This is a genomic window from Longicatena sp. 210702-DFI.1.196, assembly GCF_020563125.1.
Lineage (GTDB): Bacteria > Bacillota_I > Bacilli_A > Erysipelotrichales > Erysipelotrichaceae > Longicatena > Longicatena caecimuris.
Genome location: NZ_JAJCPX010000019.1, coordinates 1 through 57,671, shown reverse-complemented (window position 1 = coordinate 57,671; position 57,671 = coordinate 1). Strand labels below are relative to the sequence as shown.

Here is a 57,671-nt window from a genome sequence, read left to right as displayed (position 1 = left end):
TGCCTGTTTATATGGAAGAAGACTATATACAGCTATTTGCGGATATGGATGAGCAAGGATTAATTAGTATCCGCATCAAAGCACACATGCCTGATGGTACCATAGTGAATGGCTTTGATGATACGGTGAAGGAGCAACTCTTGCATGTACAGTTGGTATGTGAATGCGTACAGGCATATGCACAAACGATTGATTATGATGGACATGTTGCTTATCTAAGCCAACAGCAGGATACAACATTAGTCTTTCTACAGGAAGGCTTACCATACTTAAGCCGTTATTGTGATATCTTTGTATCCGATGCGTTAAAGAGCATCAATGAACCTATGGCCATGCATGTAAGTGTTGGCATTGGCATGTCAAATGATCTTTTACAGATTGATATTGCCAGTGTTGATGTTACAGCGGATGAGTTATATGATATTTTAAGGGCATATCGAAAGAGACGGAAATATTATCGTCTGATGGATGGACGCTTATTATCTTTAGAAGGAAAAGAGCTAGAAGAAACCAATGCTTTATTAGATGATTTAGCAATTGATTTAAAAGATATTAAAAAAGGCAGTGTACAAATGCCAGCATATCGCAGCTTTCATATGGAAGATGTTTTACAGCAAGATCATGATGTCGATATTACAGCGAAGCAAAGCTATGTAGATTATCTTTCACAATATCACAAAAAGGATATCAAGCTAGCGGACATTGCTTCTCGTTATGAACATGTGCTGCGTGATTATCAAAAAGAAGGTGTGAAATGGATGCAGACATTGCACCATTATCATTTCGGTGGTATTTTAGCAGATGATATGGGCTTAGGAAAAACTTTGCAGGTCATTGCTTTATTAGAAACAATGAAGCAAGAAGGACAGGTTTCCTTGATTGTTACTCCAAGCTCTTTGGTGTTAAATTGGGAAGATGAATTGCAGAAATTTCAGGCGGATTTGCGTGTACAATGCATTATGGGAAATGCCAAAGAGAGATGCATGCAAATAGCATCTTTCTCACAATATGATGTATTGATAACATCTTATGATTATTTAAAACGTGATATTACACAGTATGAAACCATTCATTTTTACTATCTTGTATTAGATGAAGCACAGTTCATTAAGAATCAAAAGACGAAAAATGCGGAATGTGTGAAACAGCTTAAAGCTGTGCATCGCTTGGCATTGAGTGGTACTCCGATTGAAAATACATTAGCTGAATTATGGAGCATTTTTGATTTTTTAATGCCGGGATATTTGTTTAATTATCATTATTTTCAAACACATTTCGAAAAGAATATTGTACAAAATCATGATGAGCAAACACAAATGAAACTGAAAAAGATGGTGGAACCGTTTATTTTAAGACGTACCAAAAGCAAGGTCTTAAAAGAGTTACCAGATAAAATTGAACATACGCTCATGATTCCATTTGAAGATACTGAAAAGAAACTATATTTGGCAAATTTATCTCAGGTCAATCAAGCATTAAGCAAACATCTGCAGATGGAACGTCCGGATAAATTTGCGATTCTTGCCATGTTAACGCGACTTCGTCAGATTTGTTGTGAACCGCGTATCCTATATGAGAACATCACTACTGCAAGTAGTAAATTACTATATTGTTTGGATTTGTTAGAAACTTTACGGGAAAATCATCAAAGAGTCTTGTTGTTTTCATCATTTACATCTGTATTAGATATCTTGGAAGAGGAACTTATCAAGCGTCGTTTTTCTTATTTGAAGCTGACAGGCAACAATACAAAACAACAGCGCCGCGATATGGTACAGCAGTTTCAAAATGGTTTGACAGATGTTTTCCTAATATCTTTAAAGGCCGGGGGAACCGGATTGAATTTGACAGCAGCAAGTGCTGTTATACATTTTGATCCATGGTGGAATGTGTCTGCGCAAAATCAAGCAACTGATCGTGCGTATCGCATCGGTCAGAATCAGAATGTACAGGTTTACAAGCTGATTATGAAAGATAGTATTGAAGAAAAAATACAAACATTGCAGAAGATGAAGAAAGATTTATCAGATCATTTTGTAGAAGATAGTTCGACAGCAAAAATCAATCCCACAGATTCAAGGTTTTCCTTGGATTTGTGGGATTTTTCTTTTTGTCCATTTTTCTGAATTTCTATCTGTTAGTAACAAGTTAGAAACAAAATAGTAACACTGAATCAGGTGTCTTGTGCAAGACTTTTGTTGTCTTGTGCAAGACATTTTCTGATGTCCAGTTTGGTTCTGCAATGAATTATTCTTCCATCTTTGAAGAAAACATCATATCCATCATGTGTGTTCCCTTTGATGGTCAGAATCTTTTCCCTGGACTTTTCTGCAAGCTGCATATTATCAAACAGACCTTCCTGGTCTTTATTCACCAGGAACAGAAAATATTTGTTCATGGACATTCCTTTGTCTGCTGCAAGGTCTTTGATGACCTGCTTCATTCCCTTTGGAACTGAAAAATTGATTCTTTCATAATGGTCTGCATTGAATTGGTTTTTGTATGCTGTTCTATTCATTCAGGTCACCTTCTTTCAAATCAGGTTGATTGCTTCCAGTTTGATTGGAAGTTCCAGGTGAGTGTAAACAGCTTGTGTGACATTCTGTCCTTTGTGACCAACAATTTTCTGAACAATTCTTTCATCAACCTTCTTTTCGGTCAGCAGGCTGACACAGGTGTGTCTTGTGTCATGTGGTCGGTGTCCTTCATAGACTGGTTCTTTTTTATCTTCCTTGATGACATACTTTCCCATGTTCAATTGAAGCATCAAAGGAATCCAGTATGAATCATAATAATTGCGATATTTGAAAGGCTGTTCATCAGGTGTGCAAATCAGATGGTCACAGTCCTTCTTCATCCAGTATTCAAAGAAAGGAACAACCTTTTCTGCAATTGGAACTTCCCTGATTCCTGAACTGGTCTTTGATTCCTTCACATAGAACCATCTTTCATCCAAGTGAATGTCTTTCTTTTCCAAATCAAGCAATTCACCGATTCTGACACCAGTGTATATGAGAATAAGAACAACAGACAGATATTCATTGGATTCTTGTGCATCCCACAGCATTTTGACTTCCTTCTTGCTGAAAGGTTTTCTGTTGTATGCATTTGGATTCCCTGCTTTGTTGATGTCCACATATTTGATTATATCCCTTTTGTCAGGGGTGACTATTTCATGAATGACTGCATAATCCCACATCAATCCCCACAGATTTTTCAATGTCTTCAAGGTTGGTGTGTTCTTCCCTGATTCATCCACACATTGTTGCAGGTGGTCAAGTTTTATTTCCACAAATTTCATGTCATGCAGCGGTTCACTGGTCTTGAATGCTGCTTTGTAACCATTGCAGTCTTTGATGGTTTCATAGTGAATTGCAGACCATTTTTCATATACTTCTGCAAATGTGATTGTGTCCAGGTGCAGGTCATAAGGGTCTTCATTATAAGACGCAAGTGCTTGAAGTGCTTCTGCCCTGGTTGCATAATATCCTATAAACTTATAAACAGGATAGGATTTTTTCTTTTCAGGAATCTGTTTCCATCCAACAGTCTTCCTTGCTGCCCATGGATTTCTTCTTTTCCCTGACAGCTTGTAAACTGAACCATATTTGTTTGGTAATTTCATGACCATCATCCTTTCTTTTTTCAGGATGAAATGGTATAATTATATTGGTGTTTTTGGTGACCATTTCATCCATTTGATTTGGTTTCCATCCTTTTCCCCTGGCTGTTGGTAGCAGTCAGGGGAATTTTTTATTTTACAATGAAATATGACTTGGTGCAGCGGTCTGACCAAATTGCATTTTTACAAACTGACCATATTCCTTTGCAGTTCCCCAAAATGCAAGCATTCCTTTGTCATAATGAATGACCAGGAAATATTTCTTGATTCCTTTTCCAGTGGATGCAGCATTTCCATGATATTTCTGCATGAATTGTGATTCTTCCATTGCACTGATTGACTGAATCCTGTTCCTTGGAAGTGTAACAGTTGTTTCAGGTTTTATCCTGGTAATTGTCAGCATATCTGCATCCAGTTCCAGTCTGCATGGATAATTGGTGGCAAATCCTTCAATTCCTTCATAGTGCTGAACTGCAAGTCCTGATTCTTTTTTCTTTCCAAACATCTTGAATCCTTCCTTTCATTTACAATATTTTCTTAAATAGGTTATAACATCATCTATTCTTTCAATGAAATCATCCACATTTCCTTCAATTGTTTCAAATTTATATAATGATTTTAATATTTGCATGGAATGTTTTCTTCCTTGAAGTTTTATTTTTCCAAGTGGATATGAATTAAAATAAGGCTCTATGTGTCCAGTTGATAACCTATTTAGTTTCAAACATTTCTTTTCTTCATCTGATAATTTTGAAAGAAAACATTCAAAATATTTTTCTTCATCTTTATTCCAAGTATATTCCTTTGACATCTTGAATCCCTTCCTTTCATGTTGACTTTGCTGAAAGCCTTGATTTTACTGGACTTTCAATGGTTTTTGGTGTTCAAAAAGTCAAGATGTGATGTATTCTATATATTATAATTATTTTTTAAGGAATCATTGATTTTTGATGATTTCTTATTCTTTGATTATAAATAAGTCAAAACAATCATTGACATCTTGACTTTTCCTTTGTTTTCAAGGGTTACATCTTGACTTTCATCTTGAATTTATCTTGAATTGAAGTTGACAAAAATGATGTTCCCTATGCGTTTTTCAATACAGTTTCCCTTTTTTCAGTGTACTTGGACAGTTCTGTCATGTCTGACAAGTCTTCCAGGACTTTCTGCTGTCCAGTCTGATTCAATTCCATAAACATCTGCAACACATGAACTGCATCTTTTCCAAAATGCTTCTGAACCAGTTCAATTGCTTTGGTTTCTTCTGCTGCTTTGGCAGAATCAAAGCGGTCATCAAAACACATCAATTCACAAGGGGAAACACCAAACTTCTTTGCAAGCTGCTGAATGTGTGTCCTTTTTATATTTTCAACCTGACCCGTTTCCCACTTGTTCACTGCTGCCCTGTTCACTGGTGGATTCAGTGACCTTCCAAGTTCTTCTTGGGATATTCCCATTTCTTCCCTTAATTGCTTGATATATGTCCCCATTGTCATAATGGTCACATCCTTTCTTATTTATGATTGTATCTTGATAATAGCATAAATGCGTTATTTTTTCAATTTTTCTTGAAAAAATATCTTAAAAATTTGAAAAAACCTATTGACACCCTTCAAGATACATGCTAATATTGATGTATCTTCATAAGATACAAACCGAAAACACCAAAATAAATGAAAAGGATGGATGAAAAATGATGAATGTAAAAGTTAGAATTCAGAAAGTGTTTGATGATATTACAAAGGAAACAAAGCAGGAACTTGTTGTTGTAAATGGAAAGAAAACCTTCATTGGTGCTTTGTTCTTTAAGAAGGAAGAATGGAATAAACCAAAGAAGATTGTTGAAGAACTTGTTGTTGAAGGTTCTGCACTTGATGTGATGCTTGCAGCATATAACCTTATGAAGAAGCATGACATGATTGCAAAGGATGACAAGACTTTGAAGACAATGCTTCACTGGCAGTTCATAAATGGTTTTTCAGATGAAATGCTTGATGGTTATAAATATAAAACTGATTCAGAATTTCTTGCTTCCTTGGTTGCATAACCAGGGAAAAGAAAGGTGGCATAAATGGAATTCATAAAAGATAAAGACTGCACCATGGACACACCAGTTGTCCTTGGTGTTCAGGATTCACCTATATATGGCAAAGGTATTTCAATCAAACCAAGGGTTGATGGAAGAAAGGATTCAAAGCATTTTGAAAACATTTATCTTCCTGAACTTCTTCCCCTGGAAGAATATGACTTGATTGTTGTTTTGATTTCAGGTGGTAAAGATTCAATTGCATGTTTTTATAAACTGCTTGAACTTGGTGTTCCAAAGGAAAAAATTGAATTGTGGCATCATGACATAGATGGTGGACATCCTACAAGAAGAATGGACTGGAAATGCACACAGAACTATATGAAAGCACTTGCAGATGCAGAAGGTGTCAAGTTAAGGGTTTCATATCGTGTCAATGGATTCTTTGGTGAATTATACAGAATAGGTGCATCAGACCCTATTGAATGGGTTGACCCTGACACTGGTGAAATAAAACAGTGCAAGCTGTCATCAAATTATTTGAAATGTCAGGAAATCAAAGAACAGTGCCTGGAAGAAATGGAAGAACTATTGAAAGAATATGGATGCAGAATGAAGTTTCCTGCAAAATCACCTGACCTTTCAAGAAGATGGTGTTCTGCATATCTGAAAGTTATGGTTGCAGATTCAGTTGTTTCAAACTTGGACAGGCTTGAAGAACTTGGTGGCAAAAGACACAAGTTTCCTGCAAAGGGTGGAACACATCAGGGAAGATGGTGCAGTGGAAATCTAAAAGCAGCAGTTCAGGACAGTGTGACAGCAAACCTTGAAGAAACCAAATCTGACAAGAAAATCTTGATTGTTTCAGGTGAAAGAAGGGGTGAATCAGCAGGGCGGTCAAAATATAATGAAATTGAGATTCACAGAACAAATGCTGAAAAAAGAAATCACAGAATTGTTCATCAGTGGCGGTGTTGTATTGATTATACTGAAAAAGATGTTTGGGAAGTCCTGAAAAGACATCATGTAAATCCACATCCTTGTTATAGATTAGGATGGAACAGATGCAGTTGTGCAGCATGTATCTTTTCAACACCACCATTGATGAAGGGATTCAGTGAAATCTATCCTGATGAATACAAGGAATTAAGGGAAGATGAAGAAAGACTTGGATTCACACTGGATAATAAAAAGAATCTTGATGATTTCATTTGTGGTGCAAAATCGTGTTTATGCCTGGATGATAAACAGGCAGTGCATTCAATAAAAACTGGTGAATTCACTGTTGATGACATATTTGTTGAAGACTGGAAATATCCAGTTGGTGCATTTCATGGTTCAGATGGTGGTTCATGTTAAGAAAGGAAGTGAAGTTGATGAATAAGAACAAATTTGTTAGTGTGATGAAATTACATGGTGACACACAAGAAAGCCTGGCAGAAGCAATTGGAATTTCTGTTCAGCGGTTGAATGCAAAAATCAATTCAACTGGCGGTGCTGAATTCACAATGTCTGAAATCAGGGCAATCAAAATTAGATACAATTTGACTTGTCAGGAAATTGATGAAATATTTTTTTGCGATTGATGTATCTTGATAAGATACAAGGAAAGGTGGTGAAATGATGATTGACTGGAACAATAGTCCTGACAACAGACTTTCAGTTGCAGAAGCTGCACATCTTCTTGGTGCTTCTGAACAGTTTGTCAGAATCGGATTGCAGCAGGGAACATTGAAGTTTGGAATGGCAGTCAAGATGTCAGGTCAATGGACTTATGTGATAACAAAGCAGAAGTTTGAAGAAATCACAGGAATAAAAGTGTGATGACAAAATATGAAAGGATGGACAAAAACACATGAAAGGTTACAAAGTATTCAATTCAGACTGGACTTGCAGAGGATTTCAGTTTGAAGTAGGAAAAGTATTTGAAGAAGATGTCACACCAGTATGTTGTGACAGGGGATTTCATTTCTGCACAAAAGCATCTGACTGTTTCAGATATTATTCTTTTGACCCTGACAATAAGGTTGCAGAAGTGGAAGCACTTGGTGACATTGACACCCAAGATGATGACAGCAAGTGCTGCACGAACAAAATTCATATTATCAGGGAAATCACCTGGCAGGAAGTTCTTGACCTTGTGAACTTGGGAAAAGCCTGCACTGGACTTTGCAACAGCGGTAATCGCAACAGCGGTGATTGCAACAGCGGTAATCGCAACAGCGGTAATCGCAACAGCGGTAATCGCAACAGCGGTGATTGGAACAAGACTTGTTTTTCAAATGGATGCTTCAACACTGAATCACCAAAAATTTTCTTGTTCAACAAACCTTCTGATTGGACATATCAGGATTGGTTGAATTCAGATGCAAGATACATTCTGATGGATTGTCCTTCAAATGTTCTTTCTTGGATATGGGAAGATGACATGACAGATGAAGAAAAAGAACAGCATCCTGAATATTCAGTGACAGGTGGATTCTTAAAGCACATTGAAAAGGAAACAGGAAGACAGATGTGGTGGGATGGTCTTTCAGACAGAAAAAAGACCATTGTGATGAATCTTCCAAACTTTGACAAGGACATCTTCAAAGAAATCACTGGAATTGATGTGGAAGGTTAGGTGGTTACATGGAACTTTTCAAACATCAGCAGGAAGCACTTGAACAGACCAAAGACTTGAACAGGGTTGCATATTATTTGGACATGGGTCTTGGAAAAACCTTTGTTGGTGCTGAAAAGATGAAGGTCATGAATTCACCAGTGAATTTGATTGTTTGTCAGAAGTCAAAGATTCAGGACTGGATTGACCATTTCAATGAACATTATGCAACAGATGAAAGGTCTGAATTTCAGAAAGATTTGATTTTTGACCTGACAAACAAAAAAGCATTTCAGGAATTTATCAGGGAAGCACAACAAGCAACAGAAGACCATTGGATTCAGGATGAATTGACTGGTGAATATTACAGACAAGAAAACCTTTATCCATTCAATGTTGTTGGTGTCATCAATTATGAACTGGCATGGAGAAGAAAACAGTTGTTGCAATTGCAGGACTTTACATTGATGCTTGATGAATCATCCCTGATTCAGAACCAGGGTGCAAAGCAGTCAAAATTCATCCTGCAATTGAATCCTGACAATGTGATTCTTCTTTCAGGAACACCGACAGCAGGAAAATATGAAAATCTTTGGTCACAGATTCATCTGCTTGGATGGAACATTTCAGAAGATGTTTATAACAGACAATATGTGAACTGGACAAAGATTGATATGGGTGGATTCACTCACAAAATTGTGGACAAAGAAAATCCATACAAGAATGTTGACAGGTTAAAATCCAAGTTGCGTGAACATGGGGCGGTCTTTATGAAAACAGAAGAATGTTTTGACCTTCCTGAACAGACCTTCATCAAACAAACAGTTCCAACATCCAAGGAATACTGGAAATTCATGAAGGACTGCATCATCACCATTGACACCTTGAATCTGAAAGAATTCCATGATGATTCAGATTTCTATGGAACAGATGTGACACCAAGGATTGAACTGGTTGGTGACACCACATTGACAAAAAGACTTTATGCAAGACAGTTGTGTGGTCAATATAGTGAATTCAAATTGCAGGCATTCAAGGAACTTGTGCAAAGCACCCAGGACAGATTGATTGTGTTTTACAACTTTAATGCAGAAGTGGAACTGCTGAAAAGAATTGCTGCATCTTTGGACAGACCTATTTCAGAAGTCAATGGTCAAACAAAAGACCTGACAGCATACGAACAGGAAGATAATTCCATCACATTCATCCAGTATCAAGCAGGTGCAATGGGATTGAATCTTCAAAAAGCAAACAAAATTATATATTTCACCTTGACTGATAAGTCAGAACTATTTGAACAATCAAAGAAAAGGATTCACAGAATCGGTCAGGAACAACCTTGTTTTTATTACATTTTGATGTGCAAGGGAAGTGTTGAAGAAGTCATCCTGCAAACCTTGGAAATGCGGAAGGACTTCACAGATGAACTATTCAATGAATATGAAAGGATGGAAAACAATGGATAATAACACCAAAACTTATGGAAGAAAGGTCATCAGGTCAAAGCAATCACAGCGGATTGTGAAAAACAGGTTCTTGATTTTCACAGCAGTGGTTCTTCTGATTGGTGCATTGCTTGGGGCATTGATTGCAGGAATTGCACACAAAGACACCAAGGAAATTGAAACAGGAACAACTTCTGAAAAGAATGAATATATCATGCAGCATGTCAACCATTATGGTGCTTATGATGGAAGGGTCTTCACCAGTGAAATTTCAATGGACTGGTCAGGTGATGAATTTGATTTCACACCACTTGACTGCAACCTGGATGAAGCAACACAGGAATTCACTTTCTATCTATGCAAGGGATATGACATTGACTGGACACTGGTCATGGCATTGATGCAGAAGGAATCTTCTTTCAGGTCTGACATCATCAGTTCAACAGATGATTATGGTCTGATGCAGATTAACAAATGCAATCATGAATGGTTGGAAGAAACAATTGGTGTGACTGATTTCCTGGATAAGGAACAGAACATCAGAGCAGGTGTTTTTGTTCTTCGGAAGTTGTTTGAAGAATATACAGACCCAAACCTGGTATTGATGGCATACAACATGGGGTCAAATGGTGCTGAAAAACTTTGGAACAAAGGAATCTATTCAACACCTTATGTTGATGAAATTCTTACATATCAGGCAGAGTTTGAAAAGCAACTGGAAGAAAGGAATGGTGAACAGTAATGAAAAAATGTAAACAGGCAATGAATGACAACACATGTGAAAAAGATTGTTGCTGCTATTATTGTGAAGACTTTGAAACATGTGGACATGCTTGCAGCAACTATGATGACAAGGAAGACCTGGAACAGAATGGTTGTGAAGAACAGTTTGATGAAGAAACTGCTTTGAAGGAATTCAACAAGGATTCAAATGCAATGGCAATCATGCAGCAGATTTCAGCAATCAGCAAGCAGAAGAAGAAACTGGAAGAAAAGGAAAAGGAAGTCAGGGCAGCACTTGAAGCTGCAATGGGTCAGTTTGGAATCAAGTCATTTGAAAATGACATCCTGAAAGTCACTTATGTTGCACCAACAAAGAAGACAACCATTGATTCCAAAGCATTAAAGAAAGACCATCCTGATGTCTATGAAAAGTATGCAAAGACATCAGATGTCAAAGCATCTGTCAGAATCACAGTCAAAGACTGATGAACTGACCTGCAAGGATTGTGAAAAATGGAAATGGTGCATTGAAAGTTCCAGGGAATATCCTTGCATCAGTTTCAGAAGAAAGGCGGTGGAACATTGGCAGCAGAAAAAAACTTTGAAAACAAAATCAAAGGATTCCTGAAAGACCATGGATGTTGGTTCTTGAAATATTGGGGCGGTGCAGCATATACAAAGTCAGGCATCCCTGACATCCTGGCATGTTGCAATGGAAAGTTCCTTGGGATTGAAGTCAAGGCAAAGAATGGAAAACCAAGTGAATTGCAACTTTATAATCTGAAAAAGATTGATGAAGCAGGCGGTTTTGCAATTCTTCTTTATCCTGATGATTTTGAAACCTTCAAGACTATGATTGAACTGATTCAGAGTGGATGCACATGTGGTCAGTATTATAAAAAATTGAAAGGAAGGTGGTCAACTTGATTGTGTCACACAGCAAAGTGGAATGCTTTGAATCCTGTCCATATCGGTATGATTTGAGATACAACCAGGAAATCAGAACAATTCCACCTGATAATGCAGACAATGCATTGTTTCTTGGAACAGCACTTCACACTGGACTGGAAAAGGATGTTCAGACAGCAATTCATGAATATTTCATGCAATATCCAGTCATAAGTGATGCACACATCAATGAAGCAATTAAACTTGAAGTGATGATTCCAAAGGCAGCATCAATGATTCCATCAGGGGAACATGAAGTGAAAATTGAAGATGATGACTTCATTGGTTTCATTGACCTGCTTGCACCTGCAAAAACAGAACAGAAACTTGGTGGTGAACATCAGGTCATTCCAAATGTTTATGACTTGTATGATTTCAAATATTCAAACAATGTCACCAAATACAAGGATTCACCACAGCTTCACTTATACAAGTATTTCTTTGAAAAGAACAATCCAGGAAAAATCATCAGAAACATGTTCTTCCTGTTTGTGCCAAAGGTGAATATCAAGCAATCAAAGAAAGAAGACCTGTTCCAGTTCAGGCAAAGATTGCAGGAAGAACTGGAAAAGAAAGAACCACAACTGGTTCAAATAGAATATGAGCCTGAAAAGGTCATCAACTTCCTTCTTTCAACAAAAGGAATGTTGGAAGCAAAGGATTTTCCAAAGAACACAAGTTGGTTATGCAACTATTGTGAATATAAAGACTATTGTCAGAAAGGGATTGATTTTATGAATTTACCAAGTAGTGAAAGAAGAAACATCAGTGAAACAAAGAAAAGAAAAATTTGGATTTATGGTGCTGCATTCAGCGGAAAGACAACCATGCTTGATGATGCACCAAATCCTCTGAACCTGAACACAGATGGAAACATCCAGTTTGTCACAATGCCTTATGTCAGCATCAAGGATGAAGTCACTGTCAATGGCAGAATGACCAACAGAAAGTTTGCATGGGAAGTTTTCAAGGACACCATTGCAGAACTGGAAAAGAAGCAGAATGACTTCAAAACTATCATCATTGACCTGTTGGAAGATACCAGGGAAATGTGCAGGGTGTTCATGTATGATTCCCTTGGAATTCAGCATGAATCTGATTCAGGATTTGGAAAGGGTTGGGATATTATCAAGACAGAATATCTGTCAACAATGAGAAGATTTTTCAACCTGGACTATGAAAATCTTGTGGTTGTATCACATGAAGATATTTCCAAGGACATCACCAAGAAGAATGGTCAGAACATCACAAGAATTGCACCAAACATCCAGGATGCTATTGCAAATAAAATTGCAGGAATGGTTGACATTGTTGCAAGGGTTGTGGTGGAAGATGATGACAGCAGAACACTGAACTTCAAGCAGAATGAAGTCATCTTTGGCGGTGGCAGATTGAAGGGAATCAGTCAGACAACCATTCCCCTTTCATGGGATGCTTTGATGGATGTATATGAACAGGCAAATGAAGCAGCAGGAAGCACACAGGAAGCCACACAGAAGCCTGGAAGAAGAAAGGTGGATAAATCTACACCTGACACAGAAAAGCCTGACACAGACGATTCTGACAAGGCACAGCAGGATTCAGAACCTGCACAGCAATCAAATGAAACAGCAGAACCTTCTGCTGAATCAGATACACAGCAGGATGCACCACAGGAAGAAGCACCTGCACCAAAAACAAGAGTTAGAAAAAGAAGGGGTGAAAACTAATGGATGAATTATTGAAGATGTTGCTTGAAGCAGCAGAAAAAGAAGGAAAAGTGCATGTTGTGAAGAAGACTGTCAACAAGGAAGACAGCATCATCAAGGATGCACAGGAACTGGCACATGCAAACAAAGTTCTGTATGATGCCCACATCAAGGAAGGGTTCAACAGTGCAGAAGCACTTGCCCTGGTAGTTGCAACATTAAATTAAAACAAAGAAAGGTTAAAATGGTGAAAAATTATGGCACAGGATATGTTCAGCAAATGGGATAAGGAAATTGACACAGAAGGATTGCAGAAGGATGTTGAAGAAGCTGCTGCAAATGGCGGTCAGGGCAATTATAAGGAAGTTCCACATGGCAATTATGAAGTTGCAGTTCAGCAGATGGAACTGAAAGCATCCAAGAAGGGTGACCCTATGGTCAGCATTTGGTTCAAAATTGTTTCTGATGGTGAATACAAGGGAAGTATGATTTTCTATAATCAGGTTGTCACACAGGGATTTCAGATTCATAACAACAATGAAATGCTTCGCAAGATGGTTGAAGAAATGGGTGCAGATGCCCCTGTCATTGAATTCAAGACATACAAGCAGTATTCTGAATTGCTTATGGACATCTTTGAAGCGGTTGCAGATAACTTTGAATATGGTTTGAAGTACACTGCAAACAAGAAGAACAAGGATTTCAGTGACTTTGAAATCACAGATGTATTTGTTCTTGAGTAATTGACACAAGGGTCTTCCCAGGATGCAAATTTTTTTGAAATCAATGTATCTTGGGAAGATACCTGATTGAAAGGAAGGTGAAGAAAATGCTGTTTTATGACTTTGAAGTCTTCAAATATGACTGGTTGGTTGTTGTCCTGGACATGAATGAAAAGAAGCAGCATGTCATCATCAACAACAAGGAAGAACTTGAATCCTTATATCAGGCAAACAAGAATGATATTTGGGTTGGTTTCAATTCAAATTATTATGACCAGTATATTTTGAAAGGAATCCTTTGTGGATTTGACCCAAAAAGAATCAATGATTTCATCATTATCAAAGGACAACCTGGATGGAAATTTTCTTCACTGCTTCGCAATGTACCATTGAACAATTATGATGTGATGCTAAACCTGGATAAAGGGTTGAAATGGTTTGAAGGAAGTATGGGGAACAACATCAAAGAATCAGGTGTTCCATTCGACATTGACAGGAAACTGACACAGGATGAAATTGATGAAACAGTGAAATATTGTATTCATGATGTGGAACAAACTGTTGAAGTGTTCCTGCAAAGGAAAGAAGAATTCAATGGAAGGTTGGAACTTGTGAAACTTGCCTGCAAAGGAAGACCACTTGACCTGTCTTTGATTTCAAAAACAAAACCACAGTTGACTGCAATCATCCTGGATGCACACAGACAGGGTGACAGAAATGATGAATTTGACATTGATTTCCCTGACACAAATCAGGTGAAAAAATACAAAGATGTTCTTGACTGGTATTCAAATCCTGACAACAGATGTTATTTCAGACATGTTCCAGGAAAGAAAAAGCCTGAAAAGAATCAATATTCAGTGATGGTTGCAGGGTGTCCACACACTTTTGCATGGGGTGGTGTTCATGGTGCTTTGGAAAAATACAGCGGTGAAGGATATTTTCTGATGATGGATGTTGCTTCACTTTATCCATCATTGATGATTAGATACAATCTGCACAGCAGGAACATTGTTGACCCACAAAAGTTTGTGGACATCTATCATGAAAGACTGGAACTGAAAAAGAAGAAAGACCCATTGCAGGCGGTTCTGAAAATCGTGTTGAATTCAACCTATGGTGTATTGAAGGACAAGAACAATGATTTGTATGACCCTTTGATGTCAAACAAAGTTTGTGTCTATGGTCAGATTCTTCTTCTTGACCTTATAGAACATATTGAACCTTATGCACAACTGATTCAGTCCAACACAGATGGTATTTTGATAAAGATGCCTGATGGACAGGATGAAGATGAATGGTTCAACAAGATTGATGACATTGCTTATGAATGGGAACAAAGAACTGGTCTTACACTGGAATTTGATGAATACAGAAAAGTTTTTCAGAAGGATGTGAACAACTATATCATTGTTGCACCTGATGGACATATCAAGTCAAAAGGTGCTTATGTGAAGAAGCTGTCAAATCTTGATTATGGGGATTTCCCTATTGTGAATCATGCCTTGGTTGAATATATGACCAAAGGTGTTCCAGTGGAAAACTTCATCAACAAATGTGATGACCTGAAAGAATTTCAGATGGTCACAAAGATAACAAATAAATATTCCACCATCCTGCATGGTGATGAACCTATAAAAGAAAAATGCATCAGGGTGTTCGCTTCAACCAAGGAAACAGATGCAGGTGTCAAGAAGGTATCAATCAGAACAGGGAAGCCTGAAAAGATTGCATCCAGTCCTGAACACTGTTTCATCTTCAATGAAGACATGGCTGATGTCAGATGTCCTTCATACCTGGACAAGCAATGGTATGTGGACATGGCAAATAAAAGATTAGAAGATTTTGGGGTGATGTGATGGATATACAAATCAAATATGACAATGGACAAATGAATATTCGTATGGATGCATTCTTTCCAACATCCCAGGCAAGATTGAAAAAACTGTTGAAGGTTGTTGACCTGGATTTTGAACACAGGGAAGAAATAATGCAGACCATGCAGCAGTTCTTTCAGGACAAGGTGAATGAACTGGAAGAAAAAAGAATCAGTTCAGGAAAGAAAGCTGTTGAATATAAACAGAAGATTGCAGACACAACTGCAATCATTGAATCCAGGAAACATCCAAATGGTGTTCCATTGACCAAGGATGAACTGGCAGACATAAAAGAACAGAACAAACACTTCAAAGCAGTATATGCAGGATGCATGTCTGATTTCAACAGAAGCATCAGGCAGAAGGATTTGTTCTTGAAGCACTTGGAAATATTAGAGCAAAGGAAGTGATGAAGGATGTTTTTCAAAGGTTATGTTGAAACCAAGGACAAAAAGTGCATAGAGAAATTCAAAAACAGAACAGACTTCAAGACTTATGAACAAGTCAAGTCACTTCCTGAATTTGCAGGAATTTTGGATGAAGAAACAATCCTGGTTGACATTGATGACTTTGAACAGTCAGAAGTGTTGATGAATATTGTGGAAGACTTGCAGTTGAATTGTAGGGTTTACGCAACAACCAGGGGAAAGCACTTTTTGTTCAAGAATGCAGGTGTGGAAAAATGCTTCACACATTGCAAACTGGCAATTGGTTTGACAGCAGACATCAAGGTTGGTGTCAAAAATTCCTATGAAATATTGAAATATGACGGAAAGGAAAGGGAAGTCATTTATGACATCTATCAGGAAGATGGTGAAGTCTATCAGGAAATTCCAAAGTGGATGCTTCCAGTCAAAGGAAAAGCAGAATTCCTGGACATGGATGCAGGTGATGGAAGAAACCAGGCATTGTTCAATTACATCCTGACCTTGCAGTCAGCAGATTTTGAAAAGGAAGAAGCAAGGGATGTGTTGCGGATAATCAACAAATATGTCCTGAAAGAACCTTTGTCTGATGAAGAACTGGAAGTCATCATGCGTGATGAAGCATTCAGCAAGCCTATTTTCTACAAAGGAACAACATTTCTTTTTGATAAGTTTGCAGTGTTCTTGAAGAACAACCATCACATCATCAGATTGAATGGTCAGCTTCACATGTATAAAGATGGAATTTATGTGTCAGGGCAGGAAGAAATTGAAGCAGTAATGATTCAGCACCTTCCACAGTTGAACAGAGCAAAAAGACAAGAAGTCATGGCATACCTGAATATTTTAATCAGGGATAATGTAAAGGCTGCACCTGCCTGCATGATAGCATTCAGAAATGGTCTTTATAATGTTGTGACAGATTCTTTTTCAGATTTCACACCTGATGTGGTCATCACAAACAAGATTCCTTGGGATTTTAACAAGCAAGCATCCAGTGAAGTGATTGACAATATGCTTGACAATGTGTCCTGCAAGGATGCAGAAATCAGGGCACTGCTTGAAGAAATTGTTGGTGCTTGCATGTATAGGTCAAACACACTTGCAGGTGGAAAGGCATTCATCCTGACTGGAACAGGTAGCAATGGAAAAAGTACATATTTGAAGACCCTTTCAAACCTTATGTCTGAAAAGAATATTTCATCACTGGACTTGAAAAAGTTGGGTGACCGATTCAGCACAGTCATGATGTTTGGAAAACTGGCAAACATTGGTGATGATATTTCAAATGAGTTTGTCACAGACACAGCGGTTTTCAAGAAAATTGTCACTGGTGAAACCATTGATGCAGAACAGAAAGGACAACCAAAGTTTGACTTCAAACCATTCTGCAAGCTGCTGTTTTCAGCAAATAACATTCCAAGAATGGGAAAAGGTTCTGATTCACAAGCAATTATGAGAAGACTTGTCATTGTTCCATTCAATGCAAAATTCAAGTCTGATGACCCAAATTTCAAACCAGGAATTGAAGAAGAATTGAAAGGTCAGGAATCCATGGAATATCTGATTCAGCTTGGAATCCAGGGATTGAAAAGGGTTCTTGAAACAAAGAACTTTACCACATCAGCAGCAATGCAGCAAGAACTTGAAGAATATGAAGAAAGAAACAATCCACTTCTGATGTTCGTCAAGGATTGTGAAGATGAAGACTTTGAACTGGAAAATGAACCAACATCAGCGGTTTATGAAAGATACAAGGAATTCTGTCTGTCAGAATCCTTGCAGGCATTGTCAAAGATTGAGTTCAGCAGGCAGATGGTGAAAACATTCAACTATAAGATTGTGAACAAGACAATCAACAAGAAAAAATACAGATTATTTCAGAAGGCGGTGAACTAATACATGGAAGAACAGAAATTGCAGATTCTTGAACTGTTCGGTGGAATTGGTTCACCAAGGGTTGCATTGAAGAACCTTGGTGTTCCAGTGAAATCCATTGACTATGTGGAAATTGATGAAAAGGCGGTCAGGTCATACAATGCAATGTTTGCTGATGAATTGGCATATAAAACACAGTCGGTTGTTGGATGGAATCTGAAACCTGACATCCTGATTCATGGAAGTCCTTGTCAGGATTTCAGTATTGCAGGACACCAGGGAAAAGCAACAGCAGCAGAAGGAAGAATCAACAAAGGAAAAGGTGGTGATGAAGGTTCAGGAACAAGGTCATCACTTATGTGGGAAACAGTTCACATCATTGAACAGATGGGTGAATGGAAACCAAAGGTTGTCATTTGGGAAAATGTGAAGAATGTTTTGTCAAAGCACATGAAGCATAATTTTGAAAAGTATCTTTCATATATGAAGATGCTTGGATATACAAACAATTATGAAGTCTTGGATGCAAGGGATTTTGGACTTCCACAGGCAAGACAAAGGGTTTTCACAGTTTCTGTTTTGGATGATGAAGCATTTGATTTTGGCATGATGAAAAGAAAATCTATGAAAAACATCAAGCAGTTCTTGGAAGAAAAGGTTGATGATTGTTATTTGGTAACACAGCCAAGTGTTTATTCTGTAATAGGTAAAAAGGGAATAAGAAGGGCAACCATAATCAAAGAATATGCAAATACAATCACAACAAGACAGGACAGAACACCTGCACAAGTCATTGACCTTGGTGGTGGAAAATACAGATATTTGACTGAACTGGAATGTTGGCGGTTGCAGGGATATTCAGATGAAGATTTTCTTGCAGCAAAATCAACTTGTAATGTTGAAGAAGGGAAGATGAACAGAACATTGTATCATCAGGCAGGGAATTCAATTGCAGTTCCTATTTTTGAAGCAATGTTTGAAGTGATGCTTCCAAAATTTTTTGACATAAATGTATCTTGAAAATATACAGAAGGGCGGTGATGTATCTTGGTAAAACCAACAGACATTGTTGACAACTTCGGTGATTCATACCTTGGTTGTCCGAACTGCAAAGAACCAGTCCATTTTCCTTTGATAAGGAATCCACAACACATCTATGACAAAAGACCAAAGCGGTGTTCAAAGTGTGGTGAAGAATTTGACTGGTCTGATGAAAAGAAGGGTGGTGAATGAAATGGATGAAAACAGAATTGACCTTGCAACTGATATTTATTTGAAATCATATACAAGAGCATTAAATGAATGTCACAATCCGAACCTTGCGGTTCAATGTGCAATGGGTGTTCTTATGGTTTTAATGCAACCACAACAGCAACAAGTGAATCCACTTTTTTCTTTCTTGATTCAAAGTCAGAAGAATGCACAAAAGAAGTCAACAAAAAATAAACCTGATGATGAAGGGGAAGGTGATTGATGATGTCAAATGTGATTCATCCTGGACACTATAACATCCCAGGAAGAAAAGAATGCATTGAAGAAATGCTTGAAAAATTTGGTTATGAGAAAACAGAAGCATTTTGTGAACTGAATTCTTATAAATACCAGTACAGACATGAACAGAAGAATGATCAGGAAGACCTGGACAAAGCTGCAAACTATCAGAATATGTTGCAGCATTATCAGGAAGAAGACCCAAGATTCAAGATTGCTGAACACTTTGGACTGGAAGGTCAGAAGAATCAGTTGATTGAAGAAATGGCAGAACTGACCCAGGCATTGACCAAGTGGAACAGGAAATGTGGACTTGGACAACCTGTTGCATCTGAATGGTCAGTCAAAGCACTGGAAGAACACATCTTTGAAGAACTGGCAGATGTGAAACTGGTTCTTGACCAGGTGATTCACCTGATGGAATGTGAAGACCAGGTTCAGCAGGTTATGAAACAGAAAATTGAAAGAACTTTTGAAAGGATAGGTGAACAGAATGCAGGCAATTAAAGCATATACACAGATTTACAATGATTTTGATGGACAGAAAATTTTGGAAAAGATTGAACAGGTTGCAAGAACTTGTTACAAGTCAGAAGGAAAGATTCAGGAAGGTTCTGCTGCAAAGATGGTTGCATCCCTTATCAAGTCAGGACATGAAGCAATGCTTGAACATGCATCTGTCACAGTAAAGTTTGTTGTTGACAGGGGAATCAGTCATGAACTGGTCAGACACAGACTTGCATCCTTTGCCCAGGAATCAACAAGATACTGCAATTATTCAAAGGATGATTTTGGTTCTGAAATCACATTCATCATTCCTGAATACCTGGACTATAAGTCAGCAGGATGGAACACATGGAAGGAAACCATGAAAGCATGTGAAGATTCTTATTTCAAACTGCTTGATATTGGTCTGACACCACAGGAAGCAAGGGCGGTTCTTCCAAACAGTTTGAAGACAGAAGTGGTCATGACTGCAAATCTTCGTGAATGGCGACACTTTTTCAAACTTCGTGCTTTGGGAACAACAGGGAAACCACATCCACAAATGCTTGAAGTGACAGTTCCCCTGCTTGAAGATTTCAAACAGATGATTCCAGTTGTTTTTGATGATTTGGTGGTGAAGTAATATGAACAGGCAGCAAAGAAGAATGGCACAGAAGAAAGGTCTTCCAGTAACACATGAACCAGTCTTCAACATGAAGCAGTCTGACATCAAGAAGATGAAGCAGGATGCAACAGAAGCAGCGGTGGATGCAGCAATGATTCTTCTGCTTGGAATTCCAGTGAAGGTCATGAAAGAAAAATATGGTTGGGGCATGAAGAAAAGACTTCCTGAATTTTGTGAAGCAATGATTGATGTCTATACAGATTTTCAGAATGGTGACATGACACTGGAAGAATTTGCAGACCTGATTTATCAGGAATGTGGGGTGAAATTTCAGAAAAATGAATAAGTACAACAATGAAGGTTATCCTGACCCAACTGCATATTATGGCATGAAAGAAATTGTCAAGGAAGAATCTGAACAGGAAAGAAAAATCAGACATCTGATGCACATTATCAGGGAAGCTGCACACCTGGCAGGATTTGAAGTGGTCGGAAGAATCACCTTCAAGGATAAGAAAACAGGAAAGGAATTCAAATAAATGAAACCAGTTAGAACAGAAACAACAAATGCAGTTTACACACTGGAAGGTTGTCAAGACCTTCCAGTGACAAGATACACAAATGTTATGAACAATGAACAGGGTGTTGAATGCTGTTGGGAAATGGATGAACAGGACTTGGAAAACATCAAGAACAATGGTGGAAAGGTTTATCTTTACATCCAAGGTGCTGCTGTTCCACCAGTTCTTCTGACAACTGAAAGTGCAGTGTTCTTCCAGGAAGGGAAAGGTGAAAATGATGAACAATAAAATTCAGATAGACACATTTCTTGATTTCATGAATGTTGGTGGAAAACCTATCATAAATGTGGACACAATTGACTGGTTGGTGAACAATGGTTTCTTTGTCAAGCCTGCTGCAATCAAGCATCATGGAAATCATACTGGTGGATTGTTTGAACACAGCTTCATGACAGCACAGGTTCTTGTGGAAATGACACAGAAGTTTGACATTCCATGGTCAAGACCTGAATCACCTTATATTGTTGGGATGCTTCATGATGTGTGCAAACTGGATGACTATGTGGATGAAAATGCATCTGATGTGGTGGTCATGGGAACTGGTTCACCTATTAGTAAAGACCCAAAGTGGACATACAATCCTGCACCTATGTTCAAAGGTCATGGTGACAAGTCGGTGATGATGCTGTCACAGGTGATGACCCTGACAGAAGAAGAAATGTTGTGCATCAGATTTCACATGGGTGCTTATGTCACTGATGATTGGGATGCATTTGACAGAGCAATCAGGAAATATCAGTCAGTGTTGTTCACTCACACTGCTGACATGTATGCATCAAAAGTAAAAGATGTATAGGTAAAAAGTCAAGATAAAAGTCAAGATGTTAAAGCCTGAAAGCCTTGATTTTACTGGAAAAGTCAAGATGTCAAGATGTTTTCTATTTAAGGATATATAAAAGAATAAAATCATTAAAATTTAATGATTTTCTAAAAAATACTTATAATAGTAAAAACACATCACATCTTGACTTTTCAAAAGGTCAAAGTGATTCAAAGCCTTGAAAATAAAGGGTTTCTTGAAATCAAGATGTTGAATTCAAGATGTTGACTTCTTGAATTAGAAAGAAGGTGTGAAATGTGACAGCAAAAGAATATTTGTTGCAGATAAAGGAACAAAGAAATGACATTCTGAACCAGGAAGAATATATTCAAAGATTAAGGGATTCTTTAGGTGTAGCAGGAATCAGATATGACAAGGAAAGGGTGCAAAGTTCACCTGAACCTGATAAATTTGCAAAAATCTTCGGTCAGATATTTGAAGAAGAAGAAAAATTGCAGCAGATGAAGGACAATCTTGCATTGACAAGGGTTAAAATCATCAATCAGATTCATCAGATTGAAGACAGCAAGCATCAGAAAGTTTTGTATATCGTGTATGTTGACGGAAAGAATTTGAAAAAAGCAGCACAGGCAATGTGTTTTTCTTATGATTATGTGAAGGAAATACATATTGCAGCTTTGCAGGCATTTGAAGAAAAGTTCCTGCCACAGTCCGCTTGAATCCCACTGTCATGTTATAGTAAACTATAACATGAAATGTTAGGTCAATCGAAAGCATCCAAGGAAACACCATCCAGTTTCCAAGGGTGCTTTTCTTATGTGATGAAAGGAAGGGGTGAACCTTTGAATGGCAAAAGGAAAATATCAAGAATGGTTGACAGAAGAAGGTTTGCTTCAACTGGAAGCCTGGGCAAGAGATGGACTGACAGAAGAACAAATTGCCCATAATATGGGAATCAACAGACGAACATTGACAGACTGGAAAAATAAATATACTCCCATTTCTCTCACCCTAAAAAGGGGAAAAGAAGTTGTTGACATTCAAGTTGAAAATGCCTTATTGAAAAGAGCCTTGGGTTATACATACAAGGAAGTGACCAGGGAAAAGATTTTCAATCCTGAAACTGGTCAATATGAACTGATGCCAACAAAAGAAGTCACAAAAGAAGTTGTTCCTGACACCACAGCACAAATATTTTGGTTGAAGAACAGAAGACCTGAACAATGGAGAGATAAAAGGGATGTTTCTGTTGAAGGTGAATTGAATACAAACAATCCATTTGCAGGTCTTTCAACTGATGAATTAAGAAAGATTATTGAAAATGAAGAATAAATCACTGATTCAGGCTGCAAAATGTGAACTGTCAAAAAGGGAATTTTGGACATATTGCAAGACCAAAGCACCTGACTTTTACAAGAGTGACAGAACATTTTTGCATAATTTTTGTGATGACCTTCAACAGTTTATTGAACCAACAGACCAACATGATATTTTAGTTGTAAATATGCCACCAAGACATGGAAAATCAAGAACCATAGGAAATTTTGTTGAATGGGTTCTTGGTAATGACCAAACACAAAAAATCATGACTGGTTCATATAATGAAACTTTATCAACTAACTTTTCAAAAGGTGTCAGAAACACCATTCAGGAAATAAAAGCTGATAAAAACAAAATTGTATATTCAGACATCTTCCCTGGTGTAAACATAAAAAGGGGTGATGGTGCAATGAATATGTGGTCACTTGAAAATGGGTACAACAATTATTTGGCAACATCACCAACAGGAACTGCAACTGGTTTTGGTGCAACAATTATGATTATTGATGACCTGATAAAGTCTGCACTGGAAGCAAATAATGCAGACACACTTGAAAAACAGTGGACATGGTTCACAGATACAATGCTTTCAAGACTTGAAGAAGGTGGAAAAATCATCATAGTCATGACAAGATGGCACAGCTTGGATTTGGCAGGAAGAATCATTGAACAGTATGGTGATAAAGTCAAAGTTGTTCAATATAAAGCGGTTCAGGAAGATGGTTCAATGCTATGTCCTGAAATCCTTTCAAAAGAATCTTATGAAACAAAGATTCAAGCAATGGGTGTTGAAATTGCAGAAGCAAACTATCAACAGAATCCTATTGATATAAAAGGAAGATTGTATCAGTCATTCAAGACATATACAGAACTTCCAAAAGATGCAGCAGGAAGACCTGTTTATTCTGCTGTTAAGAATTACACAGATACTGCTGACACAGGTGATGACTACTTGTGCAGTATTGATTATGTTGAATATAATCATGAAGCCTATGTCATCAATGTTATTTACACAAAGGATGGAATGGAAATCACAGAACCTGCTGTTGCAAAAATGCTTTATGAAGACCAGGTGAATGATGCTGATATAGAATCAAACAATGGTGGAAGGGGATTTGCAAGAAATGTGGAATCAATATTGCGGAACACCTACCATTCAAATAGAACTATCATCAATCCATTCTTCCAGTCTAAAAACAAAATATCAAGAATATTGTCCAACAGCACATGGGTTATGAATCATATTTATTTCCCTGTCAACTGGATGGACAGATTTCCTGAATATTACAAAGCAATGTCCAGGTATCAGAAAGAAGGAAAGAATGCACATGATGATGCACCTGATGCAACAACTGGAATTGCTGAAAAAATAAACAAAGGACAAACATTCAGTTTTGATTAAAAATATACCCCTGCAAAGGGGTCTTTTTTGCGTGTTTGGAAAAGGGAAGGTGAAAAACAGTGACAGTTGATGTTTTAGGTACAAAGTACACAATAACAGAATCCAACAAGGTGAAGGATGACAATTTGAACAATGGTGATGGTTATTGTGACCATTCCACAAAACAGATTGTCATTGACACCTTCCAGGATTGCCCTGGTTCACTTGCTGACCTGAAAAAATACAGACAGCAGGTCATCAGACATGAACTGGTTCATGCATTCCTGTTTGAATCAGGTCTTGGTGCTGATAGTTGGGGCATAAATGAAGAAATAGTGGACTGGATTGCATACCAGTTCCCAAAACTGGCAGAAGCATTTGCAAAGGTGGATGCACTATGATGAAGAAAGGTGGTGAAGAATGATGTTCAATTTTGCTGAATCCTTCAAAGCAAAACTTGAAAGACTGGTCAATGTCAATGCAGCATCCAAGTTGACTGATGAACAGTTCATTGTGAAGGAAATACAAAAATTCAAGCAATCGCAAAGAAGAAAAGAAATGCTTGATGGTGAAAAATACTTTGATGGATGTCATGACATCCTGTCCAGGGAAAGGACAGTCATTGGAAAAGATGGTGAACTGGAAGTGGTCAAGAATCTTCCGAACAACAGAATTGTTGACAATCAGTATAAAAAGATGGTCATTCAGAAATCCAACTATCTGTTGGGTCAACCTTTCACCATCCAGTGTGACAATGAAGCATATTTGAAGATTCTGAAACAGTTTTTGAACAAGCGGTTCATGCGAACATTGAAAGTAGTTGGGGAAGATTCCCTGAATTGTGGAATTGGTTGGTTGTTCCCTATGTATAATGACAAAGGGGAATTCATCTTCAAGCGGTTCAGACCTTGGGAAATCATACCAGGGTGGAAGGATGCAGAACACACTGAACTGGAATATTTCATCAGAATCTATGAAGTGGTTGGATATGTGGGTGACACAGAAAAAATCATCACAAAGGTTGAAGTCTATGATGAATCAGGGGTTTCTTATTTTGAATTGACTGACAGCGAAACACTGAAACCTGATGGTGAACAGCATGTTCCATATTTCAGCATTGAAGACCAGGGATTCAACTGGACAAAGATTCCTTTGATTCCTTTCAAGTATAACAACAAGGAAATTCCATTGATTAAAATGGTGAAGTCCTTGCAGGATGGTCTGAACCTGATTGAATCCAACTTCCAAAATCAGATGGAAGAAGACACAAGGAACACAATTTTGGTTCTTGTGAACTATGATGGTGAAAATCTTGGTGAATTCAGAAAGAACCTTGCAACCTATGGTGCAGTGAAGGTCAGAACAGTGGATGGTGCAGGCGGTGATGTCAGAACACTTCAAGTGGAAGTCAATTCTGAAAATTACAAGTCCATCATTGAACTGTTCAAAAAGGCAATCATTGAAAATGCAATGGGATATGATGCAAAAGATGACAGAATGAGTGGAACACCAAACCAAATGAACATTCAATCAATGTATTCTGACATTGACCTGGATGCAAATGGAATGGAAACTGAATATCAGGCATCCTTTGAAGAACTTCTTTGGTTCTTGAATATGCACCTTTTCAACATTGGAATGGGTGACTTTGAACAGGAAGAAGTGGAAATCATATTCAACAGGGATATGATGCTGAATGAAGGTGAAGTCATTGACAACATCAGCAAGTCTGTTGGAATCATCAGTGATGAAACACTTGTTGCACAGCATCCTTGGGTTGATGATGTTCAGGCAGAACTGGAAAGACTGGATGAACAGAAGCAGAAGAACATGGAAGAATTTGGTCTTGGTATGATGCAAGGTCAGAATGTTCCTGGTGCTGATGAAGAAGGACAGGAAGGTGCAGGTGATGAATAATGGCAAAGAAGAAAAAGTCATCTGCATACTGGAAGAAAAGATTTTCAGACCTTGAAGCAGCAAACAATGCTTATGGTCAAAGAACCTTCCATCAGATTGAACCTGCATTTGACAAGGCACAAAGACAGATTCAGGCACAGATTGAATCCTGGTATTCAAGATATGCAAAGAACAATGGAATCACAATGGCAGAAGCAAGAAAACAGTTGTCTGCTGCTGAACTGAAAGAATTGCAATGGGATGTCCAGGAATACATCAAATATGGACAGCAGAATGCAATGAATCAGCAGTGGATGAAGGAACTGGAAAATGCATCTGCAAGATTCCACATCAGCAGACTGGAAGCCTTGAAACTTCGGACACAGCAATCATTGGAAGTTGCTTTTGGCAATGAACTTGATTCCCTGGATGGTATGGTCAAGCACCTTTATCAGACAGGATATTATCACACATGTTTTGAAGTGCAGAAGGGTTTCAATATTGGTTGGGAAATCGGTCAGATTGATGAAAGGAAGCTGCAAAAGATTATTTCAAAACCTTGGGCAGCAGATGGAAAGACCTTTTCAGACAGGGTGTGGCAATCAAAGACAACAATGGTCAATGAACTGCATCAGCAACTGACCAGGACAATCATTCAGGGAAAAGCACCTGATGAAGCAATCAGAACTTTGTCAAAGTATGTTGCAGACAAGACCAAAAATGCAAAGTATGCAGCAGGAAGACTTGTGATGACTGAACAGGCATTCATTTCCAGTGCTGCACAGAAGGATGCATTCAATGACCTGGATGTGGAAGAATTTGAGATTGTCGCAACACTGGACAGTCACACTTCTGAAATATGTCAGAACATGGATGGACAGCACTTCCCTATGAAGGACTTTGAACCTGGTGTCACTGCACCACCTTTTCATGTTTGGTGCAGGTCAACAACTGTTCCATACTTTGATGATGAATGGGGCAGAAGCGGTGAAAGGGCAGCAAGGGGTGAAGATGGTAAAACATACTATGTTCCATCTGATATGACCTATCCTGAATGGCAGAAGTCATTTGTTGATGGTCATACAGAAGATTTGAAACCAGTTGTTCCTGATGATATAATAAAAGATAAACCTGAAACAAATGTGAAGTCAGTTGATGACTGTACAAGCATCCCTGATGTTGAACAGTTCATGAAAGACCAGGATTGGTTCTTGCATAGGGAAATAAATGGGAAACCATGGCGGTCTGATGATTCACTTTCACTTGAAGGTGTTGACCTTCCTGTTGCAAAGTCCATTTACAAAACACATGAACAGTTATTTGCAAAATATCCTTCGTTGAAGGGTCAGTTGTGTTCTATCAATTCTGCAAAATTGAGTGGAACAACCTATGCACAGTGTTCATGGGGATTTGGAAATGGTGGAATAACAGTCAACAAACAATGGTTCAAGGATGAATCAAAACTGATAAAATCCTTTGAATCTGACAAGGCAGCAGGTTTCCATCCACAAGGGGTTGGATATGATTCCATTGTGATGCACGAACTTGGACATGCGGTTGATGACTATTTGACCAACACAATGAAAGCTGTTGGAATGAATGGTTGGAAACCAAAAGCAGTTTCTGCTTATTTAAGACCAAAGGTCATGAAAGCAGCAGGCTTCAAAGTTAGTGACACATACAAACAAGTCAGTGGTTATGCCACAAAGGATGCAATGGAATGGTTTGCAGAATGCTTTTGTGAATGGATGTGTTCAGAGAATCCAAGACCTGTTGCAGCAGAATTTGGAAAGCAACTGGAAGAATTATTGAAAGGATGTGGTCTTTTATGATGCCTACATTTTTTACAAGTGAATATTTTGTTCCTGAACCTGACAACTGGCATTTGAAAGAAAATGCCCCACAGGAAGTCAAAGAAGAATTTGAAGCCTGGATGAAGGAACACAATCAACCTGACAAAATGGTTGATTAAGAAAAGCACCTGAAAAGGGTGCTTTTTTAATGCGGTAAAACATCAGACTTGCTGAAAAATCTATGAAGAAGAAAATGTGCAGGGGTGACACAGAAGTAACTTCCTTTCAGCAAGGCTGATTTTTTATTGTCCTGGTGTATGACATAAAAAGACACAATCACAAAGAATCTTTTGGGTTTCAATCCAAGGTCATCTTTTTAGGATTGCAGATGTAAAAGAACAAGTTCAAATGGACATGGACTGAACCATGAAAAAATAATGTTTTTGAAGAAAGGATGGTATTGAAAAATGAAAAAAGAAGAATTTGTGAAGTTAGGAATTGATGAAGAAACTGCAAAGAAGTGTGAAGCTGCTTCCCAGGAAGAACTTAAAGGTTTCATCCCAAAGACAAGGTTTGATGAAGTGAACAACGAAAAAAAGAAGTTGGAACTTGACCTTCGTGACAGGGATGGACAGCTTGAAACCTTGAAGAATTCCACAGGTGATGTGGAAGCAATGAAACAGCAGATTGCAACATTGCAGGCTGACAATAAAGCAAAAGATGAAGCACACGCTGCTGAAATCAAGAAAATGAAGGTTGATGCTGCTGTTGAAGCTGCACTGACAAGTTCAGGTGCAATCAATGCAAAGGCTGTTGTTCCTTTCCTGAAAGATTTGGACAAGGCTGAACTTGCTGATGATGGCACAGTGAAAGGTCTTGCAGAACAGATTGAAGCACTTACCAAGGCAGATGACACAAAGTTCCTTTTTACTGCTAAAAAGCAGACCCAGGTGAAAGGTGCAAAACCTGGTGAATCAGGAAATGAAGAAGGTGACCATGGGGTTGATACTTCCAAGATGACCTATTCTGAAATGATGGCATATCTTGCTGAAAATCCTGATGCAAAAATCTAAAGCACCAAGAACACAAAAACTATTTTATGAAAGGAAAAGGTGAAACAAAATGGCAAAATTTGATTCCAAAAGTTTCAATCCCCAGGCATTCGGCAAGTATGTTGACCGAATTCCTAATGTAACTAAAAACGAACTTGCAAAGAGTGGTGCAGTTGGTACAAATCAGAATGCACATGATGCCCTTGCAAATCAGACTGGTTCTCTTTATGCAAGAGTTCCTTATTTTGGCAGAATTGATGGTTCTACCAGTCAGAACAATGATGGTGGACATGACATTGAAAGCAGCAACACAACCACTTATGAACAGGGATTCATTGTGGCAAGCAGAATGGATGGTTGGACTGAAAAGTCTTTCAGCAAGAACATCACAGCAGGTACTGATTTCATGGACAATGTTGCTGCACAGATTGCTGACTACAAGATGGATGTTAAGCAGGCAATGATGCTTGCAATCCTTTCAGGTGTTTTCAGCATGAAAGCAACTGGAACTGGTGTTGCTGAAAAGGCAGCAAAGGAATTCCTTGAAAAGCATGTCTATGACATCACTGGAAACACTGGTGATGAAGCACTTGTTGGTTCTACAACCTTAAACAAGGCAATTCAGAAAGCAGGCGGTGACAACAAGAACATCTTCAAACTTGTCATCATGCACAGTGAAGTTGCAACAAACCTTGAAAACATCAAGCTGTTGAAGTACATGACACAGACTGATGCAGATGGTATTGAAAGAGAACTTGCACTTGCAACTTGGAATGGAAGAACTGTTCTTATTGATGACAACATGCCTGCAACAGAAGTTGAAGCAGCAGAAGGTGTTGAAGCATACACTGCATACACCACTTATGTTCTTGGTAATGGTTCAATCATCCTGGATGACATTGGTGATGCAGTTCCTTATGAAATGAGCCGTGACCCTAAAACAAATGGTGGTCAGGACACACTTTATGTGCGTGACAGATTCATTTGTGGTGTTGATGGTATTTCCTTTGAGAAACCTGCTTCCATCACTGCATCTGCTTCCAACACTGACCTTGCAACTGGAACAAACTGGAACATCATCAATGATGGTACAAAGGCAATTCCACACAAGGCAATTGCACTTTGCAAGATTGTTTCCAAGGGTTAATTGATGAAAGGGGTGTTGCTGAATGAATGAAATGATTCAAAAAGTTCTTGCAAACATCCTGACTATTATGAACAACACCAGTCTTTCAGAACCATTCTATGAAGCGGTTCTGAAAAGACTGGTTTCTTTTGGGTATAACCTGGAAGAAGATGATGGTTGGGTTTTATGTTTTTGTATGCAAAAAGTTGAAAATCACATCAAGAATTTTTGCAACACTGATTCAATCCCTGATGGTTTATTTAATGCAGCGGTTGACAGGATTTGTGGTGAATTTTTGTTCACAAAAAAACAGACTGGACAGTTGAACATTGGTGAACTTGACTTGGATGGTGCTGTCACAAGCATCAAAGAAGGTGACACTCAAATCAATTTTGATGCAGGGTCATCTGATGAATCCAGGTTCAATCAACTGGTGAACTATCTGATGAATCAAGGGGAAGGTGATTTGATATGTTTCAGAAAAATAAGATGGTGAAAAAAGCAAGAAAAGCAATTGAATCCATGTATGAAGGAACATGCACAATTACTGAACACCAAAAAGTTCAAAAAGATAACAAATCAACAGGTTTTCAGGATGTGATTGTTCAGGAAGATATTCCTTGCAGATTGTCTTTCAAGACAATCAACAATACAAATCCAAATGAAAATGCTGCATCCGCACTTGTCCAAGTAACAGAAGTATTCCTTGCACCTGAAATTGTTGTCAAGCCTGGTTCAAAGCTAACAATCACACAGAATGGTGTCACCACAGATTATAAGTCCAGTGGTATTCCTGCAACTTATAGCACACACCAGGAAATAGTGGTTGAAATCTTTAAGGGGTGGGCATAATGGCAAGCGGTGGAAATGTCGATTTTAGGGAATTGCAAGAGTTCAGAAGGAAGATGGAAGCATCATTGAATGATGACCAAATCAATGACTTCATTGAATCTTGTGCAAAAGAACTGGCTGCAAGGTTGCTTGCAAAGGTTATCAAAAGGACACCTGTTGGACAATATCCTGCAAGCACAGGAAAAAAAGGCGGTACACTTCGCAGGGGTTGGACTGGTGGAAAAACACAAGGTGGAAAGGCTTATGCTGATTCATTGCGTGTGAATCATTATGGAAATACTTATGTTATTGAAGTGGTGAATCCAGTTGAATATGCATCTTATGTGGAATTTGGTCATAGAACCAGGAATCATGAAGGATGGGTTGAAGGAAAATTTATGCTGACCATTTCAGAACAGGAAGTTCAGGGTGATGCTGCAAAGATTCTTGAAAACAAACTGAAAAGAAAGTTGGGTGAAGTTTTCAGATGATAAACAAAATCATTGATGGAATCAGTGTTGCAATCAATGCTGAATTTGGTGATGACTATGAAATTTATACTGAATCAGTTGAACAAGGTTTGAATGAACCTTGTTTTTCCATTTTATGTCTGAATCCTACAAATGAACAGTTCCTTGGAAGAAGATATTTCAGAAAGAATCAGTTCTGCATTCACTATTTTCCAAAAGGTGAAGAAAAGAACAAGGAAATCAATGAAGTCAGGGAAAGGTTGTTTGAATGCCTGGAACTGATAACAGTTGATGGTGATTTGTGCAGGGGAACAAATATGAGTAGTGAAACAAGTGATGGTGTACTTTCGTTTTTTGTGAACTATGACATGTTCATGTATAAGATGCAGGAAGGAACACCTACAATGGAATCTTATGATTATAGCACTGATGTGAAAGGATAAGGTGAAAGAATGGCAAAGAAAGAAGTTGTGCAGGAAGCTGTTTCCAAGTATAGCAAGGAACAGATTCTTGCATCAAACAAATATTACAACAGACATGATGTCATCAATGCCCTTTGGACTGATGGTTCAGAAAAGTCCATTGAAGAAGTGGATGACATGATTGAAAAATTTATGAAAGGAATGGTGAAGTAAAATGGCTTTAGGCGGTGGAACATTTACTGTTCAGAACAAAGTGCTTCCTGGTGCATATATCAACTTTGTTTCACTTGCAACTGCAACTGCAACATTGTCTGACAGGGGTTATGCAACAATGCCACTTGAACTTGATTGGGGCATTGAAGGGGAAGTGTTTGAAGTAACAAATGCAGATTTTCAGAAGAATTCTATGAAAATCTTTGGTTATGATTACACCAGTGAAAAGTTAAAAGGTCTTCGTGACCTGTTCAAGAACATCACCACACTGTTTGCATACAGATTGAATGGTGATGGTGTTAAGGCATCCAATACCTTTGCAACTGCAAAGTATGCAGGAACAAGGGGAAATGACATCAAGATTCAGGTTCAGGTGAATGTGGATGATGACAGTCTTTTTGATGTCAACACCTATCTTGGAACTGTTATGGTTGACAGTCAGACTGTTGCAAAAGCAGCAGACCTTGTTGCAAATGATTATGTGACATTCAAGTCCAGTGCGGAACTTTCAAGCACAGCAGGAACACCACTTGAAGGTGGAACAAATGGTAATGTCACAGGAACAAATCACCAGGCATATTTGGACAAGATTGAATCTTATTCATTTAATGCAATGGGTGTTGTTACCACAGAAAACACCATCAAAAGTCTTTATGATGCATTTTGTAAAAGAATGCGTGATGAAGTCGGTGCAAAGTTCCAGGTGATTCTTTATAACAAGGCATCTGATTATGAAGGTGTTATCAATGTGAAGAACAAGACATCTGATGAAGGATGGTCAGAAGCATCCCTTGTTTATTGGGTGACTGGTATTTCAGCAGGATGTGCAGTGAACAAATCAAATCTGAATAAGGTTTATGATGGTGAATTTGCAATCAATGTTGACTATACACAGACACAGTTGACAAAAGCAATTCAGGCAGGTGAATTCACACTTCATCAGGTCGGTGATGACATCAGAGTTCTTGAAGACATCAATTCCCTTGTTACGGAAACGGAAACAAAGGCATATATCTTCAAGGACAATCAGACAATCAGAGTGATTGACCAAATTGCAAATGACATTGCAGTGCTTTTCAACACAAAATATCTTGGTGCTGTTCCAAATGATGAAGCAGGCAGAATCAGTCTTTGGGCAGATATTGTCAAGCATCATGAGCAGTTGCAGGACATCAGAGCAATTGAAAACTTCACTGATGAAGATGTAAAGGTTTCCCAGGGTGACACAAAGAAAGCGGTTGTTGTTCAGGATGCAGTGACTGTTGTCAATGCAATGGCAAAACTTTATATGACTGTCACAGTGATGTAAGAAAGGGGTGAATCAGAATGTCTAATATCACAATGAAAGCAAAAGATTCCATTTCTGCAAAGTTGGCAGAATGTTTCATCACAATTGGAAACAACAGATACAACTTCATGCAGGCAATCAATTTTGAAGCAAATTTTGAAAGGACAAAGACAGAAGTTCCTATCCTTGGAAGAACAGGAACTGGAAACAAGTCAACTGGTTGGAAAGGTACTGGTTCAGCAACCTTCCACTATAACACCAGTATTTTCAGGGAAATGATGCTGAAATACAAGGACACTGGTGAAGATGTCTATTTTGAAATTCAGGTGACCAATGATGACCCTACAAGTGCAGCAGGCAGACAAACAGTTGTCTTCATGGACTGCAATATTGATGGTGGCATCCTGGCAAAGTTTGATGCTGATGGTGAATACCTGGATGAAGAACTGAATTTCACTTTTGAAGACTTCAAGATGCCTGAAACCTTCAAGTTGCTTGATGGTATGCAGTAAACATTTTGACCCACATGTCTTCAAAACAGGCATGTGGGTCTTATTTTTTTAGAATAAAACAGAAAGGTGGTATATACCATGTCAGATTTAAGCAGATTTTTGAAAGCAAACAAAATCAAAAGAGAAAATACAACTTTTGCAGCAACAAAATCCCTTGTGGATGCAAAGGGCAATCCCCTTCCTTGGACAATCAAACCTTTAACAACCAAGGAAAATGATGCAATCAGGGATGAATGCATGATTGAAGTTCCTGTCAAGGGAAAACCAAACATGTTCAGACCGAAACTTGATACAAGCAAATATATTGGCAAAATGATTTGTGCATGTGTGGTTGAACCAAACCTTTATGACAAAGACTTGCAGGATTCTTATGGTGTGATGTCACCTGATGATTTGCTGAAAGAAATGATTGATGACGCTGGTGAATATCAGGAATTTGCAACCTTTGTTCAGAACTTCAATGGTTTCAACACTACACTGGAAGACAAGGTTGAAGAAGCAAAAAACTAATTGAAGAAGGGGATGCAGAAGCAAACTTTGCACATTATGCATTGCAGAAACTTCACATTTTACCTTCACAATTTGTCAATTTGAGTATGGAAGAAAAGGCTTTTGTGATTGCTTCAATCAAAATCAGAATCGACAAGGAAAAGAAAGAAGCAGCAAAGGCAAAGAAAGGAAAATAAAAAGGGATGAATGTTGGTGTTCATCCCTTTTCAAATTATACCAAGAAAGGATGGTGAAGAAGAACAATGGCAAGCATAGCAACATCAATTCAGATTATTGATAGAGTTTCAGCACCCATCAACAACATGATTGTTGCACTGGACAATATGTGTTCTGCTTATGAATCTGTTCAGGATTCCATGAACACTGGTTTCAATACAAGAACTATTGACCAGGCAAGACAGGCAATTGATGCTGCTGCACAGCAGGTCACACAGCTTGGAAACAATATTGAAGATAATGAAGAACATCAGCAGAACTTCAACAGAACTGTTCAAAATGGGTCATCTGCTATGGATGGATTGCTTGGAAAGGTCACAAGCCTGGTTGCAGCTTATGCGACATTTCAGACTGTTGAAAAAGTGATGGACATGTCTGATGAATTGACCATGACAAAAGCAAGACTTGACATGATGAATGATGGATTTCAGTCCACAGATGAACTGGTCAATATGGTTTATGCATCAGCACAGAATGCAAGGGGTTCTTTCACAGACATGGCAGCAGTTGTTGCAAAGTTTGGAAACAATGCAAAGGATGCTTTTGGAAGTTCAGAAGAAGTTGTTGCTTTTGCAAACCTGATTCAGAAGCAGATGACCATTGCAGGTGCATCCACACAGGAAGCAAGCAATGCAATGTTGCAGTTGTCACAGGCTTTGGGTTCAGGTGTGTTGCGTGGTGATGAATTGAATTCCATCTTTGAACAAGCACCAAACCTGATTCAGTCTATTGCTGATTATCTTGATGTTCCTATTGGAAAAATCAGGGAAATGGCACAGGATGGACAGTTGACAGCGGATATTGTAAAAAATGCAATCTTTGCAAGTGCGGATGACATCAATGCAAAATTTGAACAGATGCCTATGACCTGGGGTCAGGTATGGACAACCATGGGAAATGCTGCACTGATGCAGATGCAACCAGTTTTAACAAAAGTCAATGAGATTGCAAACAATGAAGATTTCCAACTGTTTGCAGCAAATGCAGTTTCTGCTTTTGCAACTGTTGTGGAATGGTTGTTGAATATATTGGAACTTGCATCTTCCGTTGCAGCTTTTATCAGTGATAATTGGTCAATCATTGAACCTATTGTTCTTGGTATAGCAACAGCACTTGGTCTTTACACAGCAGCATTGATTGCAAACAATGTTGTTCAGGGAATCAGTGCAGCAATGGCAGGTGTGAAAGCTGCTGCTGATATGATGCAGGCAGGGGCAACCTTCACAGCAACAGCAGCACAGTATGGACTGAATGCAGCTTTGATGGCATGTCCTTTGACATGGATAATTCTTCTTATCATTGCCCTGATTGCAATTATTTATGCTGTTTGTGCAGCAATCGCAAAAATGACAGGTGTTGCAAACAGTGGTTTTGGTGTGATTTGTGGCGGTGTAAATGTTGTCATCCAGTTCTTCAAGAACTTGGGTCTGACAGTCGCAAACATTGCCCTTGGAATTGGAAATGCAATTGCAGCACTTGGTTCAAACATGATGACTGCATTCCACAATGCAATCTGTTCAGTCCAGTCTTGGTTCTACAATCTTTTATCAACTGCACTGACTGTTGTTGCAGGAATTTGTGAAGCACTGAACAAACTTCCATTTGTTGAATTTGATTATTCAGGAATTACAAGTGCAGCAGATGACTATGCAGCAAAAGCATCAGAAGCAGCAGGAAACAAGGAAGATTACAAGTCAATTGGTGATGCATTCAATGATGGAATGTCCACATTTGACACATTCCAGGATGGTTGGGCATCAGATGCATTCAATGCAGGTGCAGCATGGGGTGATGGTGTTGCAGATAAGGTTTCCAATATGTTCAGTGGAAGTGATGGTGGTGTTGATGCATCCAACATGTTCAATGGCGGTGGTTATTCAGGATATGATGCAGGTCAAGTTCCTGCAAATATTGCAGATACTGCTGCAAATACTGGAAAAGCTGCTGATTCACTGGACATCACAAGTGAAGACTTGAAATATCTTCGTGACATTGCGGAAACAGAAGCAATCAACAGATTCACCACAGCGGAAATCAAAGTGGAAATGACGAACAATAACAATGTTTCAGGTGACATGGATTTGGATGGTATGGTTGATTACCTTGCAAATGGTGTGAATGAAGCAATGGAAAAAGCAGCGGAAGGGGTGCATGACTAATGGCATATAGTGTTTATCTTGACAAAATTTTGTGTCCAATTGCACCTTCAAAGTTGCAATTGAAAATCAAGAATCAGAACAAGACCTTGATTCTGATGAATGAAGGGGAAGTCAATATTTTGAAAACAGCAGGTCTGACTGACATCAGTTTTGACCTGCTGATTCCAAATGTGAAATATCCTTTTGCAAAATATGATTCAGGGTTCAAAAGAGCAAAATACTTCCTGGATAAATTTGAAAAGATGAAGACATCAAAGAAACCTTTCCAGTTTATCATGGTCAGACAGCTTCCAAATGGAAAAGGTCTGTTCAATACAAACATTAAGGTTTCAATGGAAGATTATCAAATCAAAGAAGATTCCAAGGAAGGTTTTGATGTAACAGTAACAATCAAATTGAAACAGTATAGGGATTTTGGAACAAAGACTTGTAACATCAAGTTTGCGAAAACAAAACCAACTGTTCAGAAGGAAAAGAAAAGGGAAACAACAAATTCCCCTGCACCTTCATCAAACAAATCATACACAGTGGTCAAAGGTGACTGCTTGTGGAATATTGCAAAGAAGTTTTATGGAAATGGTTCAAAATATACTGTCATTTACAATGCTAACAAGGACAAAATCAAGAATCCAAACTTGATTTATCCAGGGCAGGTGTTGACCATTCCATCAGCATAAGAAAGGCGGTGAACACTTTTGGATGTAAATATTGAACTTCTGATTCAGCATGGTGACAAAGTGTTCATTCCTGTTGTGCAAGAAGGAATCACCTGGACAACTGAAAGAAAAGGTTGTCCAGGTGAATTGAAGTTCAAAGTTGTCAAGGATGATGTTATTTCCTTCACAGAAGGGGATGCTGTCAGACTGAAAGTCAATGGTCAGAATGTCTTTTATGGATTCATATTCAAGAAACAAAGAGATAAGGAACAAATCATTTCTGTCACTGCTTATGACCAGTTGCGATATTTGAAAAATAAAGACACCATTGTCTATGAAAACAAGACAGCAGGTGAATTGATTCAGATGATTGCAAAAGATTATATGATGCAAACAGGAACAATTGAAGACACTGGATTCAAAATCAAGTCCAGGGTGGAAGAAAACACATCTTTGTTTGATATGATTCAGAATGCATTGGATATGACACTTGAAAATCAGAAATATATGTATGTCATGTATGATGATTTTGGAAAGATTGCATTGAAAGGTTTGGACAATATGCGGTTGAATCTTCTGATTGATGAAGAAACTGGTGAAAATTTTGATTACACATCAAGCATTGATTCAAACACATACAACAAAGTGAAATTGACCTATGACAATGAAAAAACTGGAACAAGGGAAGTTTATGTTGCACAGGATTCAGAAAATATGAATGCATGGGGTGTTCTTCAATATTTTGATACTTTGCAGGAAGGTGAAAATGGAAAAGCAAAGGCAGATGCACTTTTGTCTTTGTATAACAAGAAAACAAGAAATCTGACCATCAAAAATGCTTTTGGTGATGTCAGGGTCAGGGCAGGTTCAATGATTGTTGTCATTATGGATTTGGGTGATATGAAATTGAAAAACCTGATGCTTGTTGAAAAGTGCAAACATGAATTCAAAGAAAGTCAGCATCTTATGACTTTGACATTGAGAGGCGGTGAATTTGTTGCTTGATGCAAATGATTTATTAGTGAGTATAAAAAAGGCAGCACAGGAAGCAGCAGAAGCAGGACAACCTGCTGATTTCTGTTTTGGAAAGGTAACAAGTGCAAAACCATTGAAAATCCTTGTTGAACAGAAGATGACCCTTGGTGAAGCACAGCTTGTTTTGACCAGGAATGTCACTGATTATAAAACCAAAATCACTGGTGGAAATGTTCAAAACTATTATTACACTGGTGACATTGAATCAGGAACTGCACCTGTTTCCCCTTCACATGTTCATGCTGTTGGGAAAATTACAGTGACAATTCACAATGCTTTGACAGTTGGTGAAGAAGTTGTACTGATGAAGCAAAAAGGCGGTCAGAAATATCTTGTCCTGGATAGGGTGGTGAAAACATGATTCCTTCAACAAATAACATTTTGTCCTATGACTTGGAAATGGAAACAGAACCAAGTGTGAACTATAAAATGAACATAAAACAGGACATCATCAATGGAACTGTTGATGAATTGGAAGCAATGAAGCAGGTGATTTATAAGATTCTGAATACTGAAAGATACCAGTATATCATTTATTCCTGGAATTATGGAATTGAATTGATGGACTTGTTTGGAATGCCTGTCATTTATGTCATTCCTGAACTTGAAAGAAGAATCACAGAAGCACTTATTCAGGATGAAAGGATTGAATCAGTGGATGACTTTGAATTTGACAGTTCTGAAAAAAGAACAGTCAAAGCATCATTCACTGTTCACACAATATTTGGTGATGTTCAAACAGAAAAGGTGGTGAATTATTAGATGTATGAAAATGTAACTTATGAAGACATTCTTCAAAGAATGCTTGACAGAGTTCCTGAAAACATGGACAAAAGGGAAGGTTCAATCATTTATGATGCACTTGCACCTGCTGCTGTTGAACTTCAATTGATGTATATTGAATTTGATGTCATCCTGAAAGAAACCTTTGGTGATACTGCATCCAGGGAATATCTTATCAGAAGGGCAGCAGAAAGGGGAATCACACCACAACCTGCAACTTATGCTTTTTTGAAAGCAAAAACTGTTCCATCTGACCTTCAAATACCACTTAATTCAAGATTTTCATTGAATGATTTGAATTATTATGTGGTTGAAAAGATTTCTGATGGTGAATACAAGATGCAGTGTGAAACCATTGGAAAGATTGGAAATGGTTATTTTGGTGATATGATTCCAATTGATTATATTCAGGGTCTTGAAAGCATTGAACTGACAGACCTTCTGATTCCTGGTGAAGATGAAGAAGACACTGAACTTTTGCGACAAAGATATTTTGATTCATTTGATTCAAAGGCTTATGGTGGCAATGTTGATGACTACCTAAACAAAACAAATAGTCTTCCTGGTGTTGGAAGTACAAAAGTAACACCAGTTTGGAATGGTGGTGGAACAGTTCTTTTGACCATATTGAATTCAGAATATGGAAAAGCATCTGACACCTTGATTCAGACAGTTCAAGAAGAAATTGACCCAACACAGGATGGTTCAGGAATAGGAATTGCACCAATTGGTCATATTGTCACAGTTGAAACAGCATCAGAAGTTGCTGTCAATGTTTCTGCATCCATTACTTTTGAAGAAGGGTATTCATGGACAGGTCAGAAAACAGCAATTGAAGAAGCTGTCAAAGGTTATCTTCTTGAAATTAGAAAAGAATGGGCAAATCAAAGTGCATCTGTTGTCAGAATAGCACAGATTGAATCAAGAATCATGGCACTGAAAGGTGTTCTTGATATTGCAAACACAAAAATCAATGATTCTGAATCAAATCTGATGTTGACAAAATATCAGATTCCAGTGTTTGGGGGTGTGGTGAATGATTAGAGAAGTAAACCTTCTTTCTTTCCTTCCTGAATTTGTTCAGGAATACAGAGAAATCAAACACATCATGAATTCAGAACAACCTGAAATTCAGAAACTGGAAGATGAAACAGAAATCATTAAAAACAATCAGTTCATTTTGTCATGTGATATTGATGGAATCGCAAGATTTGAAAATCTGCTTGGTATAACACCAAAACCTGATGACACCCTGGATGCAAGAAAATCCAGGGTAATCACCAGGTGGAATAATTCAATTCCTTACACATACAAAGGATTGAAGGAAAAATTGAATGTCATGTGTGGTGAAGGAAATTATTTATTGATTCCAAGTTTCAATGAATATGGACTTGAAATTGTGGTTTCCCTTCCTTTAAGCGGTCAGGCAGATGAACTTGATTATATGCTGTCATACATGATTCCTGCAAATATTGTTGTGACTTCAAGAAATAACATGGTCAGAACAATGACTGGAACTGTTCATGGCGGTGGAACTACCATTGAAACAAGCAATTTCACATTGCAGTCAAAGGTAAACCTTGACCATGTTCTGAACAGTCTTATGACTGGAACAGGTGTGGTTGTATCAAACATTGAAAGAACAATCAATTAGAAAGGTGGAAAATAAAATGCAAGATTTAGTTATTACAAATCAGGGTCAGGAACTTATTGCAAAAATGATTGCAGGAACTTCAACTGCAAGTTTTACAAAGATACAGACTTCTGATTATGATTATTCAGCAGCATCTTTGAAGGATTTGACATCCCTTTATGATGTAAAGCAGGAAGCACTGGTTTCTTCTGTTTCAAGAACAGACACAACCATGGTTGAAGTGCTTGCTGCAATCAACAACAGCAACCTTGATTCAGGTTATTATGTCAAAGCACTTGGTCTTTTTGCAAAGGATATTGAAGACAATGAAATCCTTTATGCGGTTAGTATTGAAACGGACAATCCTGATTATATGCCTGCATTTGGTGGAAAAACTGTCAGCGGTATCACATACAAGATGAATACCAAGGTTGATATTTCTTCCCAGGTAACACTTGAAATCAATCCTGCTGCTGTTCCAACAATGCAGCAAGTTCAAAACATTGTAGTTGCAATTTCTACACATGAAAATGAAACCATTTATGGTGAAGTCGGTGTTCATGGTTTCAGATATTACAATGAACAGTTGCAGGTGAAGAATGAAGAAGGTGAATGGACTGATGTTGAATCAGGCGGTGGTGGAATTTCACCTTCAAATGTTTCTGACTTGAAAATCAAGGTTGGAAATCAGAAACTAACAATCTTTTGGTCTGACCCTGGAAACACAGTAGTTGAAGGACAGACACTTTGCACATGGAAGGGAACAAAACTTGTTCAGAAAGCAGGTTCTTATCCTGAAAATGCAAAAGATGGAACAGTTCTTGTTGATAATCAGACACTGGATGCATTCAAAACAACTGGTTATGAAATCAATAACCTTGTGAATGGTCAGACATATTATTTTGCACTGTTTCCTTATGCAGATACTGGTGCAACAAATATCAATGAAGCAAACAGGGTTGCAGGTACACCACAGCCTTATAAAAAGATGACTGCAATCATTGACCTTTCCAATAGCAATCCTGCAACATGTGTCACTTATGCGGATGATGCAGTTGGAATGACAGCAGGTGATTCTGCTTGGGATGAATTCTTTGGTCATTATCCAGTATTGCTGAAAAATGGTGTTGAAGTTGGAAAGTTGAATCCAAACAACTTTGACCAGTTTGAAGATGGAACAACTGCTGATATTTCAAGCGGTAATGCAGGTGATGCAATGATTGCATTTCCAAGAAGGGGATTGACCATCACAACCAGTGGAACAAAAATCACTATTTCCATGACTGATGACCCTGACAATGCAGACTTTGAATATAATGCACATACCAGGGGAACAACACCAAAAGATGTCTTCTATCTTGGTGTTTACAAAGGTTATGTTGCATCAAGCAAGTTGCGTTCACTGAAAGGAAAGGCAATCACTGCAAATCAGACAATCGGAACATTCAGAACACAGGCACAGGCAAATGGTGATGGATATGAACAGTCAGGTTTCTATCAACTTACATTCAGACAGTGCATGTATATTTTGAAATATAAGAACCTGAATTCACAGACAACTGTTGGTTATGGATATGTTCTTTCCAGTCACAGTGCAGCAATTGCATCAGGTGGAACAGAAGCATGGGGAATGGATTGTGAACTTATCAAAGCAACAAATCCTACTTACATGACTGACCAAAATCATCATGTGAAGTGCTTTGGTCTTGAAGATTTTTGGGGCAACATTTGGGAATGGATTGATGGACTTGTTTCAGACAGTTCAAGAAATGTATTGACTGCAAACAGTGGATTCAATGACAGCGGTTCAGGATATACAAACAATGGAAATGGCGGTGTTTCTGCTAACATTGGAAACTATATGTCTAAACCACAGGGAAGCACAAAAGCAGGATTTGTTGCAAAGGAAGTCAATGGTTCAGAAACAACATACTTCTGCGATTTTGCTCGTTTGTATGCTTCGTGTGTGGCGCTTTTCGGTGGTGATTGGAATAATGCTGCTACTGCTGGTGCTTTTCGGCTTAATGTGAGTGTTGCTTCTTCGTTTTCGAATGCCTATATCGCTGCCCGCCTGATGTATTTATAAGATTCTTTTTGAAGGACACCTGAAAGGGTGTCCTTCATTTATGGGGAATAGATAAGGTGATATTGTTCATCAGAATTTAGAAAAAAGCCAAACACACGATTATACTAATTTGTATACTTCATGTGTAGCGAAATTCAGTGGTAATTGGAATAATACTGCTAATACTGGTACTTTTCAACTTAATGTGAATAATACTTCTTCGAATTCGAATACCAATATCACTGCCCACCTATTGTTTTCAAAATGTTTGTTCATTTATGGTTTCAATGACATGACTGTCTTTGAAATATACACTGGTTATCTATTGCCCTGGCACTTGCCAAAACACAAAAATTCAAAAATTGTATTAGTAGGGAAACCGAACATTCAAGACTATGAAAACATCAAAGGAAACCAAAGAACATGAAAAGATACGGAAACATTTATGACAAGATTTGTGACATGGACAATTTAAGACTTGCACATCAAAATGCAAGGGAAGACAAGTTGTTTTATAAAGAAGTGAAGATGGTTGATTCTGACCCTGACAAATACCTGTCCATGATTAGGGAAATGCTGCTGAATGAAACATATCAAGTTTCAGAATACACAATTTCAATAATCAATGATAAGGGAAAAGAAAGGGAACTTGCAAAACTTCCTTATTTCCCTGACAGAATTATTCAATGGGCAATCATGCTTCAAGTGGAAGATATTTTCTTGAAGACATTTTGTTCACATACTTGTTCCAGTATTCCTGGAAGGGGAATCAAAGAAGCATATATGCTGACAACAAAATATATGAAAGACAGAATCAACACCAAGTATTGCTTGAAGATAGATGTTTCAAAATTCTATCCAAGTATAAACCATGACATCTTGAAAAAGATGCTGCGAAAAAAGTTCAAAGACAAAAGACTTCTTTCACTTTTTGACAAAATAATTGATTCTTACCCAAAACAGACTGGTGTTCCTATTGGTTCATATCTTTCACAATATCTTGCAAACTTTTATTTAGCATATTTTGACCATTGGTTGAAAGAAGAAATGGGTGTGAAGTATGTGGTCAGATTTGCTGATGATATGGTCATATATGGTGCATCAAAGCAGGAACTTCATTCCTTGATTCGTGAAATTAAGAAGTATATGAAAGACAATCTTGAAATCAGGGTCAAGGACAACTGGCAAGTATTCCCCACTAATACAAGGGGTATTGACTTTGTGGGATATAGATTTTTCTATGATTTCATTTTATTAAGAAAATCAACCTGCAAAAGATTCAAGAGGAAAATGCTTAAAATCAAAGCAAAGTGGGATGATGGGAAACTTCCAAATTATTCAGAATGGTGTTCTGCAAATTCTTATATTGGATGGTTGAAGTGGTGTGATTCTTGGCGGTTGTTTGAAAAGTATATTGAACCAATTGTCAATGCATTGGTTGCTTATTATAAGTTTGTTATCAAGAAGGATGCAAAACCAAAGGCAAGAAACAATGCAGTAATTAAGTATGTCAACAAAATTTATCAGAAGAAAGGAAGGGTTGCAGCATGATTGATTGTGGTTATGTAACAGGCAGCAAAGAACAGGCGGTGGAACTGATTGTTGGTATTGACACAGTATATGTCCATGATGACATTCAACTTCTTAAAAAGGAAGATGAACAGGGAAATCCTGTTGAAGTGTATCAATATCATGAAGTTCAGTATGACAAAGATGAATACATCAAGGCTATGTCTGAAAAGAATTCTGAACTGGAAAACCAGTTGACTGACACACAGCTTGCACTTTGTGATGTCTATGAACTGATTGGTTAAGAAAGGCGGTGAATCAGGATGGCAAAGGTTTATGCAGATTTAATCAGAAAAGGAAAGAAAACCATTGATGATGTACCTGCAAAGTTAAGGGATGAAGTTCAGGCAATCCTTGATGCAGATGTTTAAGCACATCAAAAATTGGTTTAGAAAGGTGGTGGAAACCATGGCAGTTGTATATGCAACACTTATCATCAAAGGCAAGAAAACTTTTGCTGATGTTCCTGCAAGAATTCAGGAACAGGTGAAGCAGGTACTTATTGACCTTGATTGTGGTGACCTTGCACAGTAGGAAACCACACTGAATCCCCTTCCATTATGATTGGAAGGGGATTTTCTTATGAACTAAAAAGAAAGGACAGATTGGAATGAAAGGATATGTTACAACAGCTTTTGGTGTTGTCGGTGGATTCATTGCTTCCCTGTTTGGGGGGTGGGATGCTGCATTGACAACCTTGGTGATTTTTATGGGGATTGACTATGTGACAGGATTGATTGTTGCAGGTGTCTTCCATAACAGCGGAAAAACTGAATCAGGTGCTTTGGAATCCAGGGCAGGATGGAAAGGGTTGTGCAGAAAAGGCATGACCCTTTTGATTGTCCTGATTGCTTGCAGACTTGACTTGATTATGAACACAAACTTTGTCAGGGATGCAGTTGTGATTGGATATATTGCAAATGAAACCATCAGCATTGTTGAAAATGCAGGATTGATGGGTCTTCCTATTCCATCAGCAATCACAAAGGCAATTGAAGTTTTAACAAAGAAAAATGAAAAAGAAGGTGAATAATATGTCATACACAAACAGTCCATTGGTGTGTTATACTGGTTTAAGTCCAAACCATTCAGGACAGAGAACACACAGCATTGACAGAATCACACCACATTGTGTGGTTGGTCAGTTATCTTGTGAAACCATTTGTGCCTGCTTCCCAAAGGGAAGGGATGCATCCTGCAATTATGGAATTGGTTCTGATGGAAGAATTTCTTTGATTGTTGAAGAAAAGAACAGGTCTTGGTGTTCTTCCAGTGGTGCAAATGACCAAAGAGCAATCACAATTGAATGTGCATCTGATAAAACTGCACCTTATGCAATGAATGATGCTGTTTATCAGTCACTTATCAAGTTATGTGTGGACATCTGCAAGAGAAATGGAAAGACCAAACTTCTTTGGTTCGGTGACAAGGACAAGTCTTTGAATTATGAACCAAAGGATGATGAAATGGTCATCACAGTTCACAGATGGTTTGCAAACAAGTCCTGCCCTGGTGACTGGTTATATTCAAGACTTGGTGACCTGGCAGCAAAGGTGACTGCACAGCTTGGTGGAAAGACAGAAGAAAGCGGTGTTCTTTATCGTGTTCAGACTGGTGCTTTTTCAAAGAAGTCAAATGCTGATGCAATGCTTGCAAAAGTAAAGGCAGCAGGTTTTGACACTTACATGGTGCAAGTCAATGGTTTGTATAAAATTCAGGTTGGTGCATACAGTAAAAAATCAAATGCGGAAGCAATGCTTGCAAAAATTAAAGCAAAAGGTTTTGACGCATTCATCACAACAAAAAGTGGTCAGGCGGTGTCTGCAACACCTGCAAAGAAATCCATTGATGAAATTGCAAAGGAAGTTATTGAAGGTAAATGGGGAAATGGTGATGCAAGAAAATCTTCACTGGAAAAAGCAGGATATAACTATACAGAAGTACAGAAGAAGGTCAATGAACTTTGCAAGTGATGATGTGCATTGTTTTCCATTAGAAACTGGTTAGTAACAAAACACACTGAAAAGTGTATAAAATAAGGGTTCGGAACTATCAAAACGAAAATGAAGGCAGTATTTATCATATGTCTTATGATGAAATTGTTTCCCTTTTTGATATGGAATAAGCCATTCCAAATAAGAAACATGCTCGTATCCTGTAGAGCAGAAAGGACATTTTGTTTATGAAAAAAACCATGGAAAGATTATCGAATTTTGAAATTTTAAGAATCATCAGCATGTTGTTGATCATATGTCATCATTTTGCGTTGTATAGTGGTTTTCGGTATCCTTCATCCACGATAACAATGAATAGCGTCTTCATTCAATTTTTATCATATGGGGGTCAGCTTGGCGTTAACTTATTCGTATTGATCAGTGGTTATTTTTTGGTAAAGAATGAATTCAAAGTAAAAAAAGCGGTGAAGCTGTGGATGGATATTTCTATATATGCGATTATCATCATGCTTATATTTGCTATTGCCGGTACCGATTTCAACTTCTTTGAAGTCGTAAAGAATATCTTTCCGATACCTTATAACATGTGGTGGTTTGCGACATCTTATTTCATGATGTATTTGCTATCCGGATATATCAATAAACTAATTTATGCTTTATCTAAAAGGGAATTGGATCATCTCATCTTATTGTTAATCGTCATATGTTCGATTCTGCCTACGTTTATGGCAGCACGTATGACATCTACCCTTATGTGGTTTTTTCTGTTATATATCATCGCTGCCCGAATACGTTTATATGCATTGACAAATAAAGTTTTTGATCACAGTTTAATGATTGGGGCAATAGGATATGTTTTCTGTTTAGGATCTTGTGTACTATTTGATATCATTGGTACAAAAATTGCTATTTTTAGTGATTATGCTACTTATTTTGCAAGAATAGATTCCATTACGATGTTGTTTTGTTCAATCTTCTTATTTATAGGATTCAAAAATTTAAATATTAAGCATTCTAAGATGATAAATACGATTGCCGCAACAACCTTCGGTGTTTATTTACTTCATGAAAATGAATATATTCGACCATTCTTATGGAAAACGGTATTTCATAGTGCGGAACATGCGAACGATAGTCGTTTAATTTTATATGCGATAGGGGCAATCCTAGCTACGTTTGCGCTATGTTCTTTCATTAGTTATATATATAATAAAACAATCGGGCGATGGATAAATGCCCTATTAACCAAAGCAAAATAGGTAATCATAAATTTAAGCATCCATTTGAAAAAAGTCTTATACATAAGCTCAAAAAAATCCCCGCACTGCCAACTAGCGAAGGGCAAGTGTAGGGGATTTTTTAGAATAGGTGATTAAACGATACCTTGTTCAATCATAGAATCCGCAACTTTAATGAAACCAGCAATATTTGCGCCAACCATAAAATTATCAGGAGCGTCATATTCTTTTGCTGTTTCACTCACTGTCTTATAAATGTTTTCCATAATATCTTTTAATCTAGCATCCACTTCTTCTGCTGTCCAAGAAAGGCGCAAAGAATTCTGTGACATTTCTAATGCAGAAGTGGCAACACCACCGGCATTGCTTGCTTTACCTGGAGCAAACAGGATGTGATTTTGCATCAGTACATCAATCGCATCTGGCGTTGTTGGCATATTAGCACCTTCGCATACGGCGATAACACCATTTTTGATTAATGTTTCAGCATCTTCTTTGTTTAATTCATTTTGCGTAGCACATGGGAGTGCGATGTCGCAAGGGGTATTCCAAATACGACCATCCTTATGGAAAACAGAACCTTTCACGCTTTTTGCATATTCAGAAATGCGTCCGCGGCGAACTTCTTTGATTTCTTTCATAACATCTAAATTGATGCCGTTTTCATCAATGATGTAGCCACTGGAGTCACTCATAGCGATGACCTTGGCACCTAGCATCGTTGCTTTTTCCGCTGCATAAATAGCTACATTTCCACTACCGCTGATAACAACTTTTTTTCCTTTAAAGGAGTTACCTTTATCTTGCAGCATAGCTTCTGTAAAATAGCAAAGGCCATAACCGGTAGCCTCTGTTCTTACTAAAGAACCGCCCCATTTCAAACCTTTACCGGTCAAGACTCCGCAAAACTCATTGCGGATGCGTTTATATTGTCCAAACATATATCCAATTTCACGTGCTCCAACACCAATATCGCCAGCTGGAACATCTGTGTTAGGACCGATATATTTGCATAATTCAGTCATGAAACTTTGACAAAAGCGCATAACTTCAGCATCACTTTTTCCTTTTGGATCAAAATCACTTCCGCCTTTGCCTCCGCCGATAGGCAGTCCAGTCAAAGAATTTTTGAAAATTTGTTCAAATCCTAAGAATTTGATGATTGATATATTTACGCTTGGATGAAAACGAAGACCACCTTTGTATGGTCCGATAGCGGAGTTAAACTCAATGCGATAACCGCGATTCACTTGTAGTTTTCCCTGATCGTCTACCCAAGGCACACGGAAGATGATTTGACGTTCTGGCTCAACGATGCGCTCAAATACACCTTTTTCTATATATTCCGGATGTTTCTCTGCAACCTTTTCCAGAGAAAGTAATACTTCGTCAACAGCCTGAATGAATTCCACATCATTTGGGTTGCGTTTGATGACAGCTTCTTTAATGTAATCTAATTTAGCCATAGTATTCCTCCTTTTAGCCTGCCTATATTATATACGCAAAAAGAAAAAATGAAAATAAAAAATTTAATTTTTTCATATTTTTGAAAATATATTCATTTCTTATGAAAAATAGAACCATATAATTTCGTGTTATTCCGACGCATTTTGAAACCTGCATCGCTTACGATGATAGCGGTGATAAGATGAAAGCAAGTGAAATGCGGGAAGGGCAGCGTGCTATAATTCAGCATATTGAAATGTCAAAGACAGATAAAAAACGTTTATTCTATTTAGGCATCTATGAAGGAGGCGTCCTTACGATGCTGCAAAAAGCGCCCATGAAGGATCCTATATTATATTTTGCACAAGGCAATCAATTGATTCTAAGAAAAAAAGATGCTCAAAACATTCAGGTGGAGGTGATTTGATGAAACAGTATCAAGTGGCCTTTGTAGGCAATCCAAACGTTGGGAAAAGTGCCTGGATCAATGCGTTAAGTAATGCGCATTTCCAAGTGGGGAATTGGCCAGGTGTTACCGTTGAAAAGAAAGAAGCCATCGTCACATGGGGAGATGCTCAATATCATTTTATTGATCTTCCCGGCTGTTACAGTTTAGAAACAATAGGGAATGAAGAACGTATAACCACACAGTTCCTAAAAGAAGCACACGTAGATATCATCGTAAATGTGCTTGATGCAACCAACCTGTCTAGAAATTTATTACTCACTTTGTCATTGCGTGAATTGCAGCTGCCCATGCTTTTATTGTTTAATTTTATGGATGAAGTAGAAAAACAACATATTCACATCGATATGAATGCATTACAGCGACGCCTTCAAATACCAATATTGCCTTACAGTGCTTTAGATAAAAAACATTATGGAGAAGTAAAAAAGGCAATCATCCAAATGACGAAACAAAAGGTCTGTTATTATCCATTGTTAGAAAAACAAGAATTACAGGCATACATACAGTTGTTTGAGCGTATCGAAAAGGCAGTTCCTAAAGATAGCGTTTATGAAGAAGATGAATTGCATCGACTTTGTATGCGTTTTATCCATAAGGATGCTGCAACATGGCGGCAATTAAAAAACTGGGGGATACAAGAGATAGAATTACAAGCGTTTGCACAAAGGTTGGATGATAAAACGATGCAGCAACACCGCTATGAGATCATTCATTCCTTTATGAAGTATGTAAAACAAGATGAACATCAACGCTATGCAATATCACGGCGCATTGATCGTATGATTTTGCATCCATATCTTGGTATGCCAATCTTTTTGGCTATTTTTACAATAGTATTGTTATTTGTTTTTCAAGCCAGTGCCCCATGGACGACTTTTATTGATTATCTGATTCATGACATTTTATACAAATATCTGGCAGTTGGAATAAGTTTTTTACCAATAGCAGTGCAAAAACTGCTTCTGGATGGTATTCTTGCCGGTGTTGGCGGAGTACTGGTTTTTCTTCCTTTAATGGCTTTTCTCTACATGGTCTTATCGATCCTAGAGGAAAGCGGTTATATGTCACGCATTGCTTTTCTATTAGATCGAGCTATGCGAAGTTTTCATTTAAGTGGGAAAAGCTTTGTGTCCTTATTGTTAGGCTTTGGTTGTAATGTACCGGCAATCTATTCTACCCGCACCTTAGATAATGAAAAACAGAAAAAAATGTGTGCTTTATTAATCCCTTTTATGTCATGTGGAGCGCGTTTACCTATTTATGTTTTATTCGCTGCGGCATTCTTTCCCCACAAAGCCGGATTGATGATTGTTACCATGTATGCATTAGGTGTCTTTTTGGCCCTTATCTTAGCCTTTGTCTATTCACGATTTATGGCGTTTAAAGAAGATGCTATCTTTATTTTAGAGCTGCCTCCTTACCGTCTTCCTAAACTACGCATGGTCTTTGCCAAAGTAGTCTTGGAAGTAAAAGGTTATATCAAAAAAGCCACTGGGATAGTTTTATGGGCCATGGTTATTTTATGGGGTCTATCTTATTTCCCTAATGGACAGGTATCAACTAGTTATTTAGCAACTATATCGCAGAAGGTAGCGCCTCTTTTTGAGCCATTAGGCTTTGGCAATCGTTGGGAATGTGTGGCAGCATTGCCTGGAGGTATCATTGCGAAAGAAACAATTGTCGGCTACTTTGAAACGCTTTCCCATCCATTGAAAGAGGAACAAACACAACAATCCTTACAGCCGCTGGAAGATATGGCGGCAATTGGTAAACATGCCCAAACGGCATTAACGGATAGTATTTTTGCCTTCATCCGACCACAAATTCGTCTGAAGCCGGATAACGATGCCCAGGTATCTATGATACAATCCTTATGGTCAGATGAACATGCGAATCTTAGAGCTTTTTGTTTTATGGTTTACGTCTTATTAAGCATTCCTTGTATTATGACCTTGCAAGCGATGTTTCATGAATATGGATGGAAACTGATGAGCATATCGATTGGCAGTATGTTATTAATACCATATCTAGTTTCCTTACTTATCTTTCAGATCTTTTCTTTATTTTAATACTAATACAAAGGAAAGCTGTGCAGGAGTATAAGAAATCAGGAATTTCCTGATTTTTTCTTATTTGATGAAGGATGATTGTTATTCACAGTAATTGTCCTTCCTTATGATGTATAAAACCGTAAAACAAATAGCAATTCCTTGATTTTTGTTTCCTATTTTGAAAAAAAAGACTATAATGATAAAGAATAAATTTTTTAAAGGAGAATCTTTCTTATGGCAAGAGTTAGTGAAACTTTTTTGAATTCGTATCAAGCAATGCAGATGGACAAGCTTCAAAAACCAATCATTTTTGTTGTGGATATGATTAATGGATTTGTAAAAGAAGGCGCATTACATGATGAAGCAATTCATGATATCACTGCGAATATCCAACATTTGCTTCAAGATAAAGCGTGTCGGTGTATCTTTATCGCAGATGCCCATCCGCCAAAGACAAGAGAATTTAATGCTTATCCAAGCCATTGTGTCATTGGTACAAGTGAAAGTGAAATCATTGAGGAATTACAACCTCATGTAGATGAAGTAATGCATAAAAACAGCACAAATACCTTTACATGTCCAGACTTTCAAGCATTTTTGGAAAAACGTATTCAGAATTATCAGGATATTGTCATCACCGGTTGTTGTACCGATATTTGTATCCTACAATTTGCGCTGTGTTTGAATGCCTGGTTAAATGAACATAATTATGATGATATGCGTATTATTATTCCTATTGATTGTATTGATACTTTTCATATCGAAAATGTTCATGAGTGTGTTACGCATAATGAATATAGTATCCGCAATATGGAGAGTAATGGAATCTTAATGGTTTCAAGGATAGAAAGAGGGTAAGCTGTATGAAAAGTCTAGATTATAAGTTTGATTTTCGAGATGAACGTAACTTGAGTTTGGTCATGGATTTTTATGAATTGACAATGAGCCAATGCTATTTTAATTCAGAAGCGCGTGAGCGTATCGTAACCTTTGATTTGTTTTATCGTAAGAATCCGGATAACGGTGGATATGCTGTATTTGCCGGCTTAGAAGAAATCATCGGCTATATTCAAAATCTTCATTTTGAAGATGAAGATATTGCCTATTTGCGTTCCTTACATAAATTTTCAGATGCCTTTTTAGATTATTTGCGTCATTTTATCTTTACGGGTGATATTTATGCCATCAAAGAAGGAACACCAGTCTTCCCCTATGAACCATTAATTCGTGTAAGAGCAAAAATTATTGAAGCACAGCTGTTGGAAACAGCAATGCTTTTATGTGTGAATCATCAAACCTTAATTGCGACAAAAGCACGAAGAATTGTCAAAGCTGCAAAGGGAAGAGCAATCATGGAATTTGGTGCACGCCGTGCCCATAATTTTGATGCAGCCAATTATGGAGCAAGAGCTGCTTATATCGGTGGTGTAGCAGGTACGGCAACAACATATGCCGGTCAAAAATTTGGTATGCCTGTCTTAGGTACAATGGCACATTCTTTTGTTCAATCTTTTGATAATGAATATGATGCATTCTTAGCTTATGCAAAAACATATCCGGATAGCTGTACCGTTTTGCTAGATACCTATGATACTTTAAAAAGCGGTCTGCCGAATGCGATTCGCGTCGCTAAGGAATATTTGGAACCTAATGGCTATCGTATGCAGGGTGTGCGCATTGATTCTGGAGATATGGCATATTTGTCTAAGAAGATTCGTAAAGCTTTGGATGCGGCGGGAATGGAAGACTGCAACATCGTTGTGTCCAATTCATTGGATGAGTATTTGATACAATCCTTGATTTCGCAAGGGGCCCAAATCAATAGTATGGGTGTTGGCGAAAATCTTGTGTGCAGTAAATCCACGCCAGTGTTCGGCGGTGTTTATAAAATGAGTGCGGTTTATGAAGATGAGAAAATGATTCCTAAAATCAAAGTCAGTGAAAATGTCGAAAAAGTAACGAATCCGGCATTTAAGGATTTATACCGGATATATGATAAAGAGACGATGAAAGCTATTGGTGATATCATGACGGTTCATGGAGAAGTGCTTGATCCTAATCAGGATTTGACTATTTATCATCAGATGAACAGTTGGAAAAATAAAACGATTCCAGCTGGAACCTATATCATAAAAGATTTATTAGAGCCAATTTTCATAAATGGTGAGCTTGTATATGATGTGCCGGAATTATCCGCAATACGTGATTACAGCGAAGCAGAATTCTCACATATGTGGGATGAAATTCTGCGCTTTGAATATCCACAGACATACTATGTGGATCTGTCGAAAAAGCTCTTAGATCTAAAACTTAAAATGTTGGAGGATGTTAAGCATGTCAATGCCAATAAATAAACGCGAACGTTTTTTGAAACGTCTGCTTTATGGTTGTGCTGCTGTTTATATCATCACGTTGTTTCTTGCCCTTTATCATAATTTTATGGTCAAAGATTATAATGCGCTAGGCATGGGGTTTGTAGCAATGCTGACACCGTTGATCGTTCCTGTCCTATTTAAGGTGTTGCATTTTCAACCGGTATATGAGATCTATATCATATCGACTGTTTTCACCTATTTTGCGTCATTGATCGGCAGCAGTTTCCATTGGTATTCTTTGACAGGATTTGATAAGGTTCTGCATTTTTCCAGTGGTTGGATGTTTACAACAGTAGCCGTTATTCTGTTTTTCTTCATTCGGAAAAGTAATACCTTTCCTGAAAAAAAAGATTTCACTTTATTTTTAGTGTTTATTAATGCTGTGAATATCGCGATTGGAGAAATATGGGAGTTTTATGAATATGCGATGTTGATCTTCTTTGACAACGATTGCATCAATCATTATACACAAGGTGTACATGATACGATTACCGATGTTATGTGCGCTACCGTTGGCGGTATCTTATTAACCTTATTGATTGTTAGGTATTATAAGAGTGGGAAAAGTAATTTCTTTACGAATGTGTATGAGAAATTCTATGAACGTAATATCAAACCAAGAATGAAGGCGTAAAGCCTTTTTTTTCTTCATTAAGCGATATGCATCTACGGCTTGGATGTTGCAAATATTTTTGGTTATTTTCTTGTTTTTTTGGTTATTTTCATGAAATTCATAGGATTATTGCTATGAAACACTTGCGTCTGTATATGTTTCGCGTTACTATGAATGTAGGGAAATGAGGGAATAGTTATGAAATTAAAAAAGATAATTGTAGTATTGCTAGCATGTATGTTAGGAATGGCAATGGGAGAACAACCGTTTTTCCAAATGAAAGCGAAGGAAAATGGAAATATCTCGTTTGCTGAACGAGAATCGCAAAAGACTTCGCAGACGAATCCAATAAACAAAGAGGCATCGAAAGGTTATCAACTAACAAGACCAGCCAGCAAGGTCAAAGCGTTAAAAAGTGTCAGTGCTTCTACAGACAGTAAGACTTATACACTGACAGCAAATATTCATGCAGTATTACAGGGGGATACTCTGACAATCAGTGGAACTGGTGAAATTCCTGATTATGATAAGAGTACGGCACCATGGGGCGATTATGATTATGATATTAAGAAGGTCATTATAAATAAAGGGATTACCAGTATTGGACAGCAAGCATTTCGCTATCTATATGCATTAGAAAGCGTAAGTCTGCCAGCAGGGCTTACGAGCATTAAAGATTCCGCCTTTTACAGATGTCGCCGATTACAAAAAGTAAGCGGTGGAGAATCTTTAAAAAGCATTGGTGAAGGAGCTTTTGTGTTATGTAGCGATCTTACTTCTTTTACCTTTCCAGAAGGACTGACAACAATCGAGTCTTTCGCTTTTCAGGATACAGCATTAAGCACTGTTACATTGCCTGCATCATTGAAAACCTGTAAAGAACTAGCATTTATGCGAAGTGTATCAACATTTAATGTAGCTGCAGGAAATCCAGTGTATAGTAGTAAAGATGGAGTGTTGTATAACAAAGATAAGACAGAATTAGTTGCTTATCCAGCAAATAAAACATCAGCTTCTTTTACGATACCATCCAGTGTGACAACAATAGCATCTTATGCCTTTAGTGATGTTGAAGAATTACAAGCTATATACATCCCTTCATCAGTTAAAACAATGAAGGATTGGGTATTTGTACGCTCAGGCATTACTTCTTTGACGTTACCATCCTCTTTGAAAGAGTTAGGTTATGGTGTTGCGGAAGATTGCCAAAATCTGACTACAGCAACGATTCATGCTTCTTTGGATACTTTACCTTATCTTTCATTTTCAGAATGCAAAAAATTAAACAGTGTAGTGTTTGATGGGAAAATAACGACCATTTTTGCAAGAGCTTTCTATCGTTGTGATAGTTTAAGCAATATTGTATTCCCTAATAGTCTTAAACAAATTAATGTGTATGCCTTCTATGGTTGTAAAAAATTAACTTCTTTAAAATTCCCAAGTTCATTGGAATATATTGAAGCAGGAGCCTTTGAAGCAGCCGGTGTGGATTTAGCGAAAGTGGTACCATCTACTTTATCTAAGATGAGCGATGGTAGTTATATTCAAATAGAAAATTTAAAAATTAAAGGAACTTCCATGTACACGGAAGCGAAAAAAGTGCTTGATCTAGTTAATAAGGAACGTCGGGCAAATGGCAGAGCTGATTTGATTATGGATGAAACATTGTTTGAAGCAGCCCAGCAAAGAGCAGCTGAGCTTGCCGTATATTATAGTCATACGCGTCCTTCCGGTTTAAGCTGTTATAGTGTTTCATCATTGATCGATGGTGAAAATATAGCAGCGGCTCAATCTAATGCAAACAGTGTAATGAATGATTGGAATCATTCACTTGGGCATCATTCTAATATCATAAATGGAAGTTTTCAGTCCATCGGTATTGGATGCTTTTATCATGATGGAGTACATTATTGGGTGCAAGTTTTCTCAAGAAGTAAAGGTACCAACAAAACGACATACGCATCTGACGCTTTAAAAACTTATCAGATACAGGCAAAATACAATTCTCAGAACTATTCTATCAGCAGCACGAGTAAAACAATAAAACCAAATGCTTCAACTACCTTAAGTGTATACGGTCAAAACAATGGATGGAGTTTAGTAAGATATGAAGTAGAACAAAGTGTAATTCAATGGTCCAGTGGTGATAGCTCAATTGCAAACATCCGTAATGGCGTAGTTACTGGTGTTAAAGGAGGCAGTACAAAAGTATATGCACTTTGCCCAAATGGGAAGAAACTTACTGTGAATATCACCGTACAGCCCAATACTTATAAAATCACATACTATCTAAATGGCGGTACACAACAGGGAAATCCTTCTACTTATAATAATACTAGCAATACCATAACCTTAAAAAATCCCACACGAAAAGGCTATACGTTTAAGGGATGGTACAGTGATAGTAAGTATAAATACAGAGTAACGTCTATCAAGAAAGGCAGTACCGGAAATAAAACACTGTATGCAAAATGGAGCAAAAACACCTATAAACTTAGCTATCAACTGAATGGTGGGAAAAATGGTAAGAATCCATCCTCTTATACGGTAACCAGCAATACGATTACCTTAAAAAGTCCTACACGAAAAGGCTATACGTTTAAAGGATGGTACAGTGACAGTAAATATAAATACAAGGTAACATCCATTAAGAAAGGCAGTACCGGAAATAAGA

General features: G+C 37.9%; 68 protein-coding genes (1 of these 68 running past the window's edge). 62 read left to right on the top strand and 6 right to left on the bottom strand.

All coding sequences use genetic code 11. The annotated features are described in order from the left end of the window. On the top strand, positions 1 to 2,126 hold the 3' portion of the coding sequence (locus LI241_RS09360) for a DEAD/DEAH box helicase (protein ID WP_227151432.1). The gene continues 1,216 nt to the left of window position 1, outside the view; only the last 2,126 of its 3,342 coding nucleotides appear in the window; the start codon falls outside the window, past its left edge; the stop codon is at positions 2,124 to 2,126. 47 nt (positions 2,127 to 2,173) lie between these two features. Here the strand turns inward: LI241_RS09360 and LI241_RS09355 are convergent, their stop codons facing one another. The 5 genes from LI241_RS09355 to LI241_RS09335 form a co-directional block, all read right to left on the bottom strand. Next, complete coding sequence (locus tag LI241_RS09355) at positions 2,174 to 2,518, bottom strand: hypothetical protein (RefSeq protein ID WP_227151431.1); 345 nt, start codon at positions 2,516 to 2,518, stop codon at positions 2,174 to 2,176. A gap of 15 nt (positions 2,519 to 2,533) precedes the next feature. After that, positions 2,534 to 3,625: a site-specific integrase gene (locus LI241_RS09350; protein WP_227151430.1), complete on the bottom strand. Its 1,092-nt coding sequence runs from the start codon at positions 3,623 to 3,625 to the stop codon at positions 2,534 to 2,536. A 133-nt stretch (positions 3,626 to 3,758) separates the two neighbouring features. Then, a complete protein-coding gene (locus LI241_RS09345) occupies positions 3,759 to 4,127 on the bottom strand; it encodes a hypothetical protein (protein WP_227151429.1) in 369 nt (122 codons plus the stop codon). Positions 4,128 to 4,142: 15 nt separating this feature from the next. Next, complete coding sequence (locus tag LI241_RS09340) at positions 4,143 to 4,433, bottom strand: hypothetical protein (protein ID WP_227151428.1); 291 nt, start codon at positions 4,431 to 4,433, stop codon at positions 4,143 to 4,145. Between the two features lie 274 nt (positions 4,434 to 4,707). Further along, a complete protein-coding gene (locus tag LI241_RS09335) occupies positions 4,708 to 5,118 on the bottom strand; it encodes a helix-turn-helix domain-containing protein (protein WP_227151426.1) in 411 nt (136 codons plus the stop codon). Between the two features lie 197 nt (positions 5,119 to 5,315). On the opposite strand from LI241_RS09335, the gene LI241_RS09330 reads away from it, so the two are divergent. The 55 genes from LI241_RS09330 (at position 5,316) to LI241_RS09070 (ending at position 48,064) form a co-directional block, all read left to right on the top strand. Continuing rightward, positions 5,316 to 5,669: a hypothetical protein gene (locus tag LI241_RS09330; RefSeq protein ID WP_227151424.1), complete on the top strand. Its 354-nt coding sequence runs from the start codon at positions 5,316 to 5,318 to the stop codon at positions 5,667 to 5,669. 24 nt (positions 5,670 to 5,693) lie between these two features. Continuing rightward, entirely contained in the window at positions 5,694 to 7,007 is a 1,314-nt protein-coding gene (locus LI241_RS09325) for a phosphoadenosine phosphosulfate reductase family protein (protein ID WP_227151422.1), read from the top strand. A gap of 17 nt (positions 7,008 to 7,024) precedes the next feature. Continuing rightward, positions 7,025 to 7,234 carry a helix-turn-helix transcriptional regulator gene (locus LI241_RS09320; RefSeq protein ID WP_118455471.1) on the top strand — a complete coding sequence of 70 codons (210 nt, stop codon included), beginning with the start codon at positions 7,025 to 7,027 and terminating at the stop codon, positions 7,232 to 7,234. A 37-nt stretch (positions 7,235 to 7,271) separates the two neighbouring features. Further along, complete coding sequence (locus tag LI241_RS09315; protein ID WP_118455469.1) at positions 7,272 to 7,472, top strand: hypothetical protein; 201 nt, start codon at positions 7,272 to 7,274, stop codon at positions 7,470 to 7,472. 31 nt (positions 7,473 to 7,503) lie between these two features. Next, the gene (locus LI241_RS09310; RefSeq protein WP_227161064.1) at positions 7,504 to 8,271 is read left to right on the top strand and encodes a pentapeptide repeat-containing protein; all 768 of its coding nucleotides are present in this window, start codon (positions 7,504 to 7,506) and stop codon (positions 8,269 to 8,271) included. A gap of 8 nt (positions 8,272 to 8,279) precedes the next feature. After that, positions 8,280 to 9,716: a DEAD/DEAH box helicase gene (locus tag LI241_RS09305; RefSeq protein WP_227151264.1), complete on the top strand. Its 1,437-nt coding sequence runs from the start codon at positions 8,280 to 8,282 to the stop codon at positions 9,714 to 9,716. Then, positions 9,673 to 10,437, top strand: a complete 765-nt coding sequence (locus LI241_RS09300; RefSeq protein ID WP_227151262.1) for a transglycosylase SLT domain-containing protein — start codon at positions 9,673 to 9,675, stop codon at positions 10,435 to 10,437. Before LI241_RS09305 ends, LI241_RS09300 begins: the two co-directional genes overlap by 44 nt. Continuing rightward, the gene (locus LI241_RS09295) at positions 10,437 to 10,904 is read left to right on the top strand and encodes a hypothetical protein (RefSeq protein ID WP_227151260.1); all 468 of its coding nucleotides are present in this window, start codon (positions 10,437 to 10,439) and stop codon (positions 10,902 to 10,904) included. The genes LI241_RS09300 and LI241_RS09295 overlap by 1 nt, the downstream gene beginning before the upstream one ends. 96 nt (positions 10,905 to 11,000) lie before the next feature. Beyond that, the gene (locus tag LI241_RS09290) at positions 11,001 to 11,345 is read left to right on the top strand and encodes a VRR-NUC domain-containing protein (protein WP_227151252.1); all 345 of its coding nucleotides are present in this window, start codon (positions 11,001 to 11,003) and stop codon (positions 11,343 to 11,345) included. Between the two features lie 2 nt (positions 11,346 to 11,347). Further along, positions 11,348 to 13,075: an AAA family ATPase gene (locus LI241_RS09285; RefSeq protein ID WP_227151267.1), complete on the top strand. Its 1,728-nt coding sequence runs from the start codon at positions 11,348 to 11,350 to the stop codon at positions 13,073 to 13,075. Further along, the gene (locus LI241_RS09280) at positions 13,075 to 13,281 is read left to right on the top strand and encodes a hypothetical protein (RefSeq protein WP_118455455.1); all 207 of its coding nucleotides are present in this window, start codon (positions 13,075 to 13,077) and stop codon (positions 13,279 to 13,281) included. The genes LI241_RS09285 and LI241_RS09280 overlap by 1 nt, the downstream gene beginning before the upstream one ends. A 30-nt stretch (positions 13,282 to 13,311) precedes the next feature. After that, positions 13,312 to 13,797 carry a DUF669 domain-containing protein gene (locus tag LI241_RS09275; protein ID WP_227151250.1) on the top strand — a complete coding sequence of 162 codons (486 nt, stop codon included), beginning with the start codon at positions 13,312 to 13,314 and terminating at the stop codon, positions 13,795 to 13,797. A gap of 86 nt (positions 13,798 to 13,883) precedes the next feature. After that, positions 13,884 to 15,635: a hypothetical protein gene (locus tag LI241_RS09270; RefSeq protein ID WP_227151248.1), complete on the top strand. Its 1,752-nt coding sequence runs from the start codon at positions 13,884 to 13,886 to the stop codon at positions 15,633 to 15,635. 44 nt (positions 15,636 to 15,679) lie between these two features. Next, positions 15,680 to 16,063: a hypothetical protein gene (locus LI241_RS09265; RefSeq protein ID WP_227151246.1), complete on the top strand. Its 384-nt coding sequence runs from the start codon at positions 15,680 to 15,682 to the stop codon at positions 16,061 to 16,063. Positions 16,064 to 16,069: 6 nt separating this feature from the next. Further along, positions 16,070 to 17,977 (top strand): phage/plasmid primase, P4 family, encoded by a 1,908-nt coding sequence (locus tag LI241_RS09260; protein WP_227151244.1) that lies wholly within the window; start codon positions 16,070 to 16,072, stop codon positions 17,975 to 17,977. A gap of 3 nt (positions 17,978 to 17,980) precedes the next feature. After that, positions 17,981 to 18,976, top strand: coding sequence for a DNA cytosine methyltransferase (locus LI241_RS09255; RefSeq protein ID WP_227151242.1), 996 nt, complete (start codon positions 17,981 to 17,983; stop codon positions 18,974 to 18,976). Between the two features lie 214 nt (positions 18,977 to 19,190). Then, entirely contained in the window at positions 19,191 to 19,430 is a 240-nt protein-coding gene (locus tag LI241_RS09250; protein WP_227160452.1) for a hypothetical protein, read from the top strand. A gap of 2 nt (positions 19,431 to 19,432) precedes the next feature. Next, entirely contained in the window at positions 19,433 to 19,954 is a 522-nt protein-coding gene (locus LI241_RS09245; protein ID WP_227151238.1) for a DUF3310 domain-containing protein, read from the top strand. Further along, on the top strand, positions 19,941 to 20,576 hold the full coding sequence (thyX, locus tag LI241_RS09240) for an FAD-dependent thymidylate synthase (protein ID WP_227151236.1): 636 nt from the start codon (positions 19,941 to 19,943) through the stop codon (positions 20,574 to 20,576). Before LI241_RS09245 ends, thyX begins: the two co-directional genes overlap by 14 nt. Before the next feature lie 22 nt (positions 20,577 to 20,598). Further along, entirely contained in the window at positions 20,599 to 20,904 is a 306-nt protein-coding gene (locus LI241_RS09235) for a hypothetical protein (protein WP_227151235.1), read from the top strand. After that, positions 20,897 to 21,097 carry a hypothetical protein gene (locus LI241_RS09230; RefSeq protein WP_118455438.1) on the top strand — a complete coding sequence of 67 codons (201 nt, stop codon included), beginning with the start codon at positions 20,897 to 20,899 and terminating at the stop codon, positions 21,095 to 21,097. The genes LI241_RS09235 and LI241_RS09230 overlap by 8 nt, the downstream gene beginning before the upstream one ends. Next, entirely contained in the window at positions 21,098 to 21,367 is a 270-nt protein-coding gene (locus tag LI241_RS09225; protein WP_227151233.1) for a hypothetical protein, read from the top strand. Beyond that, entirely contained in the window at positions 21,357 to 21,935 is a 579-nt protein-coding gene (locus LI241_RS09220; RefSeq protein WP_227151231.1) for a hypothetical protein, read from the top strand. The genes LI241_RS09225 and LI241_RS09220 overlap by 11 nt, the downstream gene beginning before the upstream one ends. A 281-nt stretch (positions 21,936 to 22,216) precedes the next feature. Then, positions 22,217 to 22,639, top strand: a complete 423-nt coding sequence (locus LI241_RS09215) for a hypothetical protein (RefSeq protein WP_227151229.1) — start codon at positions 22,217 to 22,219, stop codon at positions 22,637 to 22,639. Positions 22,640 to 22,766: 127 nt separating this feature from the next. Further along, complete coding sequence (locus tag LI241_RS09210; RefSeq protein ID WP_227151227.1) at positions 22,767 to 23,252, top strand: helix-turn-helix domain-containing protein; 486 nt, start codon at positions 22,767 to 22,769, stop codon at positions 23,250 to 23,252. Next, on the top strand, positions 23,242 to 24,642 hold the full coding sequence (gene terL / locus LI241_RS09205) for a phage terminase large subunit (RefSeq protein ID WP_227151225.1): 1,401 nt from the start codon (positions 23,242 to 23,244) through the stop codon (positions 24,640 to 24,642). The genes LI241_RS09210 and terL overlap by 11 nt, the downstream gene beginning before the upstream one ends. Before the next feature lie 59 nt (positions 24,643 to 24,701). Further along, positions 24,702 to 25,022, top strand: a complete 321-nt coding sequence (locus tag LI241_RS09200; protein ID WP_118455429.1) for a hypothetical protein — start codon at positions 24,702 to 24,704, stop codon at positions 25,020 to 25,022. A gap of 19 nt (positions 25,023 to 25,041) precedes the next feature. Continuing rightward, positions 25,042 to 26,538 carry a phage portal protein gene (locus tag LI241_RS09195; protein ID WP_227151223.1) on the top strand — a complete coding sequence of 499 codons (1,497 nt, stop codon included), beginning with the start codon at positions 25,042 to 25,044 and terminating at the stop codon, positions 26,536 to 26,538. Further along, entirely contained in the window at positions 26,538 to 28,349 is a 1,812-nt protein-coding gene (locus LI241_RS09190; protein ID WP_227151221.1) for a minor capsid protein, read from the top strand. The genes LI241_RS09195 and LI241_RS09190 overlap by 1 nt, the downstream gene beginning before the upstream one ends. Further along, a complete protein-coding gene (locus LI241_RS09185) occupies positions 28,346 to 28,489 on the top strand; it encodes a hypothetical protein (RefSeq protein WP_227151219.1) in 144 nt (47 codons plus the stop codon). Before LI241_RS09190 ends, LI241_RS09185 begins: the two co-directional genes overlap by 4 nt. Before the next feature lie 288 nt (positions 28,490 to 28,777). Next, complete coding sequence (locus LI241_RS09180; protein WP_227151217.1) at positions 28,778 to 29,383, top strand: phage scaffolding protein; 606 nt, start codon at positions 28,778 to 28,780, stop codon at positions 29,381 to 29,383. 49 nt (positions 29,384 to 29,432) lie between these two features. Next, a complete protein-coding gene (locus LI241_RS09175) occupies positions 29,433 to 30,509 on the top strand; it encodes a phage coat protein (RefSeq protein ID WP_227151215.1) in 1,077 nt (358 codons plus the stop codon). A gap of 22 nt (positions 30,510 to 30,531) precedes the next feature. After that, a complete protein-coding gene (locus LI241_RS09170; RefSeq protein ID WP_227151213.1) occupies positions 30,532 to 30,984 on the top strand; it encodes a hypothetical protein in 453 nt (150 codons plus the stop codon). Further along, positions 30,960 to 31,340, top strand: a complete 381-nt coding sequence (locus LI241_RS09165) for a hypothetical protein (protein WP_118455420.1) — start codon at positions 30,960 to 30,962, stop codon at positions 31,338 to 31,340. Before LI241_RS09170 ends, LI241_RS09165 begins: the two co-directional genes overlap by 25 nt. Further along, entirely contained in the window at positions 31,340 to 31,810 is a 471-nt protein-coding gene (locus LI241_RS09160; RefSeq protein ID WP_118455418.1) for an HK97 gp10 family phage protein, read from the top strand. The genes LI241_RS09165 and LI241_RS09160 overlap by 1 nt, the downstream gene beginning before the upstream one ends. Continuing rightward, complete coding sequence (locus LI241_RS09155) at positions 31,807 to 32,232, top strand: DUF6838 family protein (RefSeq protein WP_227151211.1); 426 nt, start codon at positions 31,807 to 31,809, stop codon at positions 32,230 to 32,232. Before LI241_RS09160 ends, LI241_RS09155 begins: the two co-directional genes overlap by 4 nt. 9 nt (positions 32,233 to 32,241) lie before the next feature. Beyond that, entirely contained in the window at positions 32,242 to 32,424 is a 183-nt protein-coding gene (locus LI241_RS09150; RefSeq protein WP_227151209.1) for a hypothetical protein, read from the top strand. Position 32,425: 1 nt separating this feature from the next. Then, positions 32,426 to 33,733, top strand: coding sequence for a phage tail sheath family protein (locus LI241_RS09145; RefSeq protein ID WP_227151207.1), 1,308 nt, complete (start codon positions 32,426 to 32,428; stop codon positions 33,731 to 33,733). A gap of 17 nt (positions 33,734 to 33,750) precedes the next feature. Beyond that, the gene (locus LI241_RS09140) at positions 33,751 to 34,224 is read left to right on the top strand and encodes a phage tail tube protein (protein ID WP_227151205.1); all 474 of its coding nucleotides are present in this window, start codon (positions 33,751 to 33,753) and stop codon (positions 34,222 to 34,224) included. 78 nt (positions 34,225 to 34,302) lie between these two features. Further along, positions 34,303 to 34,734 (top strand): hypothetical protein, encoded by a 432-nt coding sequence (locus LI241_RS09135; RefSeq protein WP_227151204.1) that lies wholly within the window; start codon positions 34,303 to 34,305, stop codon positions 34,732 to 34,734. A gap of 242 nt (positions 34,735 to 34,976) precedes the next feature. Next, positions 34,977 to 37,109, top strand: coding sequence for a tape measure protein (locus LI241_RS09130; protein ID WP_227151202.1), 2,133 nt, complete (start codon positions 34,977 to 34,979; stop codon positions 37,107 to 37,109). Beyond that, the gene (locus LI241_RS09125; protein WP_118455405.1) at positions 37,109 to 37,786 is read left to right on the top strand and encodes a LysM peptidoglycan-binding domain-containing protein; all 678 of its coding nucleotides are present in this window, start codon (positions 37,109 to 37,111) and stop codon (positions 37,784 to 37,786) included. The genes LI241_RS09130 and LI241_RS09125 overlap by 1 nt, the downstream gene beginning before the upstream one ends. 18 nt (positions 37,787 to 37,804) lie before the next feature. Further along, complete coding sequence (locus tag LI241_RS09120) at positions 37,805 to 38,770, top strand: hypothetical protein (protein ID WP_227151200.1); 966 nt, start codon at positions 37,805 to 37,807, stop codon at positions 38,768 to 38,770. Continuing rightward, positions 38,763 to 39,161, top strand: a complete 399-nt coding sequence (locus LI241_RS09115) for a DUF2577 domain-containing protein (RefSeq protein ID WP_227151199.1) — start codon at positions 38,763 to 38,765, stop codon at positions 39,159 to 39,161. The genes LI241_RS09120 and LI241_RS09115 overlap by 8 nt, the downstream gene beginning before the upstream one ends. Beyond that, a complete protein-coding gene (locus LI241_RS09110) occupies positions 39,158 to 39,562 on the top strand; it encodes a DUF2634 domain-containing protein (protein WP_118455400.1) in 405 nt (134 codons plus the stop codon). Before LI241_RS09115 ends, LI241_RS09110 begins: the two co-directional genes overlap by 4 nt. Beyond that, the gene (locus tag LI241_RS09105) at positions 39,563 to 40,627 is read left to right on the top strand and encodes a baseplate J/gp47 family protein (RefSeq protein ID WP_227151197.1); all 1,065 of its coding nucleotides are present in this window, start codon (positions 39,563 to 39,565) and stop codon (positions 40,625 to 40,627) included. Further along, on the top strand, positions 40,620 to 41,237 hold the full coding sequence (locus LI241_RS09100; RefSeq protein ID WP_227151195.1) for a putative phage tail protein: 618 nt from the start codon (positions 40,620 to 40,622) through the stop codon (positions 41,235 to 41,237). The genes LI241_RS09105 and LI241_RS09100 overlap by 8 nt, the downstream gene beginning before the upstream one ends. Positions 41,238 to 41,253: 16 nt before the next feature. Beyond that, complete coding sequence (locus tag LI241_RS09095; RefSeq protein WP_227151193.1) at positions 41,254 to 43,302, top strand: phage tail protein; 2,049 nt, start codon at positions 41,254 to 41,256, stop codon at positions 43,300 to 43,302. A gap of 402 nt (positions 43,303 to 43,704) precedes the next feature. Next, on the top strand, positions 43,705 to 44,832 hold the full coding sequence (locus LI241_RS09090) for an RNA-directed DNA polymerase (RefSeq protein WP_227151191.1): 1,128 nt from the start codon (positions 43,705 to 43,707) through the stop codon (positions 44,830 to 44,832). Then, complete coding sequence (locus LI241_RS09085) at positions 44,829 to 45,095, top strand: hypothetical protein (protein ID WP_227151190.1); 267 nt, start codon at positions 44,829 to 44,831, stop codon at positions 45,093 to 45,095. The genes LI241_RS09090 and LI241_RS09085 overlap by 4 nt, the downstream gene beginning before the upstream one ends. 18 nt (positions 45,096 to 45,113) lie before the next feature. Next, positions 45,114 to 45,221, top strand: a complete 108-nt coding sequence (locus LI241_RS15820; protein WP_255616479.1) for a CD1375 family protein — start codon at positions 45,114 to 45,116, stop codon at positions 45,219 to 45,221. A 37-nt stretch (positions 45,222 to 45,258) separates the two neighbouring features. Then, entirely contained in the window at positions 45,259 to 45,384 is a 126-nt protein-coding gene (locus LI241_RS15815; protein WP_255616478.1) for a CD1375 family protein, read from the top strand. Between the two features lie 76 nt (positions 45,385 to 45,460). Next, positions 45,461 to 45,883, top strand: coding sequence for a holin family protein (locus tag LI241_RS09080; protein WP_227151188.1), 423 nt, complete (start codon positions 45,461 to 45,463; stop codon positions 45,881 to 45,883). Between the two features lies 1 nt (position 45,884). Beyond that, the gene (locus LI241_RS09075) at positions 45,885 to 46,823 is read left to right on the top strand and encodes an SPOR domain-containing protein (protein ID WP_227151186.1); all 939 of its coding nucleotides are present in this window, start codon (positions 45,885 to 45,887) and stop codon (positions 46,821 to 46,823) included. Positions 46,824 to 47,032: 209 nt separating this feature from the next. Continuing rightward, complete coding sequence (locus LI241_RS09070) at positions 47,033 to 48,064, top strand: acyltransferase family protein (protein ID WP_008687872.1); 1,032 nt, start codon at positions 47,033 to 47,035, stop codon at positions 48,062 to 48,064. A gap of 113 nt (positions 48,065 to 48,177) precedes the next feature. Here LI241_RS09070 and gdhA read toward each other — a convergent pair whose 3' ends face one another. Further along, entirely contained in the window at positions 48,178 to 49,509 is a 1,332-nt protein-coding gene (gdhA, locus tag LI241_RS09065) for an NADP-specific glutamate dehydrogenase (protein ID WP_008687874.1), read from the bottom strand. 182 nt (positions 49,510 to 49,691) lie between these two features. Between gdhA and LI241_RS09060 the strand changes: the two genes are divergently transcribed. From LI241_RS09060 to LI241_RS09035, 6 genes are all read left to right on the top strand, one after another. Then, positions 49,692 to 49,916, top strand: coding sequence for a FeoA domain-containing protein (locus LI241_RS09060; RefSeq protein ID WP_008687876.1), 225 nt, complete (start codon positions 49,692 to 49,694; stop codon positions 49,914 to 49,916). Continuing rightward, the gene (feoB, locus tag LI241_RS09055) at positions 49,916 to 52,027 is read left to right on the top strand and encodes a ferrous iron transport protein B (RefSeq protein WP_008687879.1); all 2,112 of its coding nucleotides are present in this window, start codon (positions 49,916 to 49,918) and stop codon (positions 52,025 to 52,027) included. The genes LI241_RS09060 and feoB overlap by 1 nt, the downstream gene beginning before the upstream one ends. A gap of 216 nt (positions 52,028 to 52,243) precedes the next feature. Further along, positions 52,244 to 52,867, top strand: a complete 624-nt coding sequence (locus tag LI241_RS09050; RefSeq protein WP_008687881.1) for a cysteine hydrolase family protein — start codon at positions 52,244 to 52,246, stop codon at positions 52,865 to 52,867. Between the two features lie 5 nt (positions 52,868 to 52,872). Then, positions 52,873 to 54,363 carry a nicotinate phosphoribosyltransferase gene (locus tag LI241_RS09045; protein WP_008687882.1) on the top strand — a complete coding sequence of 497 codons (1,491 nt, stop codon included), beginning with the start codon at positions 52,873 to 52,875 and terminating at the stop codon, positions 54,361 to 54,363. Further along, a complete protein-coding gene (locus LI241_RS09040) occupies positions 54,344 to 55,018 on the top strand; it encodes a hypothetical protein (RefSeq protein WP_008687883.1) in 675 nt (224 codons plus the stop codon). Before LI241_RS09045 ends, LI241_RS09040 begins: the two co-directional genes overlap by 20 nt. Before the next feature lie 177 nt (positions 55,019 to 55,195). Further along, positions 55,196 to 57,671: leucine-rich repeat protein (locus tag LI241_RS09035; RefSeq protein ID WP_227151184.1), on the top strand; the 2,476-nt coding region annotated here is incomplete at its 3' end.

Excerpts from the sequence above, each read along its gene's own strand:
- LI241_RS09185 (WP_227151219.1), top strand. The coding sequence starts at position 28,346 with ATGATGCCTACATTTTTTACAAGTGAATATTTTGTTCCTGAACCTGAC.
- LI241_RS09105 (WP_227151197.1), top strand. The coding sequence starts at position 39,563 with ATGTATGAAAATGTAACTTATGAAGACATTCTTCAAAGAATGCTTGAC.
- LI241_RS09210 (WP_227151227.1), top strand. The coding sequence starts at position 22,767 with ATGGCAAAAGGAAAATATCAAGAATGGTTGACAGAAGAAGGTTTGCTT.
- LI241_RS09150 (WP_227151209.1), top strand. The coding sequence starts at position 32,242 with ATGGCAAAGAAAGAAGTTGTGCAGGAAGCTGTTTCCAAGTATAGCAAG.
- LI241_RS09090 (WP_227151191.1), top strand. The coding sequence starts at position 43,705 with ATGAAAAGATACGGAAACATTTATGACAAGATTTGTGACATGGACAAT.
- LI241_RS09045 (WP_008687882.1), top strand. The coding sequence starts at position 52,873 with ATGAAAAGTCTAGATTATAAGTTTGATTTTCGAGATGAACGTAACTTG.
- LI241_RS09160 (WP_118455418.1), top strand. The coding sequence starts at position 31,340 with ATGGCAAGCGGTGGAAATGTCGATTTTAGGGAATTGCAAGAGTTCAGA.
- LI241_RS09275 (WP_227151250.1), top strand. The coding sequence starts at position 13,312 with ATGGCACAGGATATGTTCAGCAAATGGGATAAGGAAATTGACACAGAA.
- LI241_RS09305 (WP_227151264.1), top strand. The coding sequence starts at position 8,280 with ATGGAACTTTTCAAACATCAGCAGGAAGCACTTGAACAGACCAAAGAC.
- LI241_RS09040 (WP_008687883.1), top strand. The coding sequence starts at position 54,344 with ATGTCAATGCCAATAAATAAACGCGAACGTTTTTTGAAACGTCTGCTT.
- LI241_RS09145 (WP_227151207.1), top strand. The coding sequence starts at position 32,426 with ATGGCTTTAGGCGGTGGAACATTTACTGTTCAGAACAAAGTGCTTCCT.
- LI241_RS09345 (WP_227151429.1), bottom strand. The coding sequence starts at position 4,127 with ATGTTTGGAAAGAAAAAAGAATCAGGACTTGCAGTTCAGCACTATGAA.
- LI241_RS09355 (WP_227151431.1), bottom strand. The coding sequence starts at position 2,518 with ATGAATAGAACAGCATACAAAAACCAATTCAATGCAGACCATTATGAA.
- LI241_RS09340 (WP_227151428.1), bottom strand. The coding sequence starts at position 4,433 with ATGTCAAAGGAATATACTTGGAATAAAGATGAAGAAAAATATTTTGAA.
- LI241_RS09180 (WP_227151217.1), top strand. The coding sequence starts at position 28,778 with ATGAAAAAAGAAGAATTTGTGAAGTTAGGAATTGATGAAGAAACTGCA.
- LI241_RS09050 (WP_008687881.1), top strand. The coding sequence starts at position 52,244 with ATGGCAAGAGTTAGTGAAACTTTTTTGAATTCGTATCAAGCAATGCAG.
- LI241_RS15820 (WP_255616479.1), top strand. The coding sequence starts at position 45,114 with ATGGCAAAGGTTTATGCAGATTTAATCAGAAAAGGAAAGAAAACCATT.
- LI241_RS09325 (WP_227151422.1), top strand. The coding sequence starts at position 5,694 with ATGGAATTCATAAAAGATAAAGACTGCACCATGGACACACCAGTTGTC.
- gdhA (WP_008687874.1), bottom strand. The coding sequence starts at position 49,509 with ATGGCTAAATTAGATTACATTAAAGAAGCTGTCATCAAACGCAACCCA.
- LI241_RS09110 (WP_118455400.1), top strand. The coding sequence starts at position 39,158 with ATGATTCCTTCAACAAATAACATTTTGTCCTATGACTTGGAAATGGAA.
- LI241_RS09250 (WP_227160452.1), top strand. The coding sequence starts at position 19,191 with ATGGATGAAAACAGAATTGACCTTGCAACTGATATTTATTTGAAATCA.
- LI241_RS09070 (WP_008687872.1), top strand. The coding sequence starts at position 47,033 with ATGAAAAAAACCATGGAAAGATTATCGAATTTTGAAATTTTAAGAATC.
- LI241_RS09295 (WP_227151260.1), top strand. The coding sequence starts at position 10,437 with ATGAAAAAATGTAAACAGGCAATGAATGACAACACATGTGAAAAAGAT.
- LI241_RS09220 (WP_227151231.1), top strand. The coding sequence starts at position 21,357 with ATGAACAATAAAATTCAGATAGACACATTTCTTGATTTCATGAATGTT.
- LI241_RS09315 (WP_118455469.1), top strand. The coding sequence starts at position 7,272 with ATGATTGACTGGAACAATAGTCCTGACAACAGACTTTCAGTTGCAGAA.
- LI241_RS09350 (WP_227151430.1), bottom strand. The coding sequence starts at position 3,625 with ATGAAATTACCAAACAAATATGGTTCAGTTTACAAGCTGTCAGGGAAA.
- LI241_RS09255 (WP_227151242.1), top strand. The coding sequence starts at position 17,981 with ATGGAAGAACAGAAATTGCAGATTCTTGAACTGTTCGGTGGAATTGGT.
- LI241_RS09300 (WP_227151262.1), top strand. The coding sequence starts at position 9,673 with ATGAACTATTCAATGAATATGAAAGGATGGAAAACAATGGATAATAAC.
- LI241_RS09100 (WP_227151195.1), top strand. The coding sequence starts at position 40,620 with ATGATTAGAGAAGTAAACCTTCTTTCTTTCCTTCCTGAATTTGTTCAG.
- LI241_RS09095 (WP_227151193.1), top strand. The coding sequence starts at position 41,254 with ATGCAAGATTTAGTTATTACAAATCAGGGTCAGGAACTTATTGCAAAA.
- LI241_RS09195 (WP_227151223.1), top strand. The coding sequence starts at position 25,042 with ATGATGTTCAATTTTGCTGAATCCTTCAAAGCAAAACTTGAAAGACTG.
- LI241_RS09155 (WP_227151211.1), top strand. The coding sequence starts at position 31,807 with ATGATAAACAAAATCATTGATGGAATCAGTGTTGCAATCAATGCTGAA.
- LI241_RS09125 (WP_118455405.1), top strand. The coding sequence starts at position 37,109 with ATGGCATATAGTGTTTATCTTGACAAAATTTTGTGTCCAATTGCACCT.
- LI241_RS09130 (WP_227151202.1), top strand. The coding sequence starts at position 34,977 with ATGGCAAGCATAGCAACATCAATTCAGATTATTGATAGAGTTTCAGCA.
- LI241_RS09245 (WP_227151238.1), top strand. The coding sequence starts at position 19,433 with ATGTCAAATGTGATTCATCCTGGACACTATAACATCCCAGGAAGAAAA.
- LI241_RS09060 (WP_008687876.1), top strand. The coding sequence starts at position 49,692 with ATGAAAGCAAGTGAAATGCGGGAAGGGCAGCGTGCTATAATTCAGCAT.
- LI241_RS09330 (WP_227151424.1), top strand. The coding sequence starts at position 5,316 with ATGATGAATGTAAAAGTTAGAATTCAGAAAGTGTTTGATGATATTACA.
- LI241_RS09165 (WP_118455420.1), top strand. The coding sequence starts at position 30,960 with ATGTTTCAGAAAAATAAGATGGTGAAAAAAGCAAGAAAAGCAATTGAA.
- LI241_RS09135 (WP_227151204.1), top strand. The coding sequence starts at position 34,303 with ATGTCAGATTTAAGCAGATTTTTGAAAGCAAACAAAATCAAAAGAGAA.
- LI241_RS09310 (WP_227161064.1), top strand. The coding sequence starts at position 7,504 with ATGAAAGGTTACAAAGTATTCAATTCAGACTGGACTTGCAGAGGATTT.
- feoB (WP_008687879.1), top strand. The coding sequence starts at position 49,916 with ATGAAACAGTATCAAGTGGCCTTTGTAGGCAATCCAAACGTTGGGAAA.
- LI241_RS09175 (WP_227151215.1), top strand. The coding sequence starts at position 29,433 with ATGGCAAAATTTGATTCCAAAAGTTTCAATCCCCAGGCATTCGGCAAG.
- LI241_RS09140 (WP_227151205.1), top strand. The coding sequence starts at position 33,751 with ATGTCTAATATCACAATGAAAGCAAAAGATTCCATTTCTGCAAAGTTG.
- LI241_RS09235 (WP_227151235.1), top strand. The coding sequence starts at position 20,599 with ATGGCACAGAAGAAAGGTCTTCCAGTAACACATGAACCAGTCTTCAAC.
- LI241_RS09280 (WP_118455455.1), top strand. The coding sequence starts at position 13,075 with ATGGATGAATTATTGAAGATGTTGCTTGAAGCAGCAGAAAAAGAAGGA.
- LI241_RS15815 (WP_255616478.1), top strand. The coding sequence starts at position 45,259 with ATGGCAGTTGTATATGCAACACTTATCATCAAAGGCAAGAAAACTTTT.
- LI241_RS09335 (WP_227151426.1), bottom strand. The coding sequence starts at position 5,118 with ATGACAATGGGGACATATATCAAGCAATTAAGGGAAGAAATGGGAATA.
- LI241_RS09260 (WP_227151244.1), top strand. The coding sequence starts at position 16,070 with ATGTTTTTCAAAGGTTATGTTGAAACCAAGGACAAAAAGTGCATAGAG.
- LI241_RS09230 (WP_118455438.1), top strand. The coding sequence starts at position 20,897 with ATGAATAAGTACAACAATGAAGGTTATCCTGACCCAACTGCATATTAT.
- thyX (WP_227151236.1), top strand. The coding sequence starts at position 19,941 with ATGCAGGCAATTAAAGCATATACACAGATTTACAATGATTTTGATGGA.
- LI241_RS09270 (WP_227151248.1), top strand. The coding sequence starts at position 13,884 with ATGCTGTTTTATGACTTTGAAGTCTTCAAATATGACTGGTTGGTTGTT.
- terL (WP_227151225.1), top strand. The coding sequence starts at position 23,242 with ATGAAGAATAAATCACTGATTCAGGCTGCAAAATGTGAACTGTCAAAA.
- LI241_RS09190 (WP_227151221.1), top strand. The coding sequence starts at position 26,538 with ATGGCAAAGAAGAAAAAGTCATCTGCATACTGGAAGAAAAGATTTTCA.
- LI241_RS09075 (WP_227151186.1), top strand. The coding sequence starts at position 45,885 with ATGTCATACACAAACAGTCCATTGGTGTGTTATACTGGTTTAAGTCCA.
- LI241_RS09225 (WP_227151233.1), top strand. The coding sequence starts at position 21,098 with ATGAAACCAGTTAGAACAGAAACAACAAATGCAGTTTACACACTGGAA.
- LI241_RS09320 (WP_118455471.1), top strand. The coding sequence starts at position 7,025 with ATGAATAAGAACAAATTTGTTAGTGTGATGAAATTACATGGTGACACA.
- LI241_RS09265 (WP_227151246.1), top strand. The coding sequence starts at position 15,680 with ATGGATGCATTCTTTCCAACATCCCAGGCAAGATTGAAAAAACTGTTG.
- LI241_RS09170 (WP_227151213.1), top strand. The coding sequence starts at position 30,532 with ATGAATGAAATGATTCAAAAAGTTCTTGCAAACATCCTGACTATTATG.
- LI241_RS09080 (WP_227151188.1), top strand. The coding sequence starts at position 45,461 with ATGAAAGGATATGTTACAACAGCTTTTGGTGTTGTCGGTGGATTCATT.
- LI241_RS09085 (WP_227151190.1), top strand. The coding sequence starts at position 44,829 with ATGATTGATTGTGGTTATGTAACAGGCAGCAAAGAACAGGCGGTGGAA.